The following is a 57517-nucleotide window of genomic DNA, read 5'->3' on the forward strand; positions in this document are numbered from 1 at the left end:
GTCCCCACGCAGTTCCACCGGCTGCTGGCCCTGCCGGAGGACGTACGGGGGCGCTACGACGTGACGTCCATGCGGCACGCGATCCACGGCGCCGCGCCCTGCCCCGACCACGTCAAGCGGGCGATGCTGGAGTGGTGGGGCCCGTGCGTGGAGGAGTACTACGCGGCCAGCGAGGGCGGCGGCACCTTCGCCACCGCGCGGGAGTGGCTGAAGAAACCCGGCACCGTGGGGCGGGCCTGGCCGATCAGCGAGATCGCCGTCCACGACGACGCCGGGAACCTGCTGCCGCCCGGCGAGGTCGGCACTGTCTACATCAACATGAAGACCGGCGGCTTCAGTTACCACAAGGACGCGGCCAAGACCCGGTCCAACCGGATCGGCGACTTCTTCACCGTCGGCGACCTCGGCTATCTCGACGAGGACGGCTACCTTTTCCTGCGCGACCGCAAGATCGACCTGATCATCTCCGGCGGCGTCAACATCTACCCCGCCGAGATCGAGGCCGCCCTCCTCACCCACCCCGCCGTCGCCGACGCCGCCGCCTTCGGCATCCCGCACGACGAGTGGGGCGAGGAGGTCAAGGCCGTGGTCGAGGCCGCCCCCGGACACGAGCCGGGACCGGCGCTCGCCGACGACATCCTCGAACACTGCGGCCGGAGACTGGCCGGGTACAAGCGGCCCAAGACCGTCGACTTCGTCGCCGAGATGCCCCGCGACCCCAACGGCAAGCTCTACAAGCGACGGCTCCGCGAGCCGTATTGGGCCGAGCGCGAACGCCCGCTGTGAGCGGCCCGCGGCACCGTAGCCTCGGCGTATGGGTGAGATTCTGAACGTCGAGGCGAACGGTGTTCGGCTCGCCTACGAGGTGGCCGGTCCGGCGGACGGGCCGCCGCTCCTGCTGCTGCACGCGCTGGGCGAGGACCGTACGTCCTGGCGCGCGGTGTCGGACGCGCTGGCCGCCGACGGCTGGCGCGCGTACGCGCCCGACCTGCGCGGCCACGGCGCGAGCGAACACCCCGGCACGTACTCCTTCGAGCTGCTGCGGGACGACGTGCTCGGCTTCCTCGACGCGCTGGGACTGCGGCGGGTGACGGTGGTCAGCCACTCGCTGGGCACGTTCGCCGCGTCGCTTGCGGCCATCGCGCGACCGGACGCCGTACGGCGGCTCGTACTGGAGGAGGGCCCGCTGCCCTTCCCCGCCGATCCGCCGCGCCCCGTCCCGACCGAAGCCCCCGAGGATCCGACCCCGTACGACTGGCGTCTGCTGCCCGCCGTCGCGGCGCAGCGCAACGACCCCGACCCGGCCTGGTGGCGCGACCTCACCGCGATCACCGCGCCCACCCTGCTCGTCGCGGGCGGCCCGAGCAGCCACCTGCGCCAGGACCAGCTCGCCCGGGTCGCGGGCCGCATCCCCGACTGCCGCCTGGTCACCATCGAGGCCGGTCACATGATCCACGACGACCGCCCGGCCCATTTCCTGCGCGAGGTGCGGGCCTTCCTGTCCCCGGTCCCGGCCGGTCGGCCGGCGGACGGGGCGCGGGGCTGAGGCCCGACGGGTACGGTCGGCGCCTTCCGGCGACGGGGGCCGCGCCGCCTGACACCGTGACCGACGGGCGGCGTGGCCGTCGCGGGCGCCCGGTGCCGTCGTCCGGCGGCGGTCAGCCGGTGACGCGGGCGGCGATCGTACGGGCGCAGGCCAGCGACGGCGTGCGGCTGGTGTCGACCTCCAGGTCGTAGCGCACACCGCGGTGGACGAGGTCGGCCTGGGAGCGGGCCATGCCGGAGGCGCGGTCGCCGCGGGCGGTCTCGCGGGCCGCCGCCACCTCGGGGTCGCAGCGCACGCCGACCCACAGGACGTCGAGGCCGGTCAGGGCGGTGCGCCAGCGCTCCTGGGAGTCGGGCCCGCCGAGGAAGACCTCGTCCACGACGATCCTGGCCCCCGCGCGGGCCATCGCCCCGATGCCCCGCGCCCAGGCGATGTCCAGCAGCCGGAAGTCGTCGCCGACCGACACCGAGCCGTCGGGTCCGAAGCCGATGCCGCCCTCGGGGTCCTCCGAGGTGCGCATCGCGGCGGGCAGCGCGTCGACCAGGGTGTCGCAGCCGAAGGTCAGCCAGGGCCGCGGCAGCACATCTTGCAGGCAGCGGGCGATCCTGGACTTCCCGGAACTCGATCCGCCGTTGAGAATGATCACCTCAGTGGACATCCCGACACGGTAGGCGCGGCGAGGGGAACCGGCGAGTGGATATCGGCAGCGGCTCGGACACGGGCTTCGACGGCGGCTCCAGCGGCGGCTCCGGCAGCGGCTCCGGGTCGGCGGACACCACCCGCGTCATGACCTGGAATCTCTGGTGGCGGTTCGGGAACTGGCGCGAGCGGCGGGACGCGATCGTGCGGACGCTGGCCGACGTCCGGCCGGACGTCGTGGGCCTCCAGGAGGTGTGGGGGAGCGCGGACGAGAATCTGGCCGGGTGGCTGGCGGACGAGCTGGGCATGGAGTGGGCCTGGTCGCGCGCCCCGGTGCAGGACCGCTGGCACGGGCGCAACGGCGGTGACACCACCGTCGACGTCGGGGTCGCGGTGCTCAGCCGCCACCCGATCCTGGAGACCGCCGAGCGTCGGCTGCCCGCGGGCTCCGCCGCCGACGACGGCAAGACGGCGCTGCACACGCTGATCGACGCGCCCGGCGGCCCGCTGCCCTTCTTCACCACCCACCTCAACTCCGGGGCCGCCGACTCCGCGGTCCGCTGCCTCCAGGTGCGGGAGCTGGCCGCCTTCGTGGCCGAGCGGTCGACCGGCGGGCATCCGCCCGTCGTCACCGGGGACTTCAACGCGGAACCGGACTTCGACGAGATCCGGCTGATGGGCGGCTACCGGACGGCGCCCGCCGTTCCGGGGCTCGTGCTGGTCGACGCCTGGCGGTTCGCCGACCCCGCCCTGCCGAACGGCACGTGGGACATCACCCAGCAGGACGCGGCCAACTTCGGCAACCGGCCCACCTGCCTCGACTACATCTTCGTCGGCATGCCGACGGCCGGGGGCACGCGCGGCGCCGTCCAGCGCACCCACCGGGCCGGTGACCGCCCGGTCGACGGCGTCTGGCCCTCCGACCACGCGGCCGTGGTCGCCGACCTGGCCCAGGGCGCGGCGACCGGCGGCCGACCGGACCCGCGCTAGGGCCTGTCGGCGCCCGTGGTCCCGCCCCCGTCGAGCCATTCGGCGGACAGCGCCCGCGCCGGGTTGGTCACGAAGACCGCCTCGGCCGCCGCTGTGCCCAACTCCCTTTCCAGGCGCGGCCGGAGCGTACGCAGGAGGTAGGGCAGCCCCGGACCGCCGCCGGTCGAGGAGCGGGCGGCGGCCGTCGTGGTGTCGCCGCCGAGCAGGAGCTGCGCGGTGTGGCCGGCCTCGGCGAGCGCGACCAGGCAGTCGATCAGCCGCCAGTCGGTGGCGTGGTTGGCGCGTGAGGGGCCGTCGAAGGCGAGGAACGCGCCGGAGGCGGCCAGCTCGCGGTGGACGCCCGGATCGGGGAAGCGGTTGAGGTGGCCGAGCAGGACGCTGGCGGTGGGCACGCCCTCCTCGCCGTGGAGTACGCCGAGGACATCGACCGCGGCGGTCCCCAGCTCGTGGTGGACGCCGATCGGCGCACCCGTGGCGTGGTGGGCCTCGGCCGCCGCCGCCAGGACCCGCCGGGCGTGGCCGTCGAGGCCGTGGAACATCCCGGCGACCTTGATCATGCCCGCCCTCGCGGTGCCGCGCGGGCCGTCCGGATCGTCGCCGTCGAGCAGCCCCCGGGTCAGCTCGGCGGTGAAGAAGCCGGCCAGGCCGTCCGCGCGCAGCCGCTCCACCAGCTCGGGCGCGTAGTGGGCGGCCTGGTGCAGTCCGGTCGCCGCCACGACGTGCACGCCCGAGGTCCGCGACAGCGCGGGCAGCTCGACCGCTCGCCGCCCGAGGCCGAACGGCGTCCACTGGGCGACCGCCGCCCCGCCGAGCGCCCGGAATGCGGCCAACTCGGCCCCGGCCGCCGCCGGATCGTCCAGCTCCTGTCCGGCGAGCGCGGGCATGCGCAGGAAGAGATGGTCGTGGGCGTCGCACACCCCGAGCCGGTCGGGCGCGATGTCCCCGAGGACCGTACGCACCGCCCTCGTCCCGGACCGCCCGCTCATCGCGCACCGCCCGGCGCTGTGCCGTCGGCGTCGTCCGCGTTGCCCGCATCGCCGGAATCGCCGGAATCGCCCGCGCCACCCGAATCGCCCGCGCAGTCCGCGCTGCCCGTGCCGCCCGCCCCGTCCTCGAAGACGCCGGCCGCCACCCGCAGCCCGGCCAACGCCCTCGGCACGCCCGCGTACGGTGCGAGGTGCACCATCACCTCCACGATCTCGCGTGGGGACATGCCGATCCGCAGGCTGTTGCGGACATGGTCGTCGAGCTGCGGCTCGACCCCGCCGATCGCGGTCAGCGCCGCCAGATTGGCGATCTGCCGGTCCCGCAGGGCCAGCCCCTCGCGCTGGTAGGTGCCGCCGAAGAGGGCGGTGACGATCCAGTCGGGGAAGCCGGGGGCGAGCGAGTCGAGGCCGGTGAGGGTGGACTCGACGGTGGAGGGGCCCGCCATTTCGGCCAGCAGCCGGTAGCCCGCGTCCCGGTCGATCGTGCTCGGCGTCATCGTCGTAGGGGCCGCAGGGACCGTACGGGCCGTAGGAACCGTTGGGGATGTACGCGCCGTATCAGCCGTAGGGGTGGTCACCACTGCTGTCCCGTCTCGATCGTGTCCAACTCCGGTGCCGACAGACGCAGCACCTCGTACCGCTCCTCGCCGGGGGCGGGCGGGGCCGTCTGTTCCCACAGGGTGAAGCGCAGCAGCTCCCACCGCCGGGGGTCGACGGCGAGCGCGACGCTGTGCGCGCCGGGGCGTGCGGCCAGCTCCGGCAGTTCCGCGAGCGCGGCACTGATCACGGCGGCGGGCTCGGCGCCCGGGTCCAGCGGCCACGCCCGCCTGGCCGCCGCGCGCGGAACGGCGCCGAAGGACGGTCCGCGCGCGAAGCCGAGCCCGGTCCAGTGCTCGACCACCGGCCGTCCGAAGTCGCTGACGATCCCCTGGAAACCGGGACCCCACAGGAAGCCGTTCATGCCCTGCGGGGTGTTCCACAGATAGAACGGGGCGTACTGGTTGACCGGCGAGTCCTCGACCCCGCGCTCACGTATGAGGTACGCCTTGACGCCCAGGCCGGGGAAGTCGTCCAGGAGGTGGCCGCGGGTCGCCACCCGGTGCCGGATGATCCCCATGTCGTAGTCGGCGGGCAGGGTGATGCGGTAGTTCATCGCGAGCATGGTCGGTGGCTCCCCCATGAGTGCCGCGGCGCCGCCTCGGAGCGGTGCGCCGCCGTCGTGCGGCGGGACGGGTCCTGTCAGGTGTCGGGTCGAGAAGCGGGGCAGGGCGGCGGTGGTCAGGACGCCGTACGCGCCGCCGTCAGCAGCGCCGTGGCACCCCGTACCGCCCGGTCGAACGGCTCCTGCGAGTCGGCGGCGCGGGCCAGGACGTAACCGCCCTGGACGACGGCGACTATCGCGGCGGCCGTGTCGTACGGATCCAGGCCCGGCCGCAGCTCGCCGCTGTCCATGCCGTCGGCGATGATCCCGGCGAGCCGGTCGCACAGCCAGCCGAAGGTCTCCGCCACCGGCTGTCGCAGCTCCGCGCTGTCGATGACGTCCGGGTCCATGGCCATCCGGCCGACCCGGCAGCCGCGCAGGGCGTCGCGCTCGCGCAGCAGATACGCCAGCGCCTTCTCCACGGCCGTCTCGCCGCCCGCCAGTTGCTCCTCGGCCTGCGCCCTGAGCTGCGCGGCGCTGCGCCGCATCGCGGTCACCGCGAGGTCCGGCTTGCCCCGGAAGTGGTGGTACATGCTGCCCTGCCCGGCACCCGCCCGGTCCTGTATGGCCTTCGGGCTGGTCCCGACATAGCCCCGCTCCCAGAGCAGCTCCTGGGCGCTCTCGATCAACCGCTCCGCCGTGTCCATGGAACCGAGTGTACATACTAGTAGGTACAGAAACCAGGGTGAAAAAGAAGGCGGCGGGCCACCCCGCCGCCACTCCTAGGTTCCCCAAGACCGGCGGGTTCAGCCGGGACCGGCGAATTCCACCTCCGCGGCGGAGACGACGGTGCCGAACCGGGGGAAGTCGAGGGAGACCGTCGCCTGGTGCTCGGCGGCGGTGAGGCCGGACATCGCGTCCTCGGCGAAGACCAGCCGGTAGCCGTGGTCGGCGGCGGCCCGCGCGGTGGACTCCACGCCCATGTTGGTGGCTATCCCGGCCAGGACGAGGGTGTCGATGCCGCGCTCTTGGAGCCGGTCGTGGAGGCCGGTGTCGTGGAAGGCGCCGACGGTCCGCTTCACGACGAGCAGGTCGCCGTCCCGCGCCACGCCCTCCACCAGGCCGCTGCCCGGCGGCTGTTCCGCGGGGCCGGTGCGCTGCGCGCGGACGGCGACGACCGTCGCGCCCGCGTCCCGGAAGGACGCGGCGAGGCCGCACGCGGCGGTGAGCACGTCGGGCCCGCTGTGCGGAGCCAGGGGTAACGCGACGATCCGGTCCATGAGGTCGACCAGCACCAGCGCGGTGCGGGCCGGATCGAGGCCGGGAGAGAGCGGGGACAGGGCGGAGTGCGGCGCATGCGGCGACTCGCGGCCGGAGTTCCGCCCGGCGCCGCGTTGGTGATCATGTACGGTCATGATCGGACCCTACCCGCCGGATCCGGCCCCCTGTACGACGATCGAACGGGCCCACCGGTAGTCGGCCTTGCCGCTGGGGGAGCGCTGGATGCGGTCGGTCACCACCAGACTGCGCGGAATCTTGTACCCGGCCAGCCGCGCACGGCAGTGCGCCTGCACGTCCTCGAGGGTGAGCGGGTCCGCCCCGTCGCGCGGCTGCACCACCGCCGCCACACGGTGGCCCCAGCGCTCGTCCGGCACCCCCGCCACCAGCGCGTCGTAGACGTCGGGATGCGCCTTGAGCGCCTCCTCGACCTCCTCCGGATAGACCTTCTCGCCACCGGTGTTGATGCATTGCGAGCCCCGCCCGAGCACCGTCACCACGCCGTCCTCGTCCACGGTGGCCATGTCGCCGAGCAGTACCCAGCGTTCGCCGTCCCGCCGGAAGAAGGTCGCCGCGGACGCGGCGGGGTCGTTGTAATAGCCGAGCGGTACGTGGCCGCGCAGCGCGATACGGCCGGGCGCCGCGCCGGTCACCGGTTCGAGCGTGGCCGGGTCGACCACCGCGATGTGCGAGTCGACCGAGATGCGGAAGCCGCGGTCGGGGCCCGCGTCGGCCGTCGCGGTGCCGTTGAAACCGGACTCCGACGAGCCGAAGTTGTTGAGGATCAGCACCCCGGGCACCAGCGACTGGAACTGGTTCCTGACCGTTTGCGACATCACCGCGCCCGAGCTGGACAGGGTGAACAGCGAGGAGCAGTCGGTGCCTTGGAGCGGTCCGGCCAGCGCGTCGGCGAGCGGCCTGAGCATCGCGTCGCCGACCAGCGAGACACTGGTGACTCGTTCCTTCGCGATGGTGCGCAGCACCTCCTCCGGCACGAATTTCCGGTGGATCACCACCTTCTGGCCGAAGTGGAAGCCGATGAAGGCGGTGAGCGTGGACGTGCCGTGCATCAGCGGCGGGGTGGGGAAGAAGACCAGGCCCTCGCCGCCGGCCGCGACCCGCTCCGCCAGTTCCTCCGGCCGTTTGACCGGCTCACCGGTCGGGGCGCCGCCGCCCATCCCCGAGAAGAACAGGTCCTCCTGACGCCACATCACGCCCTTGGGCATGCCGGTCGTGCCGCCGGTGTAGATGACGAACTGGTCGTCGGCCGACCGCGGGCCGAAGTCGCGTAAGGACGATTCCGCGGCCACCGCGTCGGCGAACTCCACCGTCTCCAGGGCGGATTCCGCGTCCTCGGCGGCGGGCGGGCCGCCCACCCGGATCAGATGCCGCAGCCGGTCGGCTTGCGGCAGGGCCGCGGCCACGCGGTCGGTGAACTCGGCGTCGAAGACCAGCGCCGCGAGGTCGGCGTCCCGGTAGAGGTAGACCAACTCCTCGGCCACATAGCGGTAGTTGACGTTGACCGGCACCAGGCGGGCCTTGAGGCAGGCGTAGGCGGTCTGGAGGTATTCGACCCCGTTGTAGAGGTGCAGTCCGACGTGTTCGCCGGGGCGCAGCCCGGCCGCGAGGAGGTGGTGGGCGAGCCGGTTGGCCGCCGCGTCGAGTTGCGCGTACGTCAGCCGCCGCTCGGATCCGGTGCCGGGGTGGTCGACGTACACCAGCGCCTCCCGGTCCGGTACGGCGTCGACGACCGACTCGAAGAGGTCGGCAAGGTTGTACTCCACGGCGTCTCCCGTCCCGCGCGGTCCCGCGTCGGTCGTCGGTGAAGGTGAAGTGGCGGTGGACTCGCGGTCATTAGAGCGGTCCGGGCGTGCGGTGGGAAGGGCTCCCGTCCAACAAATCTGACGAGTAGTCAGAAAACCCTTGTCCCCGGCCTGCGGCTACTGCAACCTGTTCCAGTACCGGACGGAAGGAGCACCGTGATGGGCGGTACGGAACACCTCACCGTGGAGCGTGCGGGCGCCACCCTCGTCCTCACCCTGAACCGGCCGCGGGCGCGCAACGCGTTCTCGCTGCCGATGCTCGTCGGGCTGTACGACGGCTGGGTCGAGGCCGACGAGGACGACGCGATCCGCTCGATCGTGCTGACCGGAGCGGGCGGCGCCTTCTGCGCCGGGATGGACCTCAAAGCGCTGTCGGAGGGCGCCGACGAGACCGCCACGCGGGCGCGGGCCCGGCTGAAGGACGACCCCGATCTGCACTGGAAGGCGATGCTCCGGCACCACCGGCCGCGCAAACCCGTGATCGCCGCGGTCGAAGGACCGTGCGTGGCGGGCGGCACCGAGATCCTCCAGGGCACCGACATCCGGATCGCGGGACGGAGCGCGGTCTTCGGCCTGTTCGAGGTCCGTCGCGGCCTCTTCCCGATCGGCGGCTCGACCGTACGGCTCACCCGGCAGATCGCCCGCACCCACGCGCTGGAGATGCTGCTCACCGGACGCCCGTACAGCGCCGACGAGGCCCGCGACATCGGCCTGATCGGCCATGTCGTGCCCGACGGGACCGCGTTGGACCGGGCCATGGAGACCGCGGAGCTGATCAACGCCAACGGCCCGCTCGCCGTCGAGGCCGTCAAGGCCAGCGTCTACGACACCGCGGAGTTGCCCGAGACCGAGGGGCTGAAACTCGAACTCGAGCGCGGCTGGCCGCTGTTCGCCACCGCCGACGCGAAGGAAGGACCGCGCGCCTTCGCCGAGAAGCGGCAGCCGGTCTTCCGCCGCGCCTGAACCCCGGCCCCTGAACCCCGGCCCCTGAACCCCGGCCCCTGAACCCCGGCCCCTGAACCCCGGCCCCTGAAGCCGGGCACCTGAACCCCCGGCGCCTGAACCCGGGCACCTGAACCCCCGGCGCCTGAACCCGGGCACCTGAACCCCCCCGGCACCGGACGCCCACCGCGCTCGGACAGCCACCGCGCACCACCCCCGACGAGCCGCCCCACCCCAGGAGGCCAGCCCATGACACCAGGCCACGCACCGGACGTGCTCAGCGCCCCGCTCGTCGTGGAATTCCCCTTCACCCGCTCGCTCGGCCCCGTGCAGAGCGCCTTCCTCACCGGGCTGCGCGAGCGCACCGTGCTCGGCGTGCGGACCGCCGAAGGCCGCGTCCTCGTACCCCCCGTCGAGTACGACCCGGTCACCGCGGCCGAGGTGCGCGACCTGGTCGAGGTCGGCGCCACCGGCACCGTCACCACCTGGGCCTGGAATCCCGACCCGCGCCCCAACCAGCCGCTGGCCACGCCCTTCGCCTGGGTCCTGGTCCGCCTCGACGGCGCCGACACCGCCCTGCTGCACGCGCTCGACGCCGCCGCGCCCGAGGACGTCAGCACCGGCATGCGCGTCGCGATCCGCTGGGCCGGGCAACGCCAGGGCGCCATCACCGACATCGCCTGCTTCGAGCCGTACGACGACGGCCGTACGCGCGGCGCGGCCACCGCCCACGACGGCGTCTTCACCGACCCCGTCACCGGCATCGTCGCCCCCGCCCGCCTCGACTACACCTACTCGCCCGGCCGCGCCCAGACCGGCTACCTGCGCGCCGCCGAGGACCGGCGGATCGTCGGCGAGCGCTGCCCGTCCTGCCGCAAGGTCTACGTCCCGCCGCGCGGCGCCTGCCCCACCTGCGGCGTCGCCACCGAGGAAGAGGTCGAGGTCGGCCCGCGCGGCACAGTCACCACCTTCTGCATCGTCAACATCAAGAGCGCCCACCTGAAGGCCATGGACATAGAAGTCCCGTACGTCTACGCGCACATCGCGCTCGACGGCGCCGACCTCCCGCTGCACGGACGGATCGCCGGAATGCCGTACGACCAGGTGCGGATGGGCCTGCGGGTGGAGGCGGTCTGGACCGAGGGCGGACGCTACCCCGACCACTACCGCCCCACCGGGGAACCGGACGCCGAATACGACACCTACCGGGAGCTGGTCTAGATGCCCGACGTCGCCATCGTCGCCTTCGCGCAGTCCCGCCACCGCGCGCGCACCGACGAGGTCTCCGAGGTCGAACTGCTGATGCCCGTCCTGCACGACGCGCTCGGGCAGACCGGACTGGCCACCAGCGAGATCGACTTCACCTGCTCGGGCTCCGCCGACTACCTCGCGGGACGCGCCTTCTCCTTCACCATGGCGCTGGACGGCGTCGGCGCCTGGCCGCCGATCTCCGAGTCCCACGTCGAGACCGACGGCGCCTGGGCGCTGTACGAGGCGTGGGTGCGGATCCTCACCGGCGAGGCCGAGACCGCGCTCGTCTACTCCTACGGCAAGTCCTCGCCCGGCGACCTGCGTTCGGTCCTCACCCGGCAGCTCGACCCGTACTACATGGCGCCGCTGTGGCCCGACTCCGTCGCGCTCGCCGCCCTCCAGGCCCGGGCGCTGATCGACGCGGGAGCCACCGACGAGCGCGAGCTGGCCGGTATCGCCGCCCGCAGCCGCGCCGCCGCCCGCACCAACCCGAACGCGCAGCTCACCACCGCGCCCGCAGCCGACGACCCCTATGTCGTACGCCCGTTGCGCCGCGCCGACTGCCCGCCGGTCGGCGACGGGGCCGCGGCCGTGGTGCTCGCGGCGGGGGACACCGCCCGGCGGCTGTGCGCGCGGCCCGCCTGGATCCGGGGCATGGACCACCGCATCGAGGCCCCCTCGCTCGGCGTCCGCGACCTCACCGACTCGCCCTCGACGCGGCTCGCGGCCGAGCGGGCCGGAGCCTTCGACGCGCCCGTGGACACCGCGGAGCTGCACGCGCCCTTCACCTCGCAGGAGGTCGTCCTGCGCAAGGTGCTGCGGCTCGGCCCCGACGTGGCCGTCAACCCCTCCGGCGGGCCGCTCGCCGCCAATCCGATGATGGCCGCCGGGCTGATCAGGCTCGGCGAGGCGGCGGCCCGCATCCACCGCGGCGACTCGGACCGCGCACTGGCCCACGCCACCTCGGGCCCCTGCCTCCAGCAGAATCTCGTGGCCGTCCTGGAAGGGGAGTAACCCATGCCCAAGGAGCCCGTGGCCGTCGTCGGCGTCGGCCAGACCAAACACGTCGCCGCGCGCCACGACGTGTCCATCGCGGGACTCGTCCGCGAGGCCGCCCGCCGCGCGCTCGACGACGCCGAACTGGACTGGGCGGACGTCGACGCCGTCGTGATCGGCAAGGCGCCCGACTTCTTCGAGGGCGTCATGATGCCGGAGCTGTATCTGGCCGACGCGCTCGGCGCGGTCGGCAAACCGATGCTGCGGGTGCACACCGCGGGTTCGGTCGGCGGCTCCACCGCGCTGGTCGCCGCAGGACTGGTCGCCGCACGCGTCCACCGCACCGTGCTGACCGTCGCGTTCGAGAAGCAGTCGGAGTCCAACGCCATGTGGGGCCTGTCGCTGCCGATCCCCTTCCAGCAGCCGCTGCTGGCGGGCGCGGGCGGCTTCTTCGCACCGCACGTGCGCGCCTACATGCGCCGTACCGGAGCGCCCGCCGCCGTCGGCTCGCTCGTCGCCTACAAGGACCGCCGCAACGCCCTGCTCAACCCCTACGCGCACCTGCACGAGACCGACATCACCCTGGAGAAGGTGCGCTCCTCGCCGATGCTCTGGGACCCGATCCGCTACTCCGAGACCTGCCCGTCCTCCGACGGCGCCTGCGCGATGGTGCTCACCGACACCGCGGGCGCGGACCGGGCGCCGCGACCGGCCGCCTGGATGCACGGCGGCGCCATGCGCAGCGAACCCACGATGTTCGCGGGCAAGGACTACGTCAGCCCGCGGGCCGGCCGGGACTGCGCGGCCGACGTCTTCCGGCAGGCCGGGATCACCGCGCCGCGCCGCGAGATCGACGCCGTCGAGATGTACGTGCCCTTCTCCTGGTACGAGCCGATGTGGCTGGAGAATCTGGGCTTCGCCGACGAGGCCGAGGGCTGGAAACTCACCGAGTCCGGCGTCACGGAGCTGGGCGGCGACCTGCCGGTCAACCCCTCGGGCGGCGTGCTGTCCACCAACCCGATCGGCGCGTCCGGCATGATCCGCTTCGCCGAGGCGGCCCTTCAGGTACGCGGCGAGGCCGGGGAGCACCAGGTCCCCGGCGCCAGGCGGGCCCTGGGACACGCCTACGGCGGCGGGTCGCAGTTCTTCTCCATGTGGGTGGTGGGCAGCGAGCCCCCCACTACCTGAAGTACACCGTGCGCCGGGTGGTTTCCGCGGACTTGTGCGGGCTCCGGATCCGGTGGATAGGCTGGAGGACGGACGACGACGTAGGAGGAGAGCGGACGTGGCCGAAAGCACCATCGGACAGCCGTTGGCCAACGGGAAGAAGCCGCAGGTCGACTTGACGGACGCGGAGTGGCTTTCCAGCAGCCAGGGCACCGGCGACGTACAGATCGCCTTTGTCGAGGGCTACATCGCGATGCGGGACGGGCGCAACCCCGACGGGCCCGCCCTGATCTTCACCCCCGCCGAGTGGCGCGCCTTCGTACTGGGCGCGCGGGACGGCGAGTTCGACCTCACCTGAGCCCAGCACGGGCGGACGGCATCGGCCGCCGCCCACCCGCGGCCGGGAGGCTTCCGCCGCCCGCCGCGGGTCACCGTGGTCAGCGGGCCCGCTACGGCCAACTGCCCAGCGTCGGCAGCGGATCGCCGGTCAGCGCCCGCGGCGGCACCCGTCCGGCCAGCCAGGCCGCCAGGTCGGTCAGCCGACCCCGTACGAGCACGGGTGTGCCCTGGCCCCGCGTGAACGACCAGGTGTCGTCCGCCGCGTCCCCCGGCGTGCCAAGCGTGAGCCGTATCCCGTCCGGCACCCGCGCGGACAGGAAGTCGACCAGGTGCGTACACAACTCGGGGGACCAGTCCGCCGGGGTCGGGCCGAGCAGCGCGTCCGCCGTGTGGATCTCCAGCTCGCGCCACCAGGCGAGCCCCGCCGTGGTCACCGTGCCGTCGCGGTAGCTCACCGGCCGGTCCCAGTCGTCCGGGCCGACCGCGGCCCAGGACGCCTCGATCTCGTCCAGCGCGTCGCCGAGCGCGGCGGTCAGCACCGGTGCGGAGCGGCCGTGCCCGGCCTCGATGGCCGCGTCCCGGCCGCTGCGACCGCCGTCGTACACCTCGATCAGCTTGCCGCGCAGCGCGTAGCGCGCCTGCCGGGCCAGCGCGAGGCCGACGCCCTCGATATGCGTCAGGACATGGCCGCGGGTCCAGCCTGGCAGCGCGCTGGGGGCGCGGACGGCGGCGTCGTCGAGACCGTCGAGCAGCGTGCGCAGCCGGGTCTGCCCCGCGTCGAGCACAGCCGCGAGCGCGGGTCCTCCGGCCGTCGGGCCGGTCGTGGGTCCGGTCACGGCCACAGCAGACCTCGCTCCCAACCACCCTCGGTGCGGACGTAGTTGACTCTGGTGTGTCTGCGGTCGCGGTCGCCCTGCCAGAACTCGACACTGTCCGCGCGCAGCGTGTGGAGCGCCCAGCCGGGGGCCACCAGGTCCGGGTCGCGCTCGATCCGCCCCGCGGCCTCCCGCACAGCCGCGTCGCGGGTGGCGAGGTCGGTCAGGGGTGCGCTCTGGCGGCCGAGCAGCGCTTCGGCGCGGGCGCCGGGGGAGCGCGCCAGGAAGTCCGCCGCGCTCGCCTCGGGGCCCGCGGTCTCGACCCGGCCGCGAATCCGCACCTGGCGGGCGAGCGGCGACCAGTAGAAGGTGAGCGCCGCCGCGGGGTGGGCGGCCAGTTCGCGGCCCTTGCGGCTGCCGGTGTCGGAGGCGAACTCCCAGCCCGCCGCCGACACGTTCTTGACGATGAGCACGCGGGCGGCGGGGTCGCCGTCGGCGCCCAGCGTGGAGACCGTCATGGCGTGCGGTTCGCGGACCCCGGCCGCGACGGCCGCCAGCAGCCACTCGATGAACAACTCATGCGGATCCGCGGGCAGTTCCGCGATGTCGAAAGGCGGCAGGTCGCCGTCGAACACATCGAGACCGCGCAGGATCTCGCGGAGGTCGGACACAGGTACCCCCTCAGTCGTTAATGGCTTATGGCGACGATAGCATTAGGGCATGACCGGTGATCATCTCGCGCTCGACCTCGCCGTCACCATCCGGCACGACGGCCACGGCGGCGTCGCCGACGACCTCGCGGACCCCGCCGGACTGACCCGGTGGGTGCGCGAGCACGCCGACGCGCTCAGCGGCGTTCTCGGTGAAGTGCCGGGCTCGGCGGCGCGGTTCACCGCCGACGAGGCCGCGCGCACCGCCGTCGTCGCGGTGCGTACGGCGGTCCGCGCGCTCTTCGCCCGCGCCGTGCTGCCCGGTCCGCCCAGCCGCGCGGACGCCGGACGACTGCCGTCGGCCCGGCAGGCGCTCGACCGGCTGAACACCGCGTCCGCCCTGGTCCCCGTCGCCCCGCGCCTGGACTGGCCGGACGGCGCGGAACCCGCGGCGGCTCACACCGTGTCCGCCGACGCGGCTCCGGCCGACCGGCTGGCCGCCGCCCTCGCCCGCGCCGCCATCGCCTTCCTCGCCGGACCCGAGCGCGTGCTGCTGCGCGCCTGCCCCGCCCCGCGCTGCGTCCGCTACTTCGTCAAGGAGCACGCCCGCCAGGAGTGGTGCAAACCGTCCTGCGGCAACCGCGCCCGCGTCGCCCGCCATCACGCGCGGCAGCGCGAGGAGCGGGCTGGGCAGGGGAGTTGACCGGAGGGAGGGGGTGACGCGCGGATCGAGCCGGTGTGCGCGCCGAGTCGAGGCCGGCTCGAGTCGAGGCCCGCGTCGAGCTGAGGCGCGGGGCGAGTTGGGGCCCGCGTCGGATTGAGGTGCGCGGCGAGTGGGGCCCGCGTCGGATTGAGGTGCGCGGCGAGCCGATGAGCGAGAGGCGCCGACATCCCGCGGGGGCTGACGCGCGCACGAGGGGCGTACGGCAGGACCCGCGGACGAGACGGCGCGTTACGGCGGGTAAGGGGGGCGCACATGGGGCGCACGGGTGCTCCAGTGCGGTGCGGGGACTGCGGTGCCTGGTGGGACGACCGTCTCGCGTGGCAGTCTCGCCCGTGTTGGGCGGCGGGAAGATCTCCCAGGTCGCCGCCGCTCCCGCCGTGCCGGTCACGTCCCCTGCCAGTGGCGAACCGGCACGGCCGTCCCCCTTACACAGCGGAGCCGACGGCGTACGCTGTGAGGCCACCGGTCGGCTGTCCGTCCTGCACGTCCCCGCATGTCGTGCGCCGGGCGCACACCACCGGCAGGCAGGGGGGTTGACCATGTCGCAGCGCCACTCGCGCAACCGGCGCGCGCTGCTCGAACGAGACGCCGAACTCGTCGCCGTGGACGAGGCGTTGAGCGATCTCACCGGCTTAGGCGCCGACGACGACGCCGGTACGGACGCGGGCATCGCCGCGCGCCCCGCCGAACGGCACGGCGGGCTCATCGCCTTCGCCGCGTCCGCCGGCCTCGGCAAGACCACACTGCTCACCGAAGTACGCCGCAGGGCCGCGGAACGCGGCTGCACCGTACTGTCCGCACGCGGCGGCGACCAGGAGCAGCAGGTCGCCTTCCACGTCGCGCGGCAACTGCTGCAACCCCAGCTCGTCGGAGCCCCGGAGACGGAAATCCGCGCCAGGCTCGGCAGTTGGTACGGCATCGTCGGCCCGGCCCTCGGACTGTGCACGGCGGAAGGCGCCGCCCCCGACCCGCAGGGTCTGCGCGACGGCCTGGACTGGGTCCTCACCCACATCGCCGTCCAACGCGCGCCCGTCGTACTGGTGTTGGACGACGCGCACTGGGCCGACCCGCAGTCGCTCAACTGGCTCGCCGCCTTCGCGCCGCGCGCCGACGAACTGGCGCTGCTCATCGTCGTCGCCTACCGGCCGGACGAACTCCCGCCGGGCGCCGAGTCGTTCCGCGGCCTGCCCGGCCGGGCGGGACACCGCCCGATCGGCCTCGAACCGCTCACCGCGACCGCCATCCGCCACCTGATCAGGGAGTCGGTCGGCGCGCACGCCGACGAGGCGTTCTGCCGCGAGTGCTGGGCGGTCACCGCCGGAAACCCCTTCGAAGCCGTCGAGTTGGCCGAGAAGGTCCGCGACCGGGGGCTGCGCCCCGACGAGTCCAGCGCCCACCTGCTGCGCGACCTGGCCGCCGCGGCCAAGGGCAGCGGTCTGATCGCGCGGCTCGAACGCCTGGGCCCCTCCACCGTCCGCCTCGCCTGGGCCGCCGCCGTCCTCGGCACGGAGATCTCCCCGACGCTGGCCGCCACCGTCGCGGGACTCGGCCGCGAGGAGGCCGCCGACTGCGCCGACCGGCTGCGCGACGCCCGTATCGTCACCGGCAGTGGCACCCTGGAGTTCGTCCACCCGCTGATCGCCACCGCCGTCTACCGGGCGATCCCGGACGCCGTACGCGTCGCCTTGCACGGTCAGGCCGCCTGGTCGGTGGTCGACGAGGGCCTCGGCCCGGCCGCCGCGGCCCGCCATCTGCTGGAGACCCACCCCGAGGGCGATCCCTGGGTGGTCGCCCAACTGCGCGCCGCCGCACGGGAGACGCTGCGCGCGGGCGCCCCCGAGGCGGCCCGCGCGTACCTGGGCCGCGCCCTGCGCGAACCCCCGCCGCCCGAGGACCGGGCCGCCGTGCTCTACGAACTGGGCTCCGCCTCCCAGCTCCTGGAGCCCTCGGTCACCGTCAACCACCTGCGGGCCGCGCTCGAAGAGCCGATCACCGACCCCGAACTGCGCGACGGCATCGTCTTCCGGCTCTCCCAGTCCCTCGCCCACAGCGACCGGCTCGGCGAGGCCGCCGACGTCGTCGCGCACGCCGCCCGTACCGCCACCGGCGCCCGCACCAGGCTGCGGATGCAGGCGGAACAGTTCATGTGGGACGCCTTCCGCGCCGACGAACCCGACTCGCCCAGCCGCTCCCGGCGGCTGGCCAGGCTCGCCGACCGGCTCACCGGCCGCGACCTCACCGAGCGGTACATCATCGGCCTGCGCGCCTGGGACGCCACCTTGCGCGGCGAGCCCACGACCACCGTCCTGCGCCACGCGGGCCGCGCCTTGGACGGCGGCCTGCCCTGGGCCAATGAGGGCTGGGGCTTCGAGGTCCCCGTCCTGGTCGCCATGACCTACATGTACGCCGACCAGCCGGGCCGCGCCGAGGAGCTGTTCACCACCGGCATCGCGGGCTTCGAGCGGCACGGCTGGCGCGGCGCCCACCTGTCCTTCGGCTATCTGCTGCTCGGCTACCTGCGCTACCGCCGCGGGCGGCTCGCGGAGGCCGAGGACTTCGCCCGCGACGGGCTGCGGCTGGCCGAGCGGGTCGGCCGCGGCACCCCCGTCCAGTGGTACTCGGTGGCCGTCCTCATCGAGATCCTGCTGGCCCGCGGCCGGACCGAGGAAGCCGTCGCGCTCGCCGCCGCGTACGACTTCCGGGAGCCGTTCCCCGCGGCCGTCACCTTCCCCGACGCCCAGGCCGTGCACGGCGAACTGCTGCTCGCCCAGGGGCGGTACAAAGAAGCCGTCGCCGAACTGACCGGCGTCGGCGGCAGGCTCGACCCGCGCGGGATGCGCAACCCCGCCTGGAGCCCCTGGCAACTGCACCTCGCGCTCGCCGAGGCGCACGACACCCCCGAGCGGGCCAGGGCGACCGCGCTGGACGCCGTCGCCCGCGCCCGCCAGTTCGGCGCCGCCTCCGCCGTCGGCCACGCGCTGCGGGTCGCCGCCGAGGTCACCGGCGGCCCGGACGGGCTGAAGCTGCTGGAGGAGTCCGTCGACCGGCTGGAGGAGTCGCCCTCCGCGCACCAGCTCGCCTGCTCGCTCGTCGCCCACGGCGCCGCGCTGCGCCGGGCGGGACAGCCAGAGCGGGCCGCGGAACAGCTCCACCGCGGACTCGACACCGCCCGGACGTGCGGCGCGGACGGACTGGCCGACCGGGCCGGCCAGGAGCTGGAGCTGGCCGGGCTGCGCCCGCGGCACCCGCACTCGGCCGACTCCGACGCCCTCACCGCCCGCGAGCACGCCGCCGCCCTGCGCGCCGCACAGAGCGAGGACCACCGCCGGATCGCCGCCGCCCTCGGCACCGGCGAGCGCGACGTCGTCCGCACCCTGAACGCCGTCTACCGCAAGCTCGGCACCGACCCCACCGGGCTGCCGGAAGCCCTGCGTAAAATCCCCACGGCGCCCGCGCCGCCGGACGACGACGCCTACGGTCGCTGACGGCCGGGGGAGCGGCCCGGGGGCGGCCCGCCGTACGGGATCGCACCGGCCGGGGCGGCACGCGACCAGGGCACGGAAGGGGCGCGGGCCCGGTCCCCGGCGGCGGTCGCTACCCGTACGATGGCGGCATGTCCTTCCTCCGCCGCCGTAGCGCAGCCACGCCCACCGGGCCGGACTTCGATGTCCTCGCGATGGACCCGGGGGACTGGCCCGGCGACCTCGGCGCCGGGCTGCTGCCCGGCCCCGACGGCAGTTGCCAGGGCATCTATCTGCGCTACGACCTGTTCGGCGGACGCGGCCCCGCGATGCTGATCGGCAACCTCCCGGTCGGCTCGCCCGCCCGCGAGCTGGACGACGGCCAGGTGCCCTTCGAGGTCGCCCAGCTCCTCGCGGCGCTCGGCAACGACGAACCGGCCGAGGTCACCGGGATCGAGGACACCCCCGTGATGCACGGCGACAGCCTGCTGATCGTGCGCCGGATCAAGATCTCCGAGTCGCGGGTCGCCTGCGCCCAGTTCGACCGCAGCGACGGCGTCCAGGTCACCATCGCCACCTGGGACCGGCCGATCACCGACGATCTGTACCAGCTTCTGAAGCCGCTGCCCGCGGAGATGTTCCAGGCGGGCTGAGACCCGGCGTACACACACACCTTCCGCGGGGCGGACGCGCAGGACGCGGACGCGACAGTACGCCCAGGACACGCACGGTTCGGCACACGCACGCTTCGCGACACGGGCGCGACAGGACACGGCGAAGGGCGGCACCGGAATCCCGGTGCCGCCCTTCCCCCGCTACCCTCGGGCCCGCCGCCGCGGGCCCGGCGGACTCAGCGCGGAGCGCCCAGCACCGACGGCAGCAAGGTCACGTCGGAGGCCATCACGTACTCCACCCGGTGGCCGAGCTGGATCTCGTAGTAGAGCTGCTTCCCGCGCACCACCTTCTGGTTGCTGGTGTCGAAGGAGGTCGAGTAGAAGTACTCGCCCGGCACCACATTGCCGACCACGTACCGCTGTCCGGCCGGGATCGCGTACGGCATCGGGAAGATGCCCTGCACCGGCACGTCCGCCGGATACGCCGCCGCCTCCGGGTACGCGCGGCCGTAGACCGGGATGCTCGCCAGCCCCTTCTTCGGGGTGATCACCAGGCCGATCGAGTTGACGGCCGTCGGCCGCGACGCCGGGTTGTGGAACCACGCCTTCTGGCCGAGGTACCACACCGCAGTCCAGTCGCCCTGCCGCTCGGCCACCGCGAACTGCTGGCCCGCGGAGGCCCGCGCGCCCACGTCATTGACGCCCGTGGTGCTCGCGCCGGTCGCGCCGTGCAGCCCGATGTCCTTGACCAGCGGCGCGTCCTCGCTCGGCGCCGTGTACAGCCGGACCGCGTCGGAGCCGTGCGCGGGACAGACCGCCGCGGCCGTCACACAGCCGGTGTAGACCGGCTGGTTGGTGTCGTAGTCGGGGGCGATGGTGACCACGCCGCCCCAGGCGCCGGCGGTCGCGCGCAGGGGGGGCGCCCATCAGCGCCATGTAGTGACCCCAGTCCCAGTACGGGCCCGGGTCGGTGTGCATTCCCGAGATGTACGAGGCGGTCGGGCCCGGCACATTGTCGTGCCCGAGGATGTGCTGCCGGTCCAGCGGGATGTGGTATTTCGCCGCCAGGTACTTCACCAGCCGCGCGGACGTGCGGTACATCGACTCCGTGTACCAGGTGCCCGGATCGGTCAGGAAGCCCTCGTGCTCGATGCCGACGGACTTGGAGTTGGTGTACCAGTTGCCCGCGTGCCAGCCGACGTCCTTGGTGTTCAGGTGCTGGGCGATGTGCCCGTCGGAGGAGCGCACGGTGTAGTGCCAGGCCAGATACGTCGGGTCCTGGACGAGCTGGAGGGCGGTGTCCCAGTAGCCCTCGGTGTCGTGGATGACGATCGTGTCGATCTTCTCGGTGTTCGGCCGGTCGGCCTTGTCGTAGTTGCCGTAGTCCCCGCCGCCGGTGTCCTCGTACGGCGCCGGAATCCACTCGCAGCCCAGGCCGCTCGGGCACTCCGTCCCCGCCGCGTTGACCTGCTTCAGGCCGATCCTGGCGGCCTGGCCCGCCGCGGGCCTCACCGCGGGAGCCGCGGCCAGCGTGACCCGCTGCCCGGCGTCGGTGGTCCGCGTCTGCCCCTGCTTCAGGACGTCGAAGACGTCGTCGGCGAAGGCCGCGGCCGTCGCCGTGTCGTCGGCGCCGGAGTAGCGGGCGACCGCCGCGTACCAGTCCGCGGGATCCGAACTCAGCGGCTCGCCCAGCGACTTCTGGGTGTCGGCGAGCAGCGCCGCGCCGCCCGCCACATTCGTCGCCGCGTCCTCGCGCAGCGCACCGGCCGACAGCCCGGTCAGCGTCGCCGCGCGGTCCAGCGTGGTGTACGAGGCGGGCAGCGCGGCCAGATCGGGCGCCTGCGCGGTCGCCGTACTGATCATCGGCCGGGTGTCGTCCCCGCGCCCGTCGTCCGCGCCGTCCCCCATGCCCTTGCTCGGGAAGTCCGCGAGGGCGGTACGGGTGTCGGTCAGATGCATCGGCCCGTAGCCGCCGGTCACACTCGGCATGCCCTGGTGGCCGTCCCAGCGGGACTCCAGATACGACACGCCCAGCAGCACGCTCTGCGGCACGTGGTACGCCTTGGCGGCGTCCGTGAACGCCTGTTGCAGCGAGCCCGCGGCACTCGGGCCGGGCTCGGCCGCGTGGGCGACACCGAACACCGGGAGCAGAGCGGCGGCAGCCGCGGCGGCCGTGGCCATACGCAGCGCGCGCCGTCCACGGCGTCTGTCGGACGGGGGAGCGGATCCTCGCAAAGCAGCCTCCTCCAAGAGATGCCGAACGATCGGCACCACAGAGGTATCGGCTGCCGGAACATCCGTCAACCATCCGTCAGGCATCCGGACACGAGGCCGTCTTCGCACGTCAGCGGCGTATTTCGGAAGTTTCCCCGCTGCGGCGTGCTGGCCTGCTCCTCGTCAGTGGTGTGGACCAGTGGGGCGCGCGGGACGGCGCGCGGAACTCGTGGCCGGCCGCGGTCACGGTGTACCCGTCCGGTCCGCTCCTACCGGGTGCCGACCGCGGCGCGCACCGCCCTGCGGGCCATGCCGCAGTCGTCGTGCAGGCGGCGCAGCAGCAGCCGCTGCTCCTCGCCCGCCTCGGCCGCGCCGGGCGCCACGGGTCCCACGGCCCGCATCGTGCGCTGGACGGCCGTCTCGTAGGTGCGGATCTCCCGGGTCAGCACCAGCATCAGATTGACCAGGAAGGAGTCCCGCGCCGCCGGACCCTGCGCCTGCGCCTGCTGGCTGATCTGCCGCCGCGCCGCCGGGTCGTCGCCGAGCACCGACCACAGCACCGCCAGGTCGTACCCCGGCAGATACCAGCCCGAGTGCTCCCAGTCGACCAGCGAGGGACCCGCGGGCGACAGCAGCACATTCGACAACTGCGCGTCGCCGTGGCAGAACTGCCCCTGCACATGGGCCAGTCCGTGCAGAAGCTGCTGGAGGTCGCCCATGTCCCGGTCGGTCAGCAGCCCCAACTCGTGGTAGCGGTTGATGCGGACGGGATAGTCGATCGGCGCGTCGAAGGAACCGGCGGGCGGGCGCCACATGTTGACGCGCGAGTACGCCGAGAGCGCCGCCCGCACATCGCCCTTGGTCGGCGGCTGCACCGGGTGCCGCTGCGGCGACACCACCCGTCCGGGCATCCGCTCCATCACCAGCACACAGCTCTCGGGGTCCGCGGCGATCAGCCGCGGCACCCGGACCGGCGGCCGGTGCCGGACGAACGTGCGGTAGGCCGCTATCTCCTGGCGGAAACGCTCCGCCCAGGCGGGGGACTGGTCGAGCAGACACTTCGCGACGGCCGGAGCGCGCCCCGAGGTGCCGATCAGCAGCGCGGTACGGCCGCCCCGGCGCAGGAGCTGGACCGGGGCGAACTCGGGGCAGATGCGCTGCACGGCGGCGACGGCGGTGCGCAACTGGGCGCCCTGTGGGCCGGTCAAGTCGAGTCTCCCGCTGAGCGGATGGGAGCTGCCCGCGGGCCGGCCGACGCGCCGTACGGCGGTGGCCTGGCGGGGGCGGAGGGCGGATTCCGCGACGGCGGGGTACGACGGCCGGGGCGGTGCGGACACGGAGGACGATGCCGAATACATGAGGAGAAGCAGATCCCTTCGTGTGCCAACGGTTCAGGGGCGCCACGGCCGGTCCGGTACCGCACCCTGGGGAATGCGGAGACGGACCGGGGTGGCGCGTTCCTACCTGACACCCGGCCGCGGGTGGCACACCACGTAGCGGACCCTGGCGAACCCTGGCGAATAGTCGCGAGGCCATTGTCAGGGGGAATAGTGTCAATTCAGCCGAGGAACCTGGGGGCTTGACGTGGGCAATGAAGCCAACACCCGACTCGCGGACCTGTTCGGCCTCACCGGCTGGTCCAAGGGCGAACTCGCACGGTTGGTCAACCGGCAGGCGGCGGCCATGGGCCATCCGCAGCTGTCGACCGACACATCGCGCGTACGCCGTTGGATCGAGACCGGTGAGTCGCCGCGCGATCCCGTGCCGAAGGTGTTGGCCGCGCTGTTCACCGAGCGTCTCGGCCGTGTCGTGACCATCGAGGATCTCGGGTTCGACCGGCGCCGGAAGACGGGAAGAAGACAGACCGGAGACGGCCTCCCGTGGCCGCCGGAACGAACCGCCGCGGTCCTCACCGAATTCACGGGAATGGACCTCATGCTCAACCGACGCGGTCTGGTGGGCGCGGGCGCCGCGCTCGCCACCGGTTCCGTACTCAGCACCGCCATGCACGACTGGCTGCACACCGACCCGGCCCTCGCGGCCGACGCGCCAGTCCTCGACGATCCGCTCGACGCCGACCCCGCCGCCTACGACCAGTACGAGGCGGTACCGGTCGGCTCCCAGGAGATCGAGTCGCTGGAACGCTCGGTCGAGGTGTTCCGCGCCTGGGACGCCTCACGCGGCGGCGGCCTCCAGCGCAAGGCCGTGGTCGGCCAGCTCAACGAGGTGGGCGGCATGCTCTCCTACGCTCATCCCGCGCATCTCCAGCGCCGGTTGTGGGGCGTGGCCGCCAACCTCGCGGTGCTGGCGGGCTGGATGTCGCACGACGTGGGCCTGGAACCCACCGCCCAGAAGTACTTCGTGATCGCCGCACACGCCGCGCGGGAGGGCGGCGACCGGCCCAGGGCCGGTGAGGCGCTGTCCAGGGCCGCCCGCCAGATGGTGCACCTGGGGCGGCCGGACGACGCGCTGGACCTGATGAAGCTCGCCAAGTCCGGTTCCGGCGAGTCCGCGCTGCCGCGCACCCGCGCTATGCTGCGCACCATCGAGGCGTGGGCGCAGGCGTCCATGGGCCGCGGCCAGGCGATGCGGCGGACTCTCGGCGAGGCCGAGGACCTGTTCGTCTCCGACAAGGGCGATGTACCGGCGCCCAGTTGGATGCAGAATTTCGACGAGGCCGACCTGCACGGGATGCAGGCGCTCGCCTTCCGCACCCTGGCCGACCACGACCCGTCGGCCGCGGCCGAGGCGCAACTCCACGCCAAGAAGGCGCTGGTGCTGCGGGGCGGCGGCCACGAGCGGTCGATGATCTTCGACTATCTGTCGCTGGCGTCGGCCTGCTTCATCGCCGACGACCCGGAGGAGGCCGACCGCTACGCCCGGATGGCGCTGCTCACCATCGGGGAGACCTCCTCGCACCGCACCTGGGACCGGCTGCGCGAGATGTACCGGCTCACCGGCCGGTATTCCGGCTACACCAAGATCCAGGATCTGCGCACCGAGATCGAGACGGCACTGCCGAAATCCAAGGGGAAGGGAACCACCGGGAAGACCCGCTCCGTGTAACAGCGGCCGGCCGGCCTGCCGCCGAACGGGTCGGACAGCTCGTACGACAGCACGGATGAGATCCCTGCCGGGCTCTCGAGGGTCTCGAAAAAATAGATCGCGATTCACCCGCGGAGCGCACGCGCGGAATGCCCGTACGGAATGCCGTACGGAATTCGTGCGCGCGACCTGTCCGCGGAACGTGTCCACGGGAAAGGAAGCAGGAAAGAAGGCTCAGGCGATCCTGGCGATCAGCACACAGGCGTCGTCCTCGCGCTCCGGGGTGCCGAACTCCTCGGCGACGATCCGCACGCAGTCCTGTGCGGTCCGGGCGCGGGCGAACAGCGGTGCCATCGCCAGGAGTCGTCCCGAGCCGCTCTCGGTGTCGGTGTCCAGCGCGGAACGGCGCGGCACGAGGCCGTCGGTGTGCAGCACCAGCAGATCACCGGCGGCCAGTTGCTCGTCGGCCTGCCCGTACAGGGCGCCGGAGGTCGCTCCGAGCAGGACGCCCTCGGGGGAATCGAGCACCCGCCCCGCTCCGTCGCGGAACAGCAGCGGGGCGGGGTGGCCCGCCTGGGCCCAGCGCAGCAGCCGGGTCGACGGCTCGTACCGGCAGCACAGGGCGCTGCCGAGCGCGGGCTGCGCCGAGGTGTCGAGCAGTTCGTTGAGCCAGCCCATCAGGGGGCCGGGCTGGAGGCCCGCGACGGCCATGCCGCGCAGCGCGCCCAGCAGCATCGCCATACCGGACGTGGCGGCCACCCCGTGTCCGGTGAGGTCGCCGACCGTGAGTAAGGAGGACCCGTCGGGCAACTGCATCGCGTCGTACCAGTCGCCGCCGATGAGGGCGCTGGTGCCGGACGGCAGATAATGCGCTGCCAGGTCCATCGTGGTGGGCCCCCCGTCCTGCGGGAACCGCAGGGTGCCGCGCCAGGGCGGCAGCACGGCCTCCTGCAGCTCAACCGCCAGCCGACGCTCGGTCTGCGCGATCTGCCGCTGCCGCTGGAGGGAGTCACGGGTCTCCCGGAGCGTGCGCTGGCTGCGCCGCAGGTCGCTGACGTCCCGCAACACCGCCCACATGGACACGGTGTCCCCGTCGGCGCCGAGTACCGGCTCGCCGACCATGTGCACCGTACGCACGGACCCGTCCGCGCGCACGATACGGAATTCGCCGTCGATCGGACGGCCGTCGACCAGGCAGCCGGTCACCATCTCGGTGAGGATCTGCTGGTCCTCGGAGAACAGCCACGAGGGCAGCTCGTCCAGGGTCAGCGGACCGTCGGCGGACTCCCGGCCGAAGATCCGGTACAGCTCGTCCGACCACTGCGCGTCATCGGTGAGCAGGTCCCACTCCGCGCTGCCCGCCCGGCCCAGCGCGCTGACCGCGTCGGGCCCCGGCGGCAGGGACGTCTGCGACGGCAGGTCCACCAGCAGGTCGGCGGTCAGCGGGTCGCCGCTCGGATACCCGGTGTCCAGGCCGTCCCTGAGCTGGCCGAGGTGGGTGTCCACGTCGTCGAGCTGGTGCACGGCCAGATCGCACAGGGCGCGCTGCCAGCGCAACTGGGGGTCCTCGGCGGCGGCGGCGCTCTCGCGCAGCACCGAATCCACCTGGGTCCTGAGGCGACGCGCCTGAGAGATCAGGGCGTCCACCGCACCGGGATCCGGTGGCTGCGCGGAGTTGTGCTCCGCGTGCGTGGGGAACGGCATGACACACTCCGAACGTGTCTGCTGGCAGGCGCTGAACGGCCGTCGCGGACGGAAGGACCGGTAACGACTGTTGCACAGGGAGCGATCGGCCGTAAGGGTTTCCGCGATACCCGATACGGTGGTGCTTCTGGCATATGCCAACAGCCCAGCGGCATAACGCCACCCTCCGCGCCACCCCACCGGCCGTTCCCGCGCCACCCGTTCGACACCCGCCCGCCGCCCGGAAGCGACACGGCACACCCCGAGTCGGTAGGCTTCCGCCGCCCGTCCCCACGGAATCCCCCGTTCCCGTCAGGCATGAAACCGACGACGGCCGGTAAGGATGCCGGGCACCGGTAGCGGAAATCCCGTTGCCATGGAACCCCCCGCACCGGATGCTGACCTCATGTTCGACCCAGACATAGCGCCCAGTGGATCCCTTCTCGGCCTCCTCCAGCGAGGACGCGGAGACGGGCCCCTGCATGCCCTGGCGGCGCCGCGGACGGAAGCCCTCGCCGCTTTGGAGCAGTGCGTGCTGCGCGATCCCCGGCTCGACTGGCGGGTCGAGTCGCGCTCCTTGTATTACGCGCGCCTCTACTCGGACCTGGAGAGCCCGCTCGACGGGATCGAACACCACCTCTTCCACCCGGACGACGTGGTCGCCCCGGACGAGCACCGCTGCGGCCTCGCCCTGTCCGTCCTCGGACACCTCGCCGGATACGGCCGCCGCGACGCGCTGCACCTGCTGCGGCGGTACGCGGCCACCGGCGGCTGCTGGGAATGGGCGCTCGACGAGCTGGCGGTCCGCGACGACGAGGCGGGACTGCGCGCGCTGGGCCCCGCCGTCGTCGCCCGCTTCCCGCACACCCCCGAAGGCGACGCGGAACTGGCCCGCGCCGTCCGCGAGGCATACGAACCCCGCCCGTGGCAGCTCTGGGCCGAAGACGCCTCGCAACCGGCCACCGCGACCCGCGTGGCCAAGGCCGCGGAACAGGTCTCGTTCGACCGCTGGCAGCGCCAGATGCGCTCCGCGGGCCCGACCCCCGGCTGGAGCGTCACCGCCGTCCTCGAATGGGCCCAGCAGGGACTGACCCGCCACCCCCAGGTCGAACGTGACCAGCCCGCCGCCCGCTGCCTGGCCGCCGTCGCGGGCCCCGAGGACCACGCGGAACTGCTGGAAGCGGCCCTGCACGGCCCCTCAGCCGCCCGCGCCGCCGCGCTGCGCCACCTCACCGACCGCTGCGACCCCCGGCGCCTGGACCTGATCGAGACGGCCGCGGTCTCCACCGACGACCTCGTCGTACGCGCCGCCCTCGAATCCCTGGAACGGCTCAGGGACGACGAGGCGATGGCCCGCGCCCGCGTCTGGGCCGCCCGCACCGACCCGCTCGGCTCCGCCGCCGCCCGGCTGCTCGCCCGCCACGGCGGACCGCAGGACGCCGAGCACGTGCTGGGCGCGCTGCGCAGGACCGTACAGACCGGCGGCGCGGACGCCGAAGGGCTCGACGCGCTCGTCGAGGGAGTCGGCCGGCTCTCCGCCTGCCTGGCCGCACCCGTCCTGCGGCACATCTACCGGGAGACGTCGTCCTCCCAGCTCCGCGGCACCGCCGCCGTCGCGCTCGCCGTCACCGACCCCGGTTTCGCCGCCGGTTTCGCCGTCGAGTGCCTCTGGGACTGCGAGGAGAGCACCCGCGAGCTGGCCGCGCACCGCGCGACGTCCGGTGACGTGAGGGTCCTGGCGCAGCTGCGCAGGCTGGCCGCGGACCCCGCGGAAGAGGCCGAAGTGCAGACCGCCGTACGCGGCCGGCTCAGTTCCGGCGGTACGTCCAGGTAGGCGGCCGGCCCGCGGGCGGACCACGGAGAACCCGGCGCGGGTCTCAGGGCATGTCCGGCGGATCACGAACGGCCCCTTCGGCACCCGGACCGCCCATGATCCGCCGGGCGGGCCCTAACGCTCATGGGGCGTTCCACTTCGGGAAAGATCCACGTGGCCCTGACAACGCTCAATGCGGCGACAACCACGGTATGCGTGTCGCCATCGTCACAGAGTCCTTCCCACCCGACGTCAACGGAGTGGCCCACTGCGCCCTGCGCACGGCCGAACACCTCGCCCGGCGCGGCCACGAACCGCTCGTGGTCGCGCCCGCGGGCCCGGCCGACCAGGACCCCGGTCCCGACCCCTGTCCCGTCATCCGCGTCCCCTCCCTCCCCCTGCCCGGCTACCCGCAGGTGCGGGTCGCGCTGCCGGGCCGCCGTACCGCCGCCGCCATCGCCGCGCACCGGACGGAGCTGGTCCACCTGGCCAGTCCCTTCGTGCTCGGCGCGCGCGGCCTGGCCGCCGCCACTCGGTTGCGTATCCCTGCCGTCGCCGTCTACCAGACCGACCTCGCCGGATACGCCAGGACGTATCTGAACGCGGGCGAGTCCGCCGCCTGGCGCCGGATCCGCGCGGTGCACTCCGCCGCTGCCCGCACCCTGGCCCCCTCCTCCGCGTCCGTCAGCGCGCTGGCGGAACAGGGCGTGCCGCGCGTCCACTTGTGGCCGCGCGGCGTCGACTCCGACCGCTTCCACCCCGCGCGCCGCGACGGGGCGCTGCGCCGCGAACTGGCCCCGAACGGCGAGCTGATCGTCGGATACGTCGGCAGGCTCGCGCCGGAGAAGCACGTCGAACTGCTCGCCGGGCTCTGCGAACTGCCCGGTGTGCGCGTGGTCGTCGTCGGCGACGGCCCCAGCGCGCCGAGCCTGCGCACCGCCCTGCCGGGCGCGGTCTTCATGGGCCGCAGGACCGGCACCGAACTCGCCCGCATCCACGCCTCCTTCGACGTCTTCTGCCACACAGGACCGTTCGAGACCTTCTGCCAGACCGTGCAGGAGGCGATGGCCAGTGGAGTCCCCGTCGTCGCCCCGGCGGCCGGCGGCCCCCTCGACCTCGTCCAGCACGGCCGCACCGGCCTGCTGGTGCCGCCGCTCGACCCGGCGGCCGTCCGCTCGGCCGTCCAGTTCCTGCTCGGCGACGACGGGCTGCGCGAGCGCTACGGGAGCGCGGCTCGCACAGCGGTCGCCGACCGTACGTGGGAGGCCGTCGGCGACCAACTCCTCGGCCACTACGACCAGGTGCTCGGCGAGCGCGAGGCGGCAGCGGCATGACCACCGACATGAGCGGCGGCGTCAACGGCGACGGTATGAGCGGCGCGGGCGACCGCATGACCACCGGTACGCGAACGGCCGGTACGGCGAGCGGCGCGCGAACCGGCGCCGTCACGGACTTCGGCACCGACCCCACCGACGGCAGGGACGACGTCATGTACGGCCAGGACGACCTCGCGTCACCCGACGGCGGCGCCCGCACCGCCCCGCACCCCCTCGACCGCGACCCCGAGTCGGCCCTGCGCATCGTGCGGCTCGCCAACTTCGTCACGCCCGTCTCCGGCGGCCTGCGCACCGCGCTGCGCCACCTCGGCGAGGGCTACGCGGCGGCGGGCCACGAACCCGTCCTGATCGTCCCCGGCGCCACCGCCTCCGACGAACTCACCCCGCAGGGGCGGGTGATCACCCTGCCGGGCCCTGAGATCCCCGGCACCGGCGGCTACCGCGTACTCGCCCGCCGCGCCCCCGTGGCGGCCGTACTCGCCTCGCTCGCCCCCGACCGGATCGAGGTCTCCGACCGCACCACCCTGCGCTGGACGGGGGAGTGGGCCAGGCGGCACCGCGTGCCCTCCCTGATGGTGTCCCACGAGAGCGCCGACGGTGTGCTCGGCACCTGGGGCCTGCCCTCGGGCCCCGCCCGCCGCGCCGCCGACGCCCTCAACCGCCGTACCGCGCTGGCCTACACGCGTGTGGTGTGCACCACGGCCTGGGCCGCCGCCGAATTCGAGCGGATCGGCGCCCGCAACGTCGTACGCGCCCCGCTCGGCGTCGACCTCGAAGGCTGCCACCCCGGTGCCCGGAACCCGCGGCTGCGCGAGACGCACGGGCACGGCGCCGCCGTCCTGCTCGTGCTCTGCTCGCGGCTCTCGCCCGAGAAGCGGCCGGGCATGGCGCTGGAGACCCTGGCCCACCTGCGCGGCTCCGGCGTCGACGCGGCGCTGGTGGTCGCGGGCGAGGGACCCCTGCGGCCCCGGCTCACCGCCCAGGCCAGGGCCGCCCGGCTGCCGGTCACCTTCCTCGGCCATGTGCCGCGGCGCGCCGACCTCGCCGCACTGCTCGCCACCGCCGACGTGGCACTGGCACCGGGACCCGTCGAGACCTTCGGTCTGGCCGCCCTCGAAGCCCTCGCGTGCGGCACCCCCGTGGTGGCCAGCTCCCGCTCCGCGCTGCCCACCCTCATCGGACCGGCGGGCGGCTGCGCCGACACACCCGCCGAGTACGCCGCCGCCGTACAGCGAATCCTCGCCGCGCCCGAGGAGGGCCGCCGCGCCATGGCCCGCACCCGCGCCGAGCTGTACACCTGGCCCGCCGCCGTCAACGCCTTCCTCACCGCGCACCGGGCCGCCGTCGGCGCCGCCGCACCGTCCGCGCGCCGCCGGACCGCACCGGAGTCCGACGGGGTCAGGCCGTGACCGGCGCCGTGCGCTTCGCCGTACTCGGCGACTCGCTCAGCGAAGGCGTCGGCGACCCGCTGCCCGACGGCGGGTGGCGCGGCTGGGCGGCGCTGCTCGCCGACGGGCTCGCGGCGGCCCCGTACGACGCCCGGACGCTCAACCTCGCCCGGAGCGGGGCCCGTTCGGGCGACGTGGCGGGTCCGCAGCTCGAAGCGGCGCTGCGGCACCGGCCGGACCTCGCGTCCGTGCTGGTCGGCGGGAACGACACGCTGCGCGGCGGCTTCGACATCCAGGCGGTGGCCGCCGAACTGCACGTCGTGATGGGCGCGTTGCGCGCCGAGGGCTGCGACGTGCTCACCGCGTGCCTGCCGGACCCCGGAACCGTGCTCGGGCTGCCGTGGCCGCTGGCCCGGCCGCTGGGCCGCAGGATGCGCGCGCTCAACGACACCGTGCACGCCCTGTCCGCGCACCACGGCGCGCACCACCTCCACGCCGCGGAGCGCCACTGGGCGACCATGCCGGGAGCGCTGAGCGCCGACCGGCTGCACCCCAGCGAGACCGGACACCGGCTGCTCGCCCGCGACTTCCACGCCCTGCTCACCGCCGCGGGCCTCGCCCAGGGGCCCGCGCCCCGCCCCGAGCCGGACGGCGCGCCGCCTGGCCGCCGGGCCGCCGCGTGGTGGATGGCCACCCGCGGCACCCGGTGGATCGCCGACCGCTGCACCGACCTGCTGCCCGACCTGATCCGGCTGGCGGGCGCCGAACTGCGCCACCACCGGCAGGGCGGCACAGCGGTGTTGGAGGAGGACGCGCGGCGCGCCACGGTCGCGGCGCTCGCCGCGCTCAAGGTCCCGCCGGGCCCGGCGGCGCGGCCGTATACCCCGCCGCGCCCACCGGCGCCGGGTCAGCGCGTGCTGAGCGGCACGAAGCGGACCGGCGTCCCCGGCGGTGACTGGGCGGCGGCCGGCAGCGAACCCTCGGGGACCACGCCGATGACCGGATAGCCGCCGGTGGTCGGATGGTCGGCGAGAAAGACCACAGGACAGCCGTCCGGAGGCACCTGCACAGCGCCGAGCACCATGCCCTCACTGGGCAGTTCACCGCCGCGGGCCCGGCGCAGCGCCGGGCCCCGCGTGCGCAGCCCGATCCGGTTGGACGCGGGTGAGACGGTGTAACCGCCGCCGAACAACGTACGGAAGGCGTCCGGCGCGAACCAGTCGTCACGCGGCCCGCGCGCCAACGGAAGGACCAACTCGGCTCCGGGACCGGGCAGTGCCACCACATCGCCCTCGCCGAAGAGACTGACGAAGTCTCCATCAGAGCTCACGTCGGAGCCCCTGATGACGTCCCCGGACCGGCCGCCGACAGGCAGCACGTCACCCCTCGCGAGCGGCGCGGGACCGAGCCCCGACAGCAGGTCCGTCGACCTGCTGCCCAGCACCGGCCGTACGGCCACACCGCCGGACACCGCCAGATAGCTGCGCAGCCCCGGCTCCGCCCGCCCCACGTCGAGCACCGCCCCGCCCGGCACCCGTACCGGCGCGCCCCACGCCGCGGGACGCCCGTCGACCCGCACCGCGCACGGCGCACCCGTCACCGCCACCAGCACCGCGTGCGAGGCCCGCAGCGCGCAGCCGTCGACCGTCGTCTCCAGACCGGCGGCCTCCGCCGGATTGCCGACCAGCCGGTTCGCCGCCCGCAGCGCCGGACCGTCCAGCGCGCCGGACCGCGGCACCCCCAGATGCGCGTGGCCCGGCCGCCCGAGGTCCTGCACGGTGGTGAGCGCCCCCGCCCGTACGACGGCCAACTCGGCCTGCCCTGCCGCCGTTTCCCTCACCCCCGCACCTCCGTGAACCGCACCTCGGTGCCGGGGCTCAGCAGCGCCGCGGGCTCCCGCTCGGGGTCCCAGAGCACGGCGTCCGTCGTGCCGACCAGTTGCCAACCGCCGGGCGAGGAGCGCGGATACACCCCCGCGTACGGTCCGGCCAGCGCGACGGAGCCGGGCGGTACGGCGGTACGGGGCTCGGCCCGGCGCGGTACGCGCAGGTGCTCGGGCAGTCCGGTCAGATAGCCGAAGCCGGGCGCGAAGCCGCAGAAGGCCACACGGAAGGGCGTCGAGGTCACAGTCCCTGCCACCTCCTCGGGGGAGACCCGCCACAGCCCGGCCACCTCCGCGAGGTCGGGCCCGTCGAAGCGCACCGCGATCTCCACGGCCGCGCCCCTCCCGCGCGGCACCGCGGGCACGTCCCACGCGGCCACCTCGGCGGCGAAGGCCCGCGGATCGGCGAGCCCGCACACCAGCACGGTACGGGCGGCCGGCACGATCTCCGTCACCCCGGCCAGTTCCCCGGCCGCCCGCCTGCGCAGCAACTCGGCGTGCAGCGCCTCCGTCTCCTCGCCGGTCGCGGACTCCACCAGTACGGCGTCCGCCCCGGCGCGCAGCACCCGCGGCCCCGTGCCCGCCCCGGAACCCGCCCCGGAACCCGGCCCGGAACCCGCCCGGCTCACGCGAAGGCCGCGATCCGCAGACCCGACGCCTCCAGCGACTCCCGGACGCGGGCCGCCAGCCGGGCCGCGCCCGGTGTGTCGCCGTGCACGCACAAGGACCGCGCCGCGACCGGCACCCTCTCGCCGGTGACTGCCGTCACCCGCCCGTCGCGGGCGATGCCCACCGCGCGGGCCACCACCTCGTCCTCCGACTCCAGGACCGCGCCCGGCTCGCGGCGCGGGACCAGCGTGCCGCCCGAGGTGTAGGCGCGGTCGGCGAACGCCTCGTGGACCGTGGGCAGCCCTTCGCGGGCCGCCGCGAGCAGCAACTGCGAGCCGGGCAGGCCGAGTACGGGCAGTTCCCCCGCGAGCCGCACGCCCGCGACGACGGCCACCGCCTGCTCGGCGTCGTGCACCGCCCGGTTGTAGAGGGCGCCGTGCGGCTTGACGTACGCCACCGTGGTGCCCGCCGCGCGGGCGAAGACCTCCAACGCGCCGATCTGATAGGCGACTTCGGCGGCCAGTTCCTCCGGAGGCACGTCCATCGAGCGCCGGCCGAAACCGGCGAGGTCGCGGTAGGAGACCTGCGCGCCGATCCGTACGCCCCGCTCCGCCGCCAGTTCGCACACCCGCCACATCGTCGACGGGTCGCCCGCGTGGAAGCCGCACGCGACATTCGCGCTGGTGACGACGGACAGCAGCGCCTCGTCGTCGGTCAGCCGCCAGCGGCCGAAGCCCTCGCCGAGGTCGGCGTTGAGATCGATGACCGCGCCGGGGTCGGTGTCGGGTGCCGTGCCGGGAGGTGTCCGAGGAGCCGTGCCGGGTGCCGCCCCGGTGACCGCGTCCGCCATGATGATCAGCCCGTCCTCGTATCCTCGTATCCGCCTACGAACGGCGCCGAAGGTGCTCCGCGCGCCGCCCGCGAGTCTTCCGTGCCCGTGCCGTACCTGTCGCGGGACCGATCATGGCACTCCCGCGGGCCGACGCGCCGGGTGCCCGCCCCGTGGCGATCCGTGCCGTTTCGTTCGTTGTCGGTGCCACCGCCTAATGTGTGGGGCGTGACCACCACGATCCCGTACTCGCTGCCGGGCGCCGCCCGGCCCGCCCCGGGCCCGGCCGCCGACGAGGGCCTGGCCCGCAGGCTCAAGGCGCTCGCCTGCACGGCGCCGCTGCACGACCTCGACACCCGCAAGGCCAACCTCGCGGGCGAGTACTCGGTGTACGCGATGGCGGAGATCGCGCTGGCCGCGATCGACCTGGTCACGCTCAACATGGACTTCGACACCGGCGCGGACCACGACCAGATAGTGGCCAGACTCCTGCCCCGCGTCGCCGCGCAGGCCCCCGTCCGCGGCCAGGCCGAGCACGAGCGCGTCGCCCGCTGGGTGCTGGAGAATCTGATCAACGTCGGCAGCGCCGACCGCGGATTCCGCGCCGTCTACGGCACGTTCGGCGCCGACGGCGGATATGTGCGGCGGGACTACGACTTCAAGCTGATCGAGGAAGTGCCGGGCCCCGGCGGCAGCGTCTACCTGCGCACCACCGACGAGGCGGTCAACGTCCTGGTCGGCGCGCTCGACACCGACGTCACCAGCGCGCAGATCGCCGCCGAGGTCAAGCTGGAGGTGCTGATCAGCCGCGGCAGGCTCGCCGACGCCCAACTCGCCGCGGAACAGGCCAGGTACCGCACCGTGCAGTACGCGGAGACGCTGCGCCGCACCCTGGAGGCCACCCGGCGCAACGTCCGGGCGGTCGACTGGCTGCGGACCGTCCCCGACATGATCGCCGAGGCCCTCGACCACGTCGCCGACCGCTACCGGCACGAGAACGCGATCCTCACCAACATCCGCAAGGCGCGCGACGAGGCGGAGGAGCCGGAGCACAAGCGCCGCGCCGCCGAACTGGTCGACATCGTCAAGGACTGCATCCGGCGCCACACCCAGCTCCAGTCCAGGCTGCTGGAGGCCGGACCGCTGTTCCGCGCCGAGCAGGACCGGCAGGCGTTCGCCGCGCCCCCCGCGCGCGCCGGACTCGACCTGTACGGGCAGCTCGTCGCGCCCCTGCTGCCGATCCCGGTCGAGCGCGCGTCGCGGGTCACCGACGCGTTCTTCGCCCGCGGCGCGGGCCTGCGCACCCCGTCCGCCGTACGCGTCACCGACCTGGTCGAACTGCTGCTCACCCCGCCGCTGGAGCGGGAGCACCTGGGCGCGGAGATGCCGGAGCCCGACCTGGTCGCCACCCCGGACGACAGCCGGTTCAGCGAGGAACAGCTCGAATCCGCGCTCGATCTGCTCGACCTGCCGCACGACGCGCCGCGCCGCCTGTCGGGGCTCCTGGCCGACGCCCGCCGCCGCGACCCCGAACTGCCCTATCTGCTGGCCCTGCTGGCGATCCACGCCGCCTCCCCGCCGGTCGGCACCGCCTACCGCCAGGGCGAACAGCGCCTGCTCTTCGCGGTGGACGACGGCACGCCGCTGGACGACCACGAATTCGGCGGCGCCGACCTCATCGTCGGCACCGCGCGACTGGACGCGGCGGCGATGACGGCCGCGCGCGCGGAGCCCGCGTGAGGCCCGGCACGGCGCCCGCCCGCCGTTTCCGACCCGGCGGCGGGCGACCACGTACGGCGGACGCGACGGTGCCGACCGGCGTCATCGCCTGGACCGAGGAGAGCGAGAAGTGAGCGAGTACCGGGAGACGGCGGCGGACACGCCCGAGGCCGCGGCGTACGAGGCCGGGAGCACCGGACCGGCGCGCACCGGGGGAGTGACGCCCGGCGACGCGGCGGACGCCGCCCGCCTCGTGGGCTTCGGGCTCCAGCCCAAGCTGCTGCCCGCCCGCGACGCGGAGTACGCGGAACTGATCCGCCGCCACCGCGAGGACCCCGCCTTCGCGCGCCTGGCCGACGCGGTCGCGGCCGGACTCGGCCTGATCGTGCTGGAGGTCTCGCCCCGCGCCGGAATGGCCCTGGCGGCGGGCGAGGACTCGGTGTTCGCCGTCCGGATGGGCGACTACGCCCGCCGCGCCGCCTCCGACTCCGGTGACCGCTTCCTGCACGGCCTGGCCCACCTCGCGGCGGCGGCGCTCGCCTTCCCGCGCCCCGAGGACCTCGCCGACGACGGCTACATCGGCCGGATCACCGTCAACGGCATCGACGCCTTCATCCGCCAGGCCTGCCGCCGCCTGGAGGAACAGGCCGACGAGACCGGTGAGAACACCGACCCGGCCAGCGACGCACCGGGACTGGAAGCCGCATGGCGGGTCTACACCCGGCGCAGCGCGACCGGCGCCACCAAGGACGCCCGCAGGCTGGCCAGTTCCACCACCGGCATCATCGGCAAGGCCGTCGCCTTCCTCGTCGACTCCGGCTTCCTCCAGCGCACCGGGGACGAGTCGGGCGGCACCTACCGCACCACCGCCCGCTACCAGTTGCAGGTCCGCGACATGGCGGGCAGCGCCGCCATGGCCGAACTGCTCGACCTCGGCATCGTCCCGGTCGGCGACGGCAGCGCCAGCCTCGTCCCGGCCGCCGCCGACGACAGCGGCCTCGACCTGGCCGCGGACGCCGGTCTGCCGTTCCACGCCCACACCTGACCGGGGCCCGCCTCCCACCCGCCACCGCCACCGCCTCCCACCCGCCCCGCCTCCCACTCGCCCCCGACCCCCCCACTCGCCCCCGACCTCCAGTCCACTTCCGACCTGAACCACGAGCCACGAGAGTCCGCCGCATGTACGAGCTTTCCCGACTCCGCCTCTACTCCATCGGGCCCGCGGGCGCGCGCTACGCCGACACCGTCCTGGACCTGCGGGGCGTCGGCGAGCCGGTGCCGCAACCCGCCCCCGCGCAGGGCGAGTTCTTCGCCGACGAGCCCGCAGGACCGCCGCGCCGCCCGGCGCCCGCGGGCGTGCTCTTCCTGGAGAACGGCGGCGGCAAGTCGGTCCTGCTCAAGCTGATCTTCTCGGTGATGCTGCCCGGCCACCGCAACACCCTGGGCGGCGCCAGCTCCGGCGTCCTGCGGAAATTCCTGCTGGCCGAGGACTGCGGCCACGTCGCCCTGGAGTGGCAGCACACCGTCACAGGCGAGCTGGTCGTGGTCGGCAAGGTCAGCGAGTGGCGAGGCCGCCAGGTCTCCACCGACCCGCGGAAATTCGCCGAGGCGTGGTATTCGTTCCGGCCGGGACCCGGCCTCAGCCTGGACTCGCTGCCGGTCGCCGAGGCCGCCAGCGTACGGCCGCCGGTCGAGGGCATGTCCGGCGCACGCGGCAGGCGCCGCACCATGAAGGGCTTCCGGGACGCGGTCACCGAGGCTGGCAAGGCGTACCCGCACCTGGAAGTGGTGTGGGAGGAGATCCACGACCGGTGGAACGAACACCTCGGCGACCTCGGCCTGGACCCCGAACTCTTCCGCTACCAGCGGGAGATGAACGCCGACGAGGGCGAGGCGGCGGGCCTGTTCGCCGTCAAGAAGGACTCCGACTTCACCGACCTCCTGCTGCGCGCCGTCACCGACACTCGTGACACCGACGGCCTCGCCGACCTCGTGCACGGCTTCGCCAACAAGCTCGGCCGCCGCGCGGAACTCACCGCGGAACGCGACTTCACCGCGGGCTCGCTCGACCTGCTGGAGCGGATCGTCGAGGCCGCCGCCACCCGCGACCAGGCCCGCGGCGTCCACGCCCAGTCCGAACGCCGCACCCGCGCCCTCGCCCGTCGCCTGTCCGCCCGCGCCCAGCAGGAGCGCGGCAGGACCGCCGAACTGGCCGAGCACATGGCGCGCGCCGCGCACAGCGTCACCGACGCCGACCAGGCCCGCGGCGGCAGCGCCCTGATCGCCGCCGAACTTGCCTACCGGCACGCCTCGTTGGCGCTGGCCGCCGCGGACAAGAGCGCCGCGGGACTCCGCCGCGAGCTGGGCGACGCCCGTACGCTGCACGCCGCCTGGCAGGCGGCCGAGACCGTACTGCGGCAGCGCGCCGCGGGCGACCGGCTGACCCGCGTCACCGCCGCGATCCGCGAGGCCGAACGCGACGCGGCCCCGGCACTGGCCGCCCGCACCCGCGCCGCCGCCGATCTCGTACGCGCCCTGCACGCCGCCGCCGCACGCGCCGAGCAGCAGGCCGACGCCGAGGAGGAGCGGTCCGCCGCGCTCCAGGCGGAGTCCGAGGCCGCGCACCGCGACGCGACCGCCGCCGCCACCGAGGCGCAGCGCGCCCGCAGCGAGAGCGGACACCTCGGACAGCGGCTCGCCGAGGTCGAGCAGGAGACCGCCGAGGCGGTCAGCGCGGGCTGGCTCGACGACACCGCACCCGACGCCGACCCGGCCCGCGCGGCCCTCGCCGCCTCCGACGCGGAACAGACCGCGGCGGCCCTGGCCCGCTCCGCCACCGACACCGCCCACAGCGCCGCCGCCCGCGCCCGCGAGGCCGCCTCCGCCGAGGCCCGCGCCGACCTGGCCGCCGCCCGCGCCGCCGACGCCCTCACCACCGCGGAAGCCGCCAGAACCGCCGCGACCGTGGCGGCCACCGCGCTCGCCGCCGACCCCCGCCTGGCCGCCCTGCTGAGCGTGCCGGGCCCGCGCGACGGCACGGATTCCGCGGCGGGCCAGGACGCCGGACACCCGAGCGGCGCCCGCTCCGGCAGAACCTCCGACGCCTCGGCCGGTGACAGCGCGACCGGGCCGCACGGCGGTACGGGCCGTGACGCCCGGGACGGCTCGGCAGGACGGCACGGCGGTACGGGCTCGGGCGCCGCGGGTACGGTCGCGGGCCCCACCGGCCAGGGCTCGGGAGCCTCCGACCGGGACGGCGCCGGCGCGTCGCCCCTCCGCCCCGCCGCCGCGCGCCCGTCCGCGGACGGCCCCCTCACCGCCGCGGAGCTCGACGGCTTCGCCGAGCCGCTGCGGGAACTGCTGGACAGCGCCGTCGCCTCCGCCGAGCGCAAACTCTTCGAGCTGCGGACCGCGGCGGCCGACGACGCGCGCATCCTCGCCGCGCTCGGCGACGGCGGCCTGCTGCCGCCGGGCCCCGACGTCCTGGCGACCGTCGAATTCCTGGGGGAGCACGGCATTCCGGCGCTGCCCGGCTGGCGCTACCTCGCACAGGCCGTGGACCCGGTGGACCACGCGGTCGTGCTGGCCTCCCGCCCCGAGCTGGTCGACGGCGTCGTGGTCACGGAACCCGGCTCGTACCAGCGGGCCAGGGACGTGCTGGCGCAGGCCGCGCTGCTGCCGCGCTCGACGGTCGCGGTCGGCACCGCGGCGGCGCTGCTCGCGCCGCCGCCCGCGACGGCGGCGGGCAGCGCGGACCAGGACGTGTTCCTGGTCCCGCCGAACCCGGCGATGCACGACGAACTGGCCGCCGACGGCGAACGCCAGGAGCTGCGGGCCCGCGCCACCGCCCGCGAGGAGGACATCAGGACGCTCGCGGCCCGGCTCGCGCACGACCGGACGCTGTCGGCCCGCCTCGCCTCGTGGCGCGCCTCCTGCCCGCCGGACCGCCTCGCCGAGCTGGAGGCGGAGGTCACCGCCGCGCGGCAGAGCGCGGAGCAGGCCCGCGCGGAGCTGGCCGCGCTGCGCGCCGAACGCGCGGAGGCCGAGGCCGCCGCCGCCGAGAGCGCGCGGGACAACGACGCCCGCCGCGCCGCCGCCGAGCAGGCCCGGCGCCGCGCCGACGCGCTCGCCGGTCTCGCCCACCGGCTCCGCGAGCGCGCCAACTGGCAGCGCAGGGCACGGGAGTTGGCCGCCGACGCGGCCGAGGCGGAGACCCGCGCCGAGACCTGCCTGGCGCAGGCCCGCGCCGCGGACGAGGACCGCCGCGCCGCCCAGCGCGCCTCCGACGACGCCCGACGCACCGCACGCGTCCTGCGCGCCGAGCGGTCCGAGATCGCCGGAGCCCCCGACGAGAGCGCGCAGGACCGGGCGCAGGCCCCCGCGGCCACCGAGTCGCTGCCCGCGCTCCGCGAGGCGTACCACTCGGCCTCCCAGGTGTACGAGAAGGTCGGTGTCGGCGCCGACCTGCGCGCCGAGCAGGCCCGCGCGGAGAGCACCGAGAACGCGGCCCTGGTCGAACTGGACCGGCTCACCAACAAGGTCCGCAGCCGCGCCGCCCAGTTGCTCGAAGGCCCGGACGGCGCCGACGGCCCCTCCCGGCAGGCCGCGGCGGCCCGCGCGGAACAGCTCGTACAGACCCTGGAGTCGCGCGCCTCCACCGCCAGCGAGCAGTTGGGGCGGCTGCGCGGCGAGGCGGAACGGCTCGCGCCCGCGGACGGCGACCGGCACACCGACCTGCCCGACGGACTGCTGCCGCGCGACGCCGAGCACGCGCAGGAGCTGCTGCGCGCCGCCAACGCCGAACTGGCCTCCCGCACCGACGCGTTGGAGCAGGCGAGGGCCGCCCACACCGACATGGTCCACGCCCACCGCGCCGCCGAGGACGCGGCGGGCGGCTTCGACGAGATCGCCGCGATGCTGCGCGACCTGCTGCGGGACAACGCGCCGGGACAGCAGGACGAGGACGAGCCGGAGCCGTACCCCGGCAGCACCGAGGAGGCCCGGCAGGCCGCGGCGGAGGCCCGGCGCGGTCTGCGCGGCTGCGCGGCCGACCTGTCCACCGCGGAGACCCAGCTCCGCGAAGCCTCCGACGTCCTGGTCCGGCACGCCAACGCGGTGCGCTACGAGCAGGTCAGGACGCCCGCGCGCCAGCAGATCAGGGAACTGCCCGCCGCCGCGCTGCCCGAGCACGCCGCGGCCTGGGCGACCGCCTTCGCCCCGCGGCTGCGCGTGCTGACCGACGAGCTCACCCAGCTGGAGCGCAACCGCGACAGCATCGTGGACCGGCTGCGCGGCCTGGTCGAGTCCTCGCTCGCCACCCTGCGCTCGGCGCAGCGCCTGTCACGGCTGCCGGAAGGGCTCGGCGAATGGTCGGGCCAGGAGTTCCTGCGGATCCGCTTCGAGGACCCGGACCAGTCCGTTCTCACCGAACGCCTCGGCGAGGTCATCGACGAGGCCACCAGGGCCGCCGTACGCAAGAATTCGGACCTGCGGCGGGACGGGATGTCCCTGCTGCTGCGCGGCGTCGGGTCCGCGCTCGAACCGCGCGGCATCGCCGTGGAGATCCTCAAACCGGACGCCGTGCTGCGCGCCGAGCGGGTGCCGGTCGGACAGATGGGCGACGTGTTCTCCGGCGGGCAGCTCCTCACCGCCGCCATCGCCCTCTACTGCACGATGGCCGCGCTGCGCAGCAACGACCGGGGCCGGGACAAGCAGCGGCACGCGGGCACCTTGTTCCTCGACAATCCCATCGGTCGCGCCAACGCCACCTATCTCCTGGAATTGCAGCGCGCGGTGGCCGACGCCTTGGGCGTACAGCTCATTTACACCACGGGACTGTTCGACACCACGGCACTCGCCGAATTCCCGCTGGTGGTCAGGCTCCGCAATGACGCGGATCTGCGGGCGGGCCTGAAATACATCAGCGTCGAGGAGCACCTGCGGCCGGGACTTCCGGTCCCCGACCCGCAGGGCGAGCAGGTGCACGGCGAGATCACCGCCACCCGGATGTACCGACGGCCGCCCGAGCCGGAGCGGGACGGGGGAGACGGGGAATCGGACGTGCCCGTTTCCGGGTCCGCGCGCGCCGCCGTGCCCGGACCGGGCAGGGAACTCCAGCCGGACAGAGGCTAGTCCGGACCGCCGCCGACGGTGGCCGCCGCTGCTACCGGCCGCCGCTGGTAATGACCGCGATCAGCTCCCGGACCGTCGCCCGACCACCAGGTACCGACGGCAGACCGCGAGCGGCCGGAGTCAGACCCCGAGGTGCCAGGGCAGATGGCGCGGTATGTGCACCCGCCGCGTCGGCCTGCCGCGCGCGGCCGACCGCGCCGCACGGTGCCTTCTGCGCCGCTCCCTGCGCAGGGCACGGGCCGCGCTGCTCGGGCTGGAGAGCACCCCGTTGCGCTGGTTCCACACCTGTCGCGTCACCCACACGTCCAACACCGCCCACGTGGCGACGACGCTGGTGAAGACGGCGGAGATCAGCGCGGGCGCCGACAGCCAGGAGTGTCCGGCGGCCAGCAGTACGGCCATCACCGCGAGGATCAGCGCGACGGCCACGATCAGCACCGCCCGCACCGCCGCCGCTCGTACCGGATCGGGCATTCGGGGAGTGCCGACCGGGTCCTCGGTCCACACCCGCCCTTGTTCGAAGTCCATACAAGGTGCCTGCCCCGAATCTTCACGATGCATTCCGGGGTACGTATCCGGCCAGACCTGCCCAACCCTACGCACTGGCTTTCGAGTTACCGCATCGGCAGTAGTAGGCTCACGCCGTTTAAACGCGACAGACGATCCCCATACCGGGGAAGACGTTGGGGAGGCCATGCGCTTTCGCGGTACGACGATCCGCCGGAAGATCGTGGCGCTGCTGCTGATCCCACTGGTGTCCCTCACCCTCATCTGGGCCTTCGCCGCCACCATCACCGGGCGCGAGGTGTTCGGACGGCCGGACATCCAGCGAATAGTCGACAATGTCGGCTATCCCGCCGACGACGCGGTTCGGAACCTTCAGCAGGAGCGCAGGGTCGCTCTGGTCTTTCTGGCCAACACCCGTGACTCCGAGGCGCGGATCGCCTACGACAAGCAGGAACACGCCACCGACGCGTCCATCGCCAAGATGCGGACGACCATCGACGCGTCCGGCGTCCGCGACGACCTCAACGCGCGGTCCCGCGACCGCCTCGACGACCTCCTCAACACCGTCGAGGGCCTCACCTCGCTCCGCCAGCGGATCGACAACCAGCGGATCACCCGCGACGACGCCTACCAGGCGTACAACTCGCTGGTCGATCCCACCTTCGACCTCTTCGAGGAGTACCTCCCGCTCAGCGACGTCACGCTGGACAGCCAGCGGCGCGCGGTGATCGGCCTCTACCGGGCGCAGGAGGAGGTCAGCCGCGAGGACGCGCTGATGGCCGCCGCGATCAGCACCGGCCACACCAGCAAGGACGAACTGCGCTCCTTCACCTTCGCGGTCGCCGAGCAGCGCAACTACTACGCGGTCGACCTCAAGACCCTCACCGACGAGGCGCGCGCGCCCTTCGACACGTACTGGCAGAGCGCCAGCGGCAAGGCGCTGCGGGCCGCCGAGAACGCGATCATCGTCGCGGGCGTGGAGGAGGCGCCGGTCGTGGCCGCCCAGAAGGCGTGGCCCGCGACCGCCGCCACCGTGATGACCGACCTCGGCAAGCTCGACGGCGAGGCCATCGCGAAGTTCAGCAAGCAGGCCAGGCCGCTGTCCACCACGCTGGTCGTCGAAGCCGCCGTCATCGGTGTCCTCGGTCTGGTCGCGGTGATCGCCTCGCTGATCGTGTCGGTACGGATCGGCCGCAGCCTGATCCGCGACCTGTCCGGGCTGCGCCGCGAGGCCCAGGAGGTCTCCGGCACCCGGCTGCCCCGCGTCATGCGGCGGCTGGCAGCGGGCGAACAGGTCGACGTCGAGACCGAGGTGCCGCGCCTCCAGTACTCCGACGACGAGATCGGACAGGTCGGCAAGGCGCTCAACACCCTCCAGCGGGCCGCCGTCGAGGCCGCCGTCCGCCAGGCCGACATGCGCAAGGGCGTCTCCGAGGTCTTCGTCAACCTCGCCCGCCGCAGCCAGGTCCTGCTGCACCGCCAGCTCACCTTGCTGGACGCGATGGAGCGCCGCACCGAGAACGCCGAGGAACTGGCCGACCTCTTCCGCCTCGACCACATGACCACCCGCATGCGGCGGCACGCCGAGGGCCTGGTCATCCTCTCCGGTGTCGCCCCCTCCCGGCAGTGGCGCAAGCCCGTCCAGCTCATGGACGTGGTCCGCGCCGCCGTCGCCGAGGTCGAGGACTACGAGCGGATCGAGGTACGGCGTCTGCCCCGGCTGGCCGTCACCGGCTCCGCGGTCGGCGACCTCACCCACCTGCTCGCCGAACTCATCGAGAACGCCGCCGTGTTCTCGCCGCCGCACACCGCGGTACGGCTGCACGGCGAGCCGGTCGCCAACGGCTTCGTGCTGGAGATCGACGACCGCGGCCTCGGCCTGACGCCCGACGCGCTGCTGGAGTCCAACCTCCGGCTGGCCGAGACCCCGGAATTCGAACTGTCGGACACCGACCGGCTCGGCCTGTTCGTGGTCAGCCGCCTCGCGCAGCGCCAGGGCGTCAGGGTCTCGCTGCGGCAGTCCCCGTACGGCGGCACCACCGCCGTCGTCCTCATCCCGGCGAATCTGCTCACCGAGACCGGCGACGACACCGGCGCGACCAAGATCGGCGACCTCACCGAGTCCCGCCCGGCGCGGGTGCCCTCCGACACCGAGCACACCTTCCGGCAGTGGGGCCTGGACGGCATCGGCGGCGAGACGCAGAAGGAGCACGAGGCGCACCCGGCGGACGAACCCGTCGGCGCGCCGGTCGGCGAGGCGGGCGACCCGGAACTCGACGGGCCGCTGCCGTTGCCGCGCCGCCGCCGCACGGCGCCCGTACTGGTCTCCGACCGCGGCCGACCGGTCGGCGGACCCTCCGCGCAGACCTCGCAGGCCGACCGGGGAGCGCTGGAACAGGCCGCGGAGCGGGCCGTGGCGCAGGCGCAGGCCCGCGGCGAGCTGTACCCACAGGGCCAGCCGCAGGCGCAGCCCCCGGCGCAGACACCGGCTCCGGCGGAGCCCCAGCCGCTGCCCGCGCGCCGGTCCCCGTCTCGGCCCGCGTCCGAACCCACGCCCGAACCCCCGTCCGGATCCCCGCCTTTGACGGCCGCGAAGAAGACGACCGCGTCCGGCGCGAGCGGCAGCGCACTGCCCCGCCGGGTCAGGCAGGCCAATCTGGCGCCGCAGTTGAGGGTGGAGACCACCGCCCACGACAGCGGCGGCGCGACCGGCGAGGGCGCCGGCCGCGAGCGGTCGGCGGACGAGGTCCGCGACCGGATGGCGGCACTCCAGCGCGGCTGGCAGCGCGGCCGGGAAGTGACCGAGAACGACGGCACGCAAGACGACCCGTCGGCATCCGCACCGAGAACGACACCTGAGGGGAACGGTCGATGACCGCACCATCGAGCCCGACACGCGAGCTGAGCTGGCTCCTTGACGATCTGGTCTCGCGCGTGGCCAGCATCCGCAAGGCCCTGGTCCTCTCCGGCGACGGCCTGGCCATCGGCGCGTCGGACGGACTGACCCGCGAGGACTCCGAGCACCTCGCCGCCGTCGCATCCGGCTTCCACAGCCTCGCCAAGGGCGTTGGGCGGCACTTCGAGGCCGGACGCGTCCGGCAGACCATGGTCGAACTGGACGACGCCTTCCTCTTCGTGACGGCGGCGGGCGACGGAAGCTGCCTGGCCGTACTCAGCGCGGCCGAGTCCGATGTCGGCCAGGTCGCGTACGAGATGGCGCTACTGGTCAAGCGGGTCGGTGCCCACCTGGGCACCGCGGCTCGGAACGACGGCGGCGCGGCACTCAGCGGCTGACCGGATGATCTGACAACGGGGTGACGGGTGTCATGACTTCTGATTCGGACCGGTGGTACGACGACGCGGCAGGACCGGTGGTGCGGCCCTATGCGATGACAAGGGGCCGCACCAGCAACGCCGCTGAGACGAAGATCGACCTGATCGCCCTGGTGATCACGGAGACCGAGGCCGGGGACGACGGAGGCGCGCAGGACGACCACACGCTGTCACCCGAGCACCTCGACATCGTCGAACGCTGTCAGGTCCAGGCCGTCTCCGTCGCGGAGCTGGCCGCCGACCTCGACCTGCCGGTCGGGGTGGTCCGCGTCCTGGTCGGGGACCTGCTGGAGGCGTCGCACGTACAACTCCACCAGCCGGTCCCACCGGCCGAGTTGGTGGACGAGAACATCCTGCGCGAGGTCATCAACGGGCTGCGCGCGCTGTAGTGGATCGTGATCCACTGCGGCGTGCCGGTCATGTTCGAACAGGACTAGGCTCTCCGCAGACGTACGACGAAGCGCAACCGACGTACAGATCGACGTACAACTGACAACGCCGGCAGGGAAGTAGACACAACATGGCTTTCGCGCGATCGGATCGCCGCCGCAAGCCGTCCGCCGACGAGCCGGTGGCGCTCAAGCTGCTGGTGGCGGGCGGCTTCGGCGTGGGCAAGACCACGCTGGTGGGCGCGGTCAGCGAGATCAGGCCGCTGCGCACCGAGGAGTCGCTCAGCGAGGCGGGCCGCCCGGTGGACGACATCGAGGGCGTGGAGGGCAAGCGCACCACCACCGTCGCCATGGACTTCGGGCGGATCACGCTCAGGGACAACCTGGTGCTGTATCTGTTCGGCACGCCAGGACAGGACCGGTTCTGGTTCCTGTGGGACGAGTTGGCGCAGGGCGCGCTCGGCGCGGTCGTGCTCGCCGACACCCGCCGCCTGGAGGACTGCTTCGCGGCCGTCGACTACTTCGAGCGGCGCGGCATCCCCTTCACGGTCGCCGTCAACTGCTTCGACGGCGCCGAGCTGCACGCGCCGGACATCGTGCGCGACGCCCTCGACCTGGACGCCTCGGTGCCGGTGGTGATGTGCGACGCGCGCGAGCGGGATTCGGCGAAGAACGTCCTGATCACCGTGGTGGAACACGCGGCGCAGATGGCGACGGGGCGCAAGGAGCCCGCCGCCACCTGAGACCGGCGGCTGCCTGGGGTCGGACTCTTCCGCAGACCGGCCGCGGCCTCGGACGCTTCCGCTGACCGGCCGCCGCCTGAGCCCGGTTCTACCGCGAGACGGCCAACCGGCCGCCGTTCAGAGACGATCGCTATCCGGCGGAGCCGTCCTCGCCGTCCTCCTCCAGCCAGCCGAAGCTCCGCTCGACGGCCATCTTCCAACGCCGGTAACCGAGTTCACGTCGCGGCTCGGCCATGCGCGGCTTCCACTCGGTGTCGCGCTCCCACTGCGCCCTGAGCGTGTCGAGGCCGTCCCACACGCCGGTCGCCAGACCCGCCGCGTAGGCCGCGCCGAGGCTGGTGGTCTCGGCGACGACCGGCCGGACCACCGGCACGCCCAGCACGTCGGCCTGATGCTGCATCAGCAGGCTGTTGACGGTCATGCCGCCGTCCACGCGCAGTTCGGCGATGCGTACGCCGGAGTCCTCCTGCATCGCGTCGACCACCTCGCGGGTCTGCCAGCTCGTCGCCTCCAGCACGGCCCGCGCCAGGTGCGCCTTGGTGACGAAGCCGGTGAGCCCGGTGATCACACCGCGGGCGTCGGACCGCCAATAGGGCGCGAACAGCCCGGAGAAGGCCGGCACGACGTAGGCGCCGCCGTTGTCGGGCACGCTCGCGGCCAGCGGCTCGATCTCGTCCACGCTGCGGATGAGGCCGAGTTGGTCGCGCAGCCAGTGGACGAGGGCCCCGGTGACGGCGATCGAGCCCTCCAGTTGGCGATCCCGAGGGCGCTGAGCTGGTCGGGGCGCAGCCCGGCCCTGGCGAGCGCGCCCGCCGCCACGGCCTGCGTCTTCGCCCAGATCTCGGTCGCGTCGTGCTCCACCCAGCCGGGCCTGGGGAGGATCTGCCGGTGGTCGCGCTGGTCGGCGGCGACGATCCGGCCGCCGCTGTCGAAGACGACGCACCGGGTGGACGTGGTGCCCTGGTCGATGGCGGCTACGTAGCTCACGGGCTGGTCGCTCATGTCGGTCTCCCTTGCCCGGTCCGCGCGGGACCGTGTCGGGAACGGGCGGCGGCGCGGACCGCCGGTGGCCGGTGCCCCTCCCGCCGACCGGCTCCGCGCCACCGGAAGTGTTCTCCAGGGGTGACGGAGCGTCAAGAAGCCCGACCGATCAGGTCACTTCACGACGGAGCCGGGACCGATCCCCACCGTGTGACCCGACACGCGTCGGTACGGTCCGGCCCGGTGCGCGTCCGCCTGGCCCGTCCGGCCCGGTGTGCGTCCGCCTGGCCCGTACGATCCGCTACGCGCCCCCCGGTGCCCGGTCACTTCACCACGACCACCGCGGAGCCGTGCCCGAACAGCCCCTGGTTGGCGGTGATTCCGAGCCGCGCTCCCGCGACCTGCCGCCCTTCCGCCCGGCCGCGGATCTGGCGGACCAGCTCGCAGACCTGCGCGATGGCCTGGGCGGGTACGGCCTCGCCGAAGGACGCCAGGCCGCCGCTGGTGTTGACCGGGATGGCGCCGCCCAGCGCGGTCGCCCCCGACCGCAGCAGCTTGGCGCCCTCACCCGCCGCGCACAGGCCCAGATCCTCGTACCACTGGAGTTCCAGGGCGGTCGACAGGTCGTAGACCTCCGCCAGGTCGAGGTCTCCCGGCTCGATCCCGGCTTCCTCGTACGCCGCCGCCGCGATCGAGGCGCGCGGCTCCCGTTCGGGCGGGGGCACGGCGACGGCGGAGTCACCTGCGATGTCCGGCAAGTCCGGTACGGTGCGCGGGTATTGGGGCGTCACGGTGGAGACCGCGCGGATCCGTACCGGGGCGGAGGTGTGCCGCCGGGCGAAGTCCATGCTCGACAGCACGAGCGCGGCGCCGCCGTCCGAGGTGGCGCAGATGTCCAGCAGCCGCAGCGGATCGGCGACGACCGCGGAGGCCGCGACCTCTTCGGCGCTGACCGGCTCGCGGTAGCGGGCCAGTGGATTGGCCGCGCCCGCACGGGAGTTCTTGACCTTGACCTGCGCGAAGTCGTCGAGCGTGTCACCGTGCACGGCCATCCTGCGGCGCGCGTACAGGCCGAAGTAGCCGGGGTTGGTGGCGCCGAGGACCCGGAAGCGCAGCCAGTCGGGGTCGTCGGGCCGCTCGCCGCCCGCGGGGGCGAAGAAGCCCTTGGGCGCGGAGTCGGCGCCGACCACGAGCGCCACGTCGGTGAGGCCCGCCAGGATCTGCGCGCGGGCGGTCGCGATGGCCTGCGCCCCGGAGGCGCACGCGGCGTAGACGCTGGTGACGCGGGCGCCCTGCCAGCCGAGCGCCCGCGCGAAGGTCGCGCCCGCCACGTATCCGGGATAGCCGCCGCGTACGGTGTCGGCGCCCACCACCGACCGCACCTCGCGCCAGTCGAGGCCCGCGTCCGCGAGGGCCGCGCGGGCGGCGGCGACCCCGTATTCGGTGAACGGCCGCCCCCACTTGCCCCAGGGGTGCATGCCGGCGCCGAGCACCGCGATGTCGGCGGTCATCGGGCATCGCCCACGGGCCGCCAGTTCCAGGTGCCGCGTCCGGTGTCGGCGCCGCCCGTACCGTCGGCTGCCGTCTCCCCGAGCACCCCGGGCACCAGCTCGACCGGCATCCCGACCGCGAGATCGGCCGGGGTCACCCCGGGCGCCGCCTGTCCCAGCACGACCATCCGCTCGTCCGCCAGCTCGACGGCCACCAGGGTGTACGGCTGCCACGCGCGCCCGGGGTCCGAGGGATACGGCGGCGGCGTCCGGTAGCGGGCGTCGGTGTACGACCAGACGTGCCCGGTCCTGGACAGCGGGAACTCGTCCAAGTCGGCACCCGCGCACGCGGGGTTGCGGCAGAAGGAGTCCTCACGGGGGAAGAACACGCTTCCGCAGTCGCGGCACCGGGTGCCGAGCAGCCGGAAGTCGGGTCCCGTCCCCTCGGTGAACCAGCCCTCGACCACCGGCGGTGTGCGCCTGTGCTGCTCCACGCGGCCTCCCCGGCTCATCATCTGATGGATCGTCAGAAGTGTGCCACGGGCGGCCCGCCGGCGGAACAGCGCCGGACCGCGCGAAGTCGGCGGGCCGGAAGGGCTGGTGCGAGGCGGTGTCAGGCGTCGTCGCCCGTGCCGCCCTGCTCCGCCAGCCACTTGTCCGCCGTCTCGGCCAGTTCGGCGTCCCGTCCGGCGAGCATGGTGGTGATCATCTTGACGTCGCCGCGCAGCGACCACACCGGGTGCCCGAAGGTCGCCGGATTGTTCTTCTCGATCAGGAAGTGGGCGGGCCACGCCGTTCCGTACCCGATCAGCGGCAGCGCCGCCGCGTACCGCTTGCGGCCCCGCGCCAGGCCGTACCCGGTGACCGCGAGGCCGGTGAGCGTGCCCGCCAGGTGCACCCAGCGGGTGGCGGCCTTCGAGTGCATCGCCACGTAGTACGGCCAGAACTCCTCGAAAGTGCTGAACGTCTGCTTCGTCATTACCGCAGAGTAGCGCCGCCGCTGGACGGTGTCAGGGGTCGGTGCTATGGTCTTCTCGTAGTGAGAATGACTCACCTTGAGAACAACATGCGGGGTGGGTTCGGCGCGAGACGGGGGCGATCATGACGGACGCGGTGAACACGCCGGAGTCGGCGGGGGAGTCGGCGGCGCGGCGGGAGCGGGACTTCCTCGACTCCTACGATCCGCGCGCCTTCGACCCGATCGCCGTGACCGTCGACATCGTCGCGCTGACCCTGCGCGCCGACCGGCTGCACGTACTGGCCGTCGAGCGGGGCGGACCGCCGTTCGCGGGGGAGCGGGCACTGCCGGGCGGATTCGTCCGCGCGGGACGCGAGTCCCTGGACGAGGCGGCGGCGCGGGAGTTGGCCGAGGAGACCGGCCTGGACGCCACGGCGCTCGGCCGGGTCCACCTCGAACAGCTCGGCTCCTACGGCGTCCCCGACCGCGACCCGCGCATGCACGTGGTCTCGATCGCGTACCTCGCCTTCGCGCCGGGACTGCCCGATGCCACGCCGGGGAGCGACGCCGCGGGCGCCGCCTGGATCCCCGTCGAAGCAATCCTCCCGAAAGGGCAACCGGACACGGCGCCGCCGCGTCCCTTCGAGCAGGGTCGGCGGACCGGAATCTACGGGGGTGGTACCGGCCGCCGGCCCGCTTCTCACGGGAGCGCTCCCCGGCTCGCCTTCGACCACGACCGCATCCTCGCGGACGGTCTGGAACGCGCCCGCGGAAAGATCGAGTACACCCCGCTGGCCACGGCTTTCCTCGGCGAGACCTTCACCATCAGCGAATTGCGCGCGGTCTACGAGACGGTGTGGGGCGCGCCGCTGCACGCGGGCAACTTCCACCGCAAAGTGCTCTCCGTGCCGGGCTTCGTGGAGTCCACCGGCGAGACCGACAGCCGCCCCGGCAGCAAGGGCGGTCCGCGCGCCCGTCTCTACCGGGCAGGCGATGCCCGGTTGCTGCACCCGGCGCTGCTCCGCCCCGACCGGGAGGACGACGTCCGATGACCGCCACCACGAATCCGCTCGGTGACCCGGCCGGTGACCGGACCAACGGCCCGACGCGGGGCGCGAGTCGCGGACCCCTCGGCGACCCCGGCAACGACCCGTCGGGCGCACACATACGCACCTTCGAGGACGCCCTCGCCGCCCTCGACGCGGACTTCCCGGCCGACGCCCACGACGCGGTCCGCCACTACCGGCGGCTCGCCCGGCTGCTGCACCCCGACGCCGCACCGCCCGGCCGGACCGCGGAGGCCGCCGCGGCCTTCGCCCGGCTGTCCGCCCGCCACCACCACACCGACGAAGGGGCCACCGCTCCCACCGTCACCACCGCGGACCGCCGCTACGTCCTCGGCCCGGTCCTGGCCACCGGCGACCTCGCCGTCCTGCGGACCGCCCACTACGACGAGGACGGCGACCGGCGCGAGGCCGTACTGAAGATCCCGCAACGGCCCCGCGACAACGACCTGTTGGAGCACGAGGCCGACGTGCTGCGCCGCCTCGACACCGTCGGCGAACGGCGGCACCGCGCGTACGCCCCGCAACTGATCGAGAGCTTCAGGCACCGCGACACCGACGGCGTCGAGCGGCACGTCAACGCGCTCGTACCGCTCACCGGCTTCCACACGCTCGCCGAGGTCGCCGCCGCCCACCCCGGCGGCCTCGACCCGCGCGACGCGGCCTGGATGTGGCGCCGCCTGCTGACCGCGCTCGGCTGGGCCCACCGCGCTCGGCTGGTGCACGGCGCCGTCTTCCCCGAACACGTCCTCATCCACCCCGAGTTGCACGGCCTGGTCCTGGTCGACTGGTGCTACGCGACCGCCTTCGACACCCATGTGCCGGTCCTCGTCGACCGGCACAGGGACGCCTATCCGCCCGAGGTCCCGGAGCGCCGACCGGCCTCCCCGGCCACCGACATCCACCTCGCCGCGCTCTGCGTGCGGCAGCTCATGGGCGACCGGGCACCGGCGCCGATGCGCGCCTTCCTGCGCGCGTGCGTCCTGCCCTCGCAGAACGCCCGCCCGCAGGACGCCTGGCAGCTCCTCGGCGAGCTGGACGACCTGCTGGAACGGCTCTACGGGCCGCGCACCTTCCGCCCGTTCGCCATGCCGCACATCTGACAACCGCGACACCACCACCACGACACAAGGGGGAACCACCATGGGCAGCGGAAGCTGGTCCACCAATGTCTACGACGCCGCCGCGCGCTACCGCGCCGCGTCCGGCTCCGGCGCCTTCGCCTACAGCGACCACGTCACCGGCTCGTCCCCGCGCAGCAGTTGGGCGGCCCACCCGTCACTCGACCCCAAGAACATCACCCTGCGGGAGAGCCGCGACTCCGCGGAACACCCCACCTCGCTCGCCATCGCCGTGCTCTTCGACGTCACCGGCTCGATGCGCACCGTGCCGCAGGTGCTCCAGACCAAGCTCCCCGAACTGTTCGGCCTGCTGCTGCGCAAGGGCTACACCGAGCACCCGCAGGTGATGTTCGGCGCGGTCGGCGACGCCACCTGCGACCGGGTGCCCCTCCAGATCGGGCAGTTCGAGTCCGACAACCGGATGGACGACGACCTCGGCAACATCCTCCTGGAGGGCGGGGGCGGCGGCCAGATGAGCGAGTCGTACGAACTCGCGCTCTACACCATGGCCCGGCACACCGCGCTGGACTGCCACGAGAAGCGCGGGCGGCGCGGCTACCTGTTCCTGATCGGCGACGAGATGCCGTACGGCAAGGTCAAGGCGCGCGAGGTGTGGGACGTCCTCGGCGAGCGCATCCCGCAGGACATCCCGATCACCGACATCGTCACCGAACTCCAGCGCACCTACCACGTCCACTACATCCTCCCGGCGGGCTCCTCCTACGTCGGCAATACCGAAGTGCTCGGCATCTGGCGGAAGTTGCTCGGCCAGAACGTCATCGAGCTGGACGACCTCGACGCGGTCTGCGAGACCATCGCGCTGACCGTCGGCCTCGGCGAGGAGGCGATCGACCTCGCCGCGGGCCTGGCCGACCTGGCCGACGTCGGCTCGGCGGCGGGCGACAGCGTCAGCAGGGCGCTCGCCGGACTCGACCGCGGCAGGGACGGCGCGGCCCGCGGCAGCGCCCTCGCCGTCTCCGACGCGCCCCTCACCGACGGCGACGCGGGTCCCGCCACCACCACGAGGCTGTAGTGCACACCATCGTCGTCGACCTCGGATTCGGGGACGCGGGCAAGGGCGCCGCCGTGGACCGGCTCTGCCAGGACGGTACGGTCCAGGCGGTCGTCCGATTCAACGGCGGCGCCCAGGCCGCGCACAACGTCGTCACCGCAGACGGCCGCCACCACACCTTCGCGCAGTTCGGCTCCGGCACGCTGCGCGGGGTCCGCACCCACCTGTCGCGGTTCATGACCGTCGACCCGCTCGCGCTGGCCGCCGAGGCCGACCACCTGCGCACGGTCGGCGTCCCCGACCCGTACGCCCTGCTGTCCGTCGACCGCGCGGCGCCGATCGCCACCCCGTACCACGCCGCCGCCAACCGGCTGCGGGAGCAGGCGCGCGGCGCCGACCGGCACGGCTCCTGCGGGATGGGCGTGGGCGAGGCCGCCGCGTACGCGCTCGCCCACCCCGGTGACGCGCCGACCGTCGGCGACTGCGCGTCACGCCCTCGGCTGCTGCGCCAACTGCGCCTGCTGCGCGACCGGTTGGCGGACGAGTTGGGCCCGCTTCCCGCGCCGCCGGTCGAGGACTGCGCGGAAGTCCTCGCCGCCTTCGCCCGTACGGTCACCCTGACCGACGGGGCCGCGCTGCACGACCTCCTGCGACGGGGCCCGGTGGTCTTCGAGGGCGCCCAGGGCGTCCTGCTGGACGAATGGCACGGCTTCCACCCGTACACCACCTGGTCCACCACCACCTTCGCCAACGCCGAGACGCTGCTGGCCGAGGCAGGCACACCGGGCGAGGCACGGCGGCTGGGCGTCGTGCGCACCTACACCACCCGGCACGGGCCGGGCCCGCTCGTCACCGAGGACCCGGAGCTGACACCGCTGCTGCCCGAGCCGCACAACGGCCACGGCCGCTGGCAAGGCGCCTTCCGCACCGGCCACTTCGACGCCGTCGCGCACGCGTACGCCGTGGAGGTCTGCGGGGGAGTGGACGCCCTCGCCGTCACCCACCTCGACGCGCCCGCCCGCGCCCGCGGCCTGCGCATCTGCCGCGCCTACGGCATCGACGGCACTCTCGTCGAACGCCTCCCGCCGGGTCCGCCCGGCGACCTGGCCCGCCAGGCCGCCCTCACCGCGCGCCTCCAGCGCGCCCGACCGGCCCTGTGGGACACGCCCGGACGCGACCCGCGCCGCTGGTCGGACGCGATCGGCGCGGCCCTGGGCGCCCCCGTCCTGCTGGAGTCCTCGTCCCCGACCCGCCAGGTCCTGCGCAAGCCGCCCCGCGGCCCCGAAGCCGGCCCGACCCGCAAGGCCGCCTCTGAAGCGGCCCGGCACCCCACCCGCACGACCGCTCTCCGATAGGGTCCCGCCGTGGCCAAGGACTCTCACTGCTCGTCATGCGGCGCGCCCTTCGGCGCCGACCCCGGATGGCCGCGCACCTGCGGGAACTGCGGGGCCGTCAGCTACCGCAACCCGCTGCCCGTCGCCGTCGCCCTGCTCCCGGTACGGCACACCGACGGCACGGGGCTCGTCGTGATCCGCCGGACGATCGAGCCGCGCCTGGGCCGACTCGCCCTGCCCGGCGGCTTCATCGACTTCGGCGAGAGCTGGGAACAGGCCGTCGTCCGGGAGCTGTCGGAGGAGACCGGCATCCGCGCCTCGGCGGCGGACGTCACCCTCGCCGACGCGCTCACCGACGAGGACGGCGGATATCTGCTGCTGTTCGGCCTGCTGCCGGAGCGCGACGCGGCCGAACTGCCGCCGTCCGTACCGACCGACGAGACCGACGGGCACCAGATCCTGCCGCGCCCGGCCGAGTTGGGCTTCCCCCTGCACACCCTGGCCGCCCGCCGCTGGTTCGACGGCGCTTACGACACGCCGCCGCACACCCCGTAACCGACCCGCTTCTACGACACGCCGCCGCACACCCGGTAACCGGTCGGCCCCTACGACGCCGTGCCGCGCACCCGCACCCGGTAGCCGACCGGCTCCCCGGCGTCCGCGCCGTCCCGCTCCACCACGACCTCGCCGTCCGCCCACCGAGAGGTGAACCGTTCCATCCGCGCCGTGCCCCAGCCCTCCGGGTCGCCGCTGAAGACGACACCGCTCCCGGTACGGCCGAGTCGCGGTGCCCACACCTCCAGTTCGACCTCGCCGTCCGCCCCGGCCACCGGCACGATCGCACCCGCCCGCGCCAGTACCGGAATCCGGCCCAGCGGCGCGTCGAGCAGCACCTGACCGGGCCCGCGGTGCGCGGTACCGGTCGCGGTGTCGTACCACAGGCCACGCGGCAGCCGTATCGCCCGCGTCTGCGAACCCGGTTCGAGCACCGGAGCCACCAACAGCGCGTCGCCCAGCAGGAAAGCGTCACCGCACTCGCGCAACGCCCGGTCACCCGGCGCGTTCCACCACAGCGGGCGGACGTACGGGGCGCCGGTGCGGTGCGCGACGTGCGCCAGCGACTCCAGATACGGCAGCAGCCGCACCCGCTCGGTCAGCGCGGCCCGCGCGTGCTCCAGCACCTCCGGGCCGAACTCCCACGGCTCGCGCCGCCCCGCGTCGATCGCCGAATGGGTGCGGAAGAACGGCAGATACGCGGCGAGTTGGAACCAGCGCAGATACAGCTCCGGCGACGGTGAACCGGTGAAGCCGCCCACATCGGGGCCCGAGTACGGCACCCCGCACAGGCCGAGCCCGAGGACCAGCGCCAGGGACGCGCGCAGCCCCGGCCAGCCGGTCGCCACATCGCCCGACCAGGTGCCGCCGTACCGCTGCATACCCGCCCAGCCGGAGCGCGAGAAGAGGAACGGCCGCTGCTCGGGGCGCAGTTCGCGCAGCCCTTCGTAGCCCGCGCGGGCCATCGTCAGGCCGTACACATTGTGCGCCTCGCGGTGGTCGCCGCCTCGGCCCTCCAAAGAGTGCCGCGCCGAGCGCGGCAGGGTGTTCTCGCCGAAGGACACGAAGGACACCGGCTCGTTCATGTCGTGCCAGACCCCGGAGAAACCCTGATCGAGGCGCTCGGCGTACAACCGGCCCCACCACGCCCGCACCTGGGGGTCGGTGAAGTCGGGGAAGGCCGCATCGCCCGGCCAGACCACGCCGTTGACCTCCCGGCCCCGCGCGTCCCGCACGAACGCGCCTTCCTCGGTGCCGCTGTCGTAGACCGCCACACCGGGCTCCGCCTTCACCGCCGGGTCCACGATCGACACCATCCGGATCCCGGAATCCGCCAACTCCGCGGCCAGACCGGGCAGATCGGGAAACCGGCCCTTGTCGACGGTGAAGACCTGGTGGCCGTCGAAGTGGTCGATGTCCAGATGCAGCACCGACAGGGGCAGTTCCCGCTCGCGGTAGCCCGCCACGACCCGCCGCACCTCCCGCTCGCTGCCGAAGCCCCAGCGCGAGTGGTGGTGGCCCAGCGCCCAGCTCGGCGGCAGCGCGGGCCTGCCGGTCAGCGCCGTCCAGCCGTTGAGCACCCGCGACGGTGTACCGGTGATCACCCAGTAGCGCAGCGGCCCGCCGTCCATCCGCAGCTCGCAGCCGCCCGGCCGGTCGTGGCCCGAGCCCGCGCCCTCCTCACCGTCCCGCAGCGTCACCCTGCCGTCCCACGTGTTGTCGTGGAAGACCAGGTGGCAGCCCGCGTCGGCGACCACGAGCTGCACCGGCATGGTGATGTACAGCGGGTCGTCGCCCGGCTCGAAGGAGCCGTCGGGGTCGGTGTTCCACAGCCGGTAGCCGCCCGCGGGCAGCCGCGGTCCCACGGCCCGGCCGCCGAGCCCGTACACCCGCGCGTCGGCCGGGGTCTCCGAGCGCTGCACCCAGCGCGCGCCCACCCCCGGCTCACCGCCGGTCGGCTCCCACCAGCGCGGCGGCAGCTCCCTGCGCAGCAGCACGCCGCCGGGCGTGCGGATCT

General features: G+C 74.0%; 47 protein-coding genes and 2 pseudogenes (2 of these 49 only partly in view). 28 read left to right on the forward strand and 21 right to left on the reverse strand.

Translation table 11 applies throughout. The annotated features are described in order from the left end of the window. Positions 1–786, forward strand: the 3' portion of a protein-coding gene (locus tag ABZX65_RS24805; RefSeq protein ID WP_355343959.1) for an acyl-CoA synthetase. It extends 768 nt beyond the left edge of the window; only the last 786 of its 1554 coding nucleotides appear in the window; its start codon lies beyond the left edge, outside the window; the stop codon is at positions 784–786. 28 nt (positions 787–814) lie between these two features. Then, positions 815–1546 (forward strand): alpha/beta hydrolase, encoded by a 732-nt coding sequence (locus ABZX65_RS24810; RefSeq protein WP_355343962.1) that lies wholly within the window; start codon positions 815–817, stop codon positions 1544–1546. A 112-nt stretch (positions 1547–1658) separates the two neighbouring features. Here the strand turns inward: ABZX65_RS24810 and cpt are convergent, their stop codons facing one another. Continuing rightward, a complete protein-coding gene (gene cpt / locus ABZX65_RS24815; protein ID WP_355343965.1) occupies positions 1659–2204 on the reverse strand; it encodes a chloramphenicol phosphotransferase CPT in 546 nt (181 codons plus the stop codon). 128 nt (positions 2205–2332) lie between these two features. Between cpt and ABZX65_RS24820 the strand changes: the two genes are divergently transcribed. Beyond that, positions 2333–3175, forward strand: a complete 843-nt coding sequence (locus ABZX65_RS24820; protein WP_355344123.1) for an endonuclease/exonuclease/phosphatase family protein — start codon at positions 2333–2335, stop codon at positions 3173–3175. Here the strand turns inward: ABZX65_RS24820 and ABZX65_RS24825 are convergent. The 6 genes from ABZX65_RS24825 to ABZX65_RS24850 all read right to left on the reverse strand — a co-directional run bounded on the left by ABZX65_RS24825 (position 3172) and on the right by ABZX65_RS24850 (position 8364). Then, positions 3172–4161 carry a phosphotriesterase gene (locus tag ABZX65_RS24825; protein WP_355343967.1) on the reverse strand — a complete coding sequence of 330 codons (990 nt, stop codon included), beginning with the start codon at positions 4159–4161 and terminating at the stop codon, positions 3172–3174. The genes ABZX65_RS24820 and ABZX65_RS24825 overlap by 4 nt on opposite strands. Continuing rightward, positions 4158–4658 carry a carboxymuconolactone decarboxylase family protein gene (locus tag ABZX65_RS24830; protein WP_355343970.1) on the reverse strand — a complete coding sequence of 167 codons (501 nt, stop codon included), beginning with the start codon at positions 4656–4658 and terminating at the stop codon, positions 4158–4160. The genes ABZX65_RS24825 and ABZX65_RS24830 overlap by 4 nt, the downstream gene beginning before the upstream one ends. A gap of 77 nt (positions 4659–4735) precedes the next feature. Beyond that, positions 4736–5323: a DUF4865 family protein gene (locus ABZX65_RS24835; protein WP_355343973.1), complete on the reverse strand. Its 588-nt coding sequence runs from the start codon at positions 5321–5323 to the stop codon at positions 4736–4738. Positions 5324–5439: 116 nt separating this feature from the next. After that, positions 5440–6009 carry a TetR/AcrR family transcriptional regulator gene (locus tag ABZX65_RS24840; protein WP_355343976.1) on the reverse strand — a complete coding sequence of 190 codons (570 nt, stop codon included), beginning with the start codon at positions 6007–6009 and terminating at the stop codon, positions 5440–5442. Positions 6010–6108: 99 nt separating this feature from the next. Next, a complete protein-coding gene (locus ABZX65_RS24845) occupies positions 6109–6717 on the reverse strand; it encodes an isochorismatase family protein (RefSeq protein WP_355343979.1) in 609 nt (202 codons plus the stop codon). 9 nt (positions 6718–6726) lie between these two features. Continuing rightward, complete coding sequence (locus ABZX65_RS24850) at positions 6727–8364, reverse strand: acyl-CoA synthetase (RefSeq protein ID WP_355343982.1); 1638 nt, start codon at positions 8362–8364, stop codon at positions 6727–6729. A gap of 198 nt (positions 8365–8562) precedes the next feature. Between ABZX65_RS24850 and ABZX65_RS24855 the strand changes: the two genes are divergently transcribed. The 5 genes from ABZX65_RS24855 to ABZX65_RS24875 all read left to right on the forward strand — a co-directional run bounded on the left by ABZX65_RS24855 (position 8563) and on the right by ABZX65_RS24875 (position 13117). Next, positions 8563–9366 (forward strand): crotonase/enoyl-CoA hydratase family protein, encoded by an 804-nt coding sequence (locus tag ABZX65_RS24855; RefSeq protein ID WP_355343985.1) that lies wholly within the window; start codon positions 8563–8565, stop codon positions 9364–9366. 228 nt (positions 9367–9594) lie between these two features. Continuing rightward, a complete protein-coding gene (locus ABZX65_RS24860) occupies positions 9595–10566 on the forward strand; it encodes an OB-fold domain-containing protein (RefSeq protein ID WP_355343988.1) in 972 nt (323 codons plus the stop codon). Beyond that, positions 10567–11610 carry a thiolase domain-containing protein gene (locus ABZX65_RS24865; RefSeq protein WP_355343991.1) on the forward strand — a complete coding sequence of 348 codons (1044 nt, stop codon included), beginning with the start codon at positions 10567–10569 and terminating at the stop codon, positions 11608–11610. Between the two features lie 3 nt (positions 11611–11613). Further along, the gene (locus ABZX65_RS24870; RefSeq protein ID WP_355343994.1) at positions 11614–12780 is read left to right on the forward strand and encodes a thiolase domain-containing protein; all 1167 of its coding nucleotides are present in this window, start codon (positions 11614–11616) and stop codon (positions 12778–12780) included. 97 nt (positions 12781–12877) lie between these two features. Beyond that, complete coding sequence (locus tag ABZX65_RS24875) at positions 12878–13117, forward strand: DUF397 domain-containing protein (RefSeq protein WP_093716245.1); 240 nt, start codon at positions 12878–12880, stop codon at positions 13115–13117. Between the two features lie 91 nt (positions 13118–13208). On the opposite strand, the gene ABZX65_RS24880 is transcribed toward ABZX65_RS24875, so the two are convergent. Next, complete coding sequence (locus ABZX65_RS24880; protein WP_355343997.1) at positions 13209–13934, reverse strand: maleylpyruvate isomerase family mycothiol-dependent enzyme; 726 nt, start codon at positions 13932–13934, stop codon at positions 13209–13211. Further along, positions 13931–14584: a pyridoxal 5'-phosphate synthase gene (locus tag ABZX65_RS24885; protein WP_355344000.1), complete on the reverse strand. Its 654-nt coding sequence runs from the start codon at positions 14582–14584 to the stop codon at positions 13931–13933. The genes ABZX65_RS24880 and ABZX65_RS24885 overlap by 4 nt, the downstream gene beginning before the upstream one ends. Positions 14585–14633: 49 nt before the next feature. Between ABZX65_RS24885 and ABZX65_RS24890 the strand changes: the two genes are divergently transcribed. The 3 genes from ABZX65_RS24890 to ABZX65_RS24900 all read left to right on the forward strand — a co-directional run bounded on the left by ABZX65_RS24890 (position 14634) and on the right by ABZX65_RS24900 (position 19401). Further along, on the forward strand, positions 14634–15266 hold the full coding sequence (locus ABZX65_RS24890; RefSeq protein ID WP_355344003.1) for a CGNR zinc finger domain-containing protein: 633 nt from the start codon (positions 14634–14636) through the stop codon (positions 15264–15266). Between the two features lie 560 nt (positions 15267–15826). Further along, positions 15827–18772, forward strand: a complete 2946-nt coding sequence (locus tag ABZX65_RS24895; RefSeq protein WP_355344006.1) for an AAA family ATPase — start codon at positions 15827–15829, stop codon at positions 18770–18772. Positions 18773–18900: 128 nt separating this feature from the next. Beyond that, on the forward strand, positions 18901–19401 hold the full coding sequence (locus tag ABZX65_RS24900; RefSeq protein ID WP_355344009.1) for a hypothetical protein: 501 nt from the start codon (positions 18901–18903) through the stop codon (positions 19399–19401). 197 nt (positions 19402–19598) lie between these two features. Here the strand turns inward: ABZX65_RS24900 and ABZX65_RS24905 are convergent. Together ABZX65_RS24905 and ABZX65_RS24910 are read right to left on the reverse strand one after the other, a co-directional pair. Beyond that, positions 19599–21543, reverse strand: a pseudogene (locus tag ABZX65_RS24905) (peptidoglycan recognition family protein). 302 nt (positions 21544–21845) lie between these two features. Beyond that, positions 21846–22934: an aminoglycoside phosphotransferase family protein gene (locus tag ABZX65_RS24910; protein ID WP_355344012.1), complete on the reverse strand. Its 1089-nt coding sequence runs from the start codon at positions 22932–22934 to the stop codon at positions 21846–21848. A 226-nt stretch (positions 22935–23160) separates the two neighbouring features. On the opposite strand from ABZX65_RS24910, the gene ABZX65_RS24915 reads away from it, so the two are divergent. Continuing rightward, the gene (locus ABZX65_RS24915) at positions 23161–24642 is read left to right on the forward strand and encodes a hypothetical protein (protein WP_355344015.1); all 1482 of its coding nucleotides are present in this window, start codon (positions 23161–23163) and stop codon (positions 24640–24642) included. Positions 24643–24855: 213 nt separating this feature from the next. Here the strand turns inward: ABZX65_RS24915 and ABZX65_RS24920 are convergent, their stop codons facing one another. Further along, entirely contained in the window at positions 24856–26325 is a 1470-nt protein-coding gene (locus ABZX65_RS24920) for a SpoIIE family protein phosphatase (RefSeq protein ID WP_355344018.1), read from the reverse strand. 385 nt (positions 26326–26710) lie between these two features. Here ABZX65_RS24920 and ABZX65_RS24925 point away from each other — a divergent pair, with 385 nt between their 5' ends. The 4 genes from ABZX65_RS24925 to ABZX65_RS24940 all read left to right on the forward strand — a co-directional run bounded on the left by ABZX65_RS24925 (position 26711) and on the right by ABZX65_RS24940 (position 31849). Further along, positions 26711–28138, forward strand: coding sequence for a HEAT repeat domain-containing protein (locus ABZX65_RS24925; protein ID WP_355344020.1), 1428 nt, complete (start codon positions 26711–26713; stop codon positions 28136–28138). Between the two features lie 191 nt (positions 28139–28329). Further along, entirely contained in the window at positions 28330–29451 is a 1122-nt protein-coding gene (locus ABZX65_RS24930; protein WP_355344023.1) for a glycosyltransferase family 1 protein, read from the forward strand. Beyond that, entirely contained in the window at positions 29448–30863 is a 1416-nt protein-coding gene (locus tag ABZX65_RS24935; protein WP_355344026.1) for a glycosyltransferase, read from the forward strand. The genes ABZX65_RS24930 and ABZX65_RS24935 overlap by 4 nt, the downstream gene beginning before the upstream one ends. Further along, the gene (locus ABZX65_RS24940; protein WP_355344029.1) at positions 30860–31849 is read left to right on the forward strand and encodes an SGNH/GDSL hydrolase family protein; all 990 of its coding nucleotides are present in this window, start codon (positions 30860–30862) and stop codon (positions 31847–31849) included. Before ABZX65_RS24935 ends, ABZX65_RS24940 begins: the two co-directional genes overlap by 4 nt. Here ABZX65_RS24940 and ABZX65_RS24945 read toward each other — a convergent pair. The 3 genes from ABZX65_RS24945 to ABZX65_RS24955 are packed head-to-tail and all read right to left on the reverse strand — an operon-like array spanning position 31750 to position 34183. Beyond that, complete coding sequence (locus ABZX65_RS24945) at positions 31750–32682, reverse strand: biotin-dependent carboxyltransferase family protein (RefSeq protein ID WP_355344032.1); 933 nt, start codon at positions 32680–32682, stop codon at positions 31750–31752. The two genes, ABZX65_RS24940 and ABZX65_RS24945, sit on opposite strands and share 100 nt — an antisense overlap. After that, positions 32679–33290, reverse strand: coding sequence for an allophanate hydrolase subunit 1 (locus ABZX65_RS24950; RefSeq protein ID WP_355344035.1), 612 nt, complete (start codon positions 33288–33290; stop codon positions 32679–32681). Before ABZX65_RS24950 ends, ABZX65_RS24945 begins: the two co-directional genes overlap by 4 nt. A 59-nt stretch (positions 33291–33349) precedes the next feature. Next, on the reverse strand, positions 33350–34183 hold the full coding sequence (locus ABZX65_RS24955) for a 5-oxoprolinase subunit PxpA (RefSeq protein WP_355344038.1): 834 nt from the start codon (positions 34181–34183) through the stop codon (positions 33350–33352). Positions 34184–34390: 207 nt separating this feature from the next. Here ABZX65_RS24955 and ABZX65_RS24960 point away from each other — a divergent pair, with 207 nt between their 5' ends. The 3 genes from ABZX65_RS24960 to ABZX65_RS24970 all read left to right on the forward strand — a co-directional run bounded on the left by ABZX65_RS24960 (position 34391) and on the right by ABZX65_RS24970 (position 42013). After that, on the forward strand, positions 34391–35902 hold the full coding sequence (locus ABZX65_RS24960; RefSeq protein WP_355344041.1) for a hypothetical protein: 1512 nt from the start codon (positions 34391–34393) through the stop codon (positions 35900–35902). Positions 35903–36011: 109 nt separating this feature from the next. Next, the gene (locus tag ABZX65_RS24965) at positions 36012–36926 is read left to right on the forward strand and encodes a hypothetical protein (RefSeq protein WP_355344044.1); all 915 of its coding nucleotides are present in this window, start codon (positions 36012–36014) and stop codon (positions 36924–36926) included. A 134-nt stretch (positions 36927–37060) separates the two neighbouring features. Next, positions 37061–42013 carry a hypothetical protein gene (locus ABZX65_RS24970; RefSeq protein WP_355344047.1) on the forward strand — a complete coding sequence of 1651 codons (4953 nt, stop codon included), beginning with the start codon at positions 37061–37063 and terminating at the stop codon, positions 42011–42013. Between the two features lie 120 nt (positions 42014–42133). Here the strand turns inward: ABZX65_RS24970 and ABZX65_RS24975 are convergent, their stop codons facing one another. Continuing rightward, on the reverse strand, positions 42134–42574 hold the full coding sequence (locus ABZX65_RS24975) for a hypothetical protein (protein WP_355344050.1): 441 nt from the start codon (positions 42572–42574) through the stop codon (positions 42134–42136). Positions 42575–42707: 133 nt separating this feature from the next. Here ABZX65_RS24975 and ABZX65_RS24980 point away from each other — a divergent pair, with 133 nt between their 5' ends. From ABZX65_RS24980 to ABZX65_RS24995, 4 genes are all read left to right on the forward strand, one after another. Beyond that, complete coding sequence (locus tag ABZX65_RS24980) at positions 42708–45395, forward strand: nitrate- and nitrite sensing domain-containing protein (protein ID WP_355344053.1); 2688 nt, start codon at positions 42708–42710, stop codon at positions 45393–45395. After that, on the forward strand, positions 45392–45814 hold the full coding sequence (locus tag ABZX65_RS24985) for a roadblock/LC7 domain-containing protein (protein ID WP_188286155.1): 423 nt from the start codon (positions 45392–45394) through the stop codon (positions 45812–45814). The genes ABZX65_RS24980 and ABZX65_RS24985 overlap by 4 nt, the downstream gene beginning before the upstream one ends. A 32-nt stretch (positions 45815–45846) precedes the next feature. Then, complete coding sequence (locus ABZX65_RS24990) at positions 45847–46242, forward strand: DUF742 domain-containing protein (protein ID WP_355344056.1); 396 nt, start codon at positions 45847–45849, stop codon at positions 46240–46242. Positions 46243–46373: 131 nt separating this feature from the next. Then, positions 46374–46985 (forward strand): ATP/GTP-binding protein, encoded by a 612-nt coding sequence (locus tag ABZX65_RS24995; RefSeq protein ID WP_355344059.1) that lies wholly within the window; start codon positions 46374–46376, stop codon positions 46983–46985. A 130-nt stretch (positions 46986–47115) separates the two neighbouring features. Here ABZX65_RS24995 and ABZX65_RS25000 read toward each other — a convergent pair. The 4 genes and pseudogenes from ABZX65_RS25000 to ABZX65_RS25015 all read right to left on the reverse strand — a co-directional run bounded on the left by ABZX65_RS25000 (position 47116) and on the right by ABZX65_RS25015 (position 50435). Further along, positions 47116–47987: pseudogene (locus tag ABZX65_RS25000) on the reverse strand (FGGY-family carbohydrate kinase). A gap of 302 nt (positions 47988–48289) precedes the next feature. Continuing rightward, positions 48290–49477, reverse strand: coding sequence for a lipid-transfer protein (locus ABZX65_RS25005; protein ID WP_355344062.1), 1188 nt, complete (start codon positions 49475–49477; stop codon positions 48290–48292). Next, entirely contained in the window at positions 49474–49923 is a 450-nt protein-coding gene (locus ABZX65_RS25010; RefSeq protein WP_355344126.1) for a zinc ribbon domain-containing protein, read from the reverse strand. Before ABZX65_RS25010 ends, ABZX65_RS25005 begins: the two co-directional genes overlap by 4 nt. Positions 49924–50069: 146 nt before the next feature. Continuing rightward, on the reverse strand, positions 50070–50435 hold the full coding sequence (locus ABZX65_RS25015) for a DUF962 domain-containing protein (RefSeq protein WP_355344065.1): 366 nt from the start codon (positions 50433–50435) through the stop codon (positions 50070–50072). A gap of 122 nt (positions 50436–50557) precedes the next feature. Between ABZX65_RS25015 and ABZX65_RS25020 the strand changes: the two genes are divergently transcribed. The 5 genes from ABZX65_RS25020 to ABZX65_RS25040 are packed head-to-tail and all read left to right on the forward strand — an operon-like array spanning position 50558 to position 55500. Then, a complete protein-coding gene (locus ABZX65_RS25020; RefSeq protein ID WP_355344068.1) occupies positions 50558–51466 on the forward strand; it encodes an NUDIX domain-containing protein in 909 nt (302 codons plus the stop codon). Then, positions 51463–52581: a molecular chaperone DnaJ gene (locus ABZX65_RS25025; protein WP_355344071.1), complete on the forward strand. Its 1119-nt coding sequence runs from the start codon at positions 51463–51465 to the stop codon at positions 52579–52581. Before ABZX65_RS25020 ends, ABZX65_RS25025 begins: the two co-directional genes overlap by 4 nt. Before the next feature lie 40 nt (positions 52582–52621). Continuing rightward, a complete protein-coding gene (locus tag ABZX65_RS25030; RefSeq protein WP_355344074.1) occupies positions 52622–53632 on the forward strand; it encodes a hypothetical protein in 1011 nt (336 codons plus the stop codon). Beyond that, positions 53632–54966 carry an adenylosuccinate synthetase gene (locus ABZX65_RS25035; protein ID WP_355344077.1) on the forward strand — a complete coding sequence of 445 codons (1335 nt, stop codon included), beginning with the start codon at positions 53632–53634 and terminating at the stop codon, positions 54964–54966. Before ABZX65_RS25030 ends, ABZX65_RS25035 begins: the two co-directional genes overlap by 1 nt. Positions 54967–54975: 9 nt before the next feature. Beyond that, complete coding sequence (locus tag ABZX65_RS25040; protein ID WP_355344080.1) at positions 54976–55500, forward strand: NUDIX domain-containing protein; 525 nt, start codon at positions 54976–54978, stop codon at positions 55498–55500. Positions 55501–55550: 50 nt separating this feature from the next. On the opposite strand, the gene ABZX65_RS25045 is transcribed toward ABZX65_RS25040, so the two are convergent. Beyond that, positions 55551–57517, reverse strand: partial view of a glycoside hydrolase family 31 protein gene (locus ABZX65_RS25045; RefSeq protein ID WP_355344083.1) — the 3' portion only. Its footprint extends 394 nt past the window's final position; only the last 1967 of its 2361 coding nucleotides appear in the window; its start codon lies off the right edge, out of view; the stop codon is at positions 55551–55553.

It is taken from the genome of Streptomyces sp. NPDC003300 (assembly GCF_040610915.1).
Lineage (GTDB): Bacteria > Actinomycetota > Actinomycetes > Streptomycetales > Streptomycetaceae > Actinacidiphila.

What these genes read in the sequence shown, in the direction of transcription:
- ABZX65_RS24855 (WP_355343985.1), top strand. Translation starts at nt 8,563, where the DNA reads ATGGGCGGTACGGAACACCTCACCGTGGAGCGTGCGGGCGCCACCCTC.
- cpt (WP_355343965.1), bottom strand. Translation starts at nt 2,204, where the DNA reads ATGTCCACTGAGGTGATCATTCTCAACGGCGGATCGAGTTCCGGGAAG.
- ABZX65_RS25020 (WP_355344068.1), top strand. Translation starts at nt 50,558, where the DNA reads ATGACGGACGCGGTGAACACGCCGGAGTCGGCGGGGGAGTCGGCGGCG.
- ABZX65_RS24930 (WP_355344023.1), top strand. Translation starts at nt 28,330, where the DNA reads ATGCGTGTCGCCATCGTCACAGAGTCCTTCCCACCCGACGTCAACGGA.
- ABZX65_RS24825 (WP_355343967.1), bottom strand. Translation starts at nt 4,161, where the DNA reads ATGAGCGGGCGGTCCGGGACGAGGGCGGTGCGTACGGTCCTCGGGGAC.
- ABZX65_RS24830 (WP_355343970.1), bottom strand. Translation starts at nt 4,658, where the DNA reads ATGACGCCGAGCACGATCGACCGGGACGCGGGCTACCGGCTGCTGGCC.
- ABZX65_RS24990 (WP_355344056.1), top strand. Translation starts at nt 45,847, where the DNA reads ATGACTTCTGATTCGGACCGGTGGTACGACGACGCGGCAGGACCGGTG.
- ABZX65_RS25005 (WP_355344062.1), bottom strand. Translation starts at nt 49,477, where the DNA reads ATGACCGCCGACATCGCGGTGCTCGGCGCCGGCATGCACCCCTGGGGC.
- ABZX65_RS24920 (WP_355344018.1), bottom strand. Translation starts at nt 26,325, where the DNA reads ATGCCGTTCCCCACGCACGCGGAGCACAACTCCGCGCAGCCACCGGAT.
- ABZX65_RS25030 (WP_355344074.1), top strand. Translation starts at nt 52,622, where the DNA reads ATGGGCAGCGGAAGCTGGTCCACCAATGTCTACGACGCCGCCGCGCGC.
- ABZX65_RS24865 (WP_355343991.1), top strand. Translation starts at nt 10,567, where the DNA reads ATGCCCGACGTCGCCATCGTCGCCTTCGCGCAGTCCCGCCACCGCGCG.
- ABZX65_RS24895 (WP_355344006.1), top strand. Translation starts at nt 15,827, where the DNA reads ATGTCGCAGCGCCACTCGCGCAACCGGCGCGCGCTGCTCGAACGAGAC.
- ABZX65_RS24975 (WP_355344050.1), bottom strand. Translation starts at nt 42,574, where the DNA reads ATGCATCGTGAAGATTCGGGGCAGGCACCTTGTATGGACTTCGAACAA.
- ABZX65_RS24900 (WP_355344009.1), top strand. Translation starts at nt 18,901, where the DNA reads ATGTCCTTCCTCCGCCGCCGTAGCGCAGCCACGCCCACCGGGCCGGAC.
- ABZX65_RS24935 (WP_355344026.1), top strand. Translation starts at nt 29,448, where the DNA reads ATGACCACCGACATGAGCGGCGGCGTCAACGGCGACGGTATGAGCGGC.
- ABZX65_RS24910 (WP_355344012.1), bottom strand. Translation starts at nt 22,934, where the DNA reads ATGTATTCGGCATCGTCCTCCGTGTCCGCACCGCCCCGGCCGTCGTAC.
- ABZX65_RS24970 (WP_355344047.1), top strand. Translation starts at nt 37,061, where the DNA reads ATGTACGAGCTTTCCCGACTCCGCCTCTACTCCATCGGGCCCGCGGGC.
- ABZX65_RS24955 (WP_355344038.1), bottom strand. Translation starts at nt 34,183, where the DNA reads ATGGCGGACGCGGTCACCGGGGCGGCACCCGGCACGGCTCCTCGGACA.
- ABZX65_RS24845 (WP_355343979.1), bottom strand. Translation starts at nt 6,717, where the DNA reads ATGACCGTACATGATCACCAACGCGGCGCCGGGCGGAACTCCGGCCGC.
- ABZX65_RS25015 (WP_355344065.1), bottom strand. Translation starts at nt 50,435, where the DNA reads ATGACGAAGCAGACGTTCAGCACTTTCGAGGAGTTCTGGCCGTACTAC.
- ABZX65_RS24890 (WP_355344003.1), top strand. Translation starts at nt 14,634, where the DNA reads ATGACCGGTGATCATCTCGCGCTCGACCTCGCCGTCACCATCCGGCAC.
- ABZX65_RS24925 (WP_355344020.1), top strand. Translation starts at nt 26,711, where the DNA reads ATGTTCGACCCAGACATAGCGCCCAGTGGATCCCTTCTCGGCCTCCTC.
- ABZX65_RS25025 (WP_355344071.1), top strand. Translation starts at nt 51,463, where the DNA reads ATGACCGCCACCACGAATCCGCTCGGTGACCCGGCCGGTGACCGGACC.
- ABZX65_RS24995 (WP_355344059.1), top strand. Translation starts at nt 46,374, where the DNA reads ATGGCTTTCGCGCGATCGGATCGCCGCCGCAAGCCGTCCGCCGACGAG.
- ABZX65_RS24985 (WP_188286155.1), top strand. Translation starts at nt 45,392, where the DNA reads ATGACCGCACCATCGAGCCCGACACGCGAGCTGAGCTGGCTCCTTGAC.
- ABZX65_RS24835 (WP_355343973.1), bottom strand. Translation starts at nt 5,323, where the DNA reads ATGCTCGCGATGAACTACCGCATCACCCTGCCCGCCGACTACGACATG.
- ABZX65_RS24810 (WP_355343962.1), top strand. Translation starts at nt 815, where the DNA reads ATGGGTGAGATTCTGAACGTCGAGGCGAACGGTGTTCGGCTCGCCTAC.
- ABZX65_RS24860 (WP_355343988.1), top strand. Translation starts at nt 9,595, where the DNA reads ATGACACCAGGCCACGCACCGGACGTGCTCAGCGCCCCGCTCGTCGTG.
- ABZX65_RS24870 (WP_355343994.1), top strand. Translation starts at nt 11,614, where the DNA reads ATGCCCAAGGAGCCCGTGGCCGTCGTCGGCGTCGGCCAGACCAAACAC.
- ABZX65_RS24840 (WP_355343976.1), bottom strand. Translation starts at nt 6,009, where the DNA reads ATGGACACGGCGGAGCGGTTGATCGAGAGCGCCCAGGAGCTGCTCTGG.
- ABZX65_RS24820 (WP_355344123.1), top strand. Translation starts at nt 2,333, where the DNA reads ATGACCTGGAATCTCTGGTGGCGGTTCGGGAACTGGCGCGAGCGGCGG.
- ABZX65_RS24980 (WP_355344053.1), top strand. Translation starts at nt 42,708, where the DNA reads ATGCGCTTTCGCGGTACGACGATCCGCCGGAAGATCGTGGCGCTGCTG.